At 44.4% G+C, this 50960-nt stretch carries 47 protein-coding genes and 1 pseudogene; 30 read left to right on the top strand and 18 right to left on the bottom strand.

From position 1 onward, the window contains the following. On the top strand, positions 1-1362 hold a 1362-nt coding region (gene glnS / locus R7H07_RS20655), incomplete at its 5' end, for a glutamine--tRNA ligase (protein ID WP_318128600.1). Between the two features lie 222 nt (positions 1363-1584). Here glnS and fcrX read toward each other — a convergent pair. Continuing rightward, complete coding sequence (gene fcrX, locus R7H07_RS20650) at positions 1585-2034, bottom strand: ferric iron uptake transcriptional regulator FcrX (RefSeq protein ID WP_005382141.1); 450 nt, start codon at positions 2032-2034, stop codon at positions 1585-1587. 200 nt (positions 2035-2234) lie between these two features. On the opposite strand from fcrX, the gene R7H07_RS20645 reads away from it, so the two are divergent. Further along, the gene (locus R7H07_RS20645; RefSeq protein WP_005382144.1) at positions 2235-2738 is read left to right on the top strand and encodes a DUF4442 domain-containing protein; all 504 of its coding nucleotides are present in this window, start codon (positions 2235-2237) and stop codon (positions 2736-2738) included. A gap of 52 nt (positions 2739-2790) precedes the next feature. Here R7H07_RS20645 and fldA read toward each other — a convergent pair whose 3' ends face one another. The 3 genes from fldA to R7H07_RS20630 all read right to left on the bottom strand — a co-directional run bounded on the left by fldA (position 2791) and on the right by R7H07_RS20630 (position 4474). After that, on the bottom strand, positions 2791-3324 hold the full coding sequence (fldA, locus tag R7H07_RS20640) for a flavodoxin FldA (protein WP_005382146.1): 534 nt from the start codon (positions 3322-3324) through the stop codon (positions 2791-2793). A gap of 48 nt (positions 3325-3372) precedes the next feature. Continuing rightward, positions 3373-3594, bottom strand: coding sequence for a DUF2788 domain-containing protein (locus R7H07_RS20635; RefSeq protein ID WP_005393038.1), 222 nt, complete (start codon positions 3592-3594; stop codon positions 3373-3375). Positions 3595-3706: 112 nt separating this feature from the next. Beyond that, complete coding sequence (locus tag R7H07_RS20630) at positions 3707-4474, bottom strand: alpha/beta fold hydrolase (RefSeq protein WP_017819953.1); 768 nt, start codon at positions 4472-4474, stop codon at positions 3707-3709. 92 nt (positions 4475-4566) lie between these two features. On the opposite strand from R7H07_RS20630, the gene seqA reads away from it, so the two are divergent. Both seqA and pgm read left to right on the top strand, forming a co-directional pair. Continuing rightward, positions 4567-5109, top strand: a complete 543-nt coding sequence (gene seqA, locus R7H07_RS20625) for a replication initiation negative regulator SeqA (RefSeq protein ID WP_005382149.1) — start codon at positions 4567-4569, stop codon at positions 5107-5109. 93 nt (positions 5110-5202) lie between these two features. After that, the gene (gene pgm, locus R7H07_RS20620; protein ID WP_065274259.1) at positions 5203-6849 is read left to right on the top strand and encodes a phosphoglucomutase (alpha-D-glucose-1,6-bisphosphate-dependent); all 1647 of its coding nucleotides are present in this window, start codon (positions 5203-5205) and stop codon (positions 6847-6849) included. Positions 6850-6910: 61 nt separating this feature from the next. Here pgm and R7H07_RS20615 read toward each other — a convergent pair whose 3' ends face one another. Further along, on the bottom strand, positions 6911-7684 hold the full coding sequence (locus tag R7H07_RS20615; RefSeq protein WP_065274260.1) for a DUF1853 family protein: 774 nt from the start codon (positions 7682-7684) through the stop codon (positions 6911-6913). A 232-nt stretch (positions 7685-7916) separates the two neighbouring features. Between R7H07_RS20615 and R7H07_RS20610 the strand changes: the two genes are divergently transcribed. Further along, complete coding sequence (locus R7H07_RS20610) at positions 7917-8675, top strand: Nif3-like dinuclear metal center hexameric protein (protein WP_005382162.1); 759 nt, start codon at positions 7917-7919, stop codon at positions 8673-8675. Between the two features lie 92 nt (positions 8676-8767). Here the strand turns inward: R7H07_RS20610 and R7H07_RS20605 are convergent, their stop codons facing one another. Then, a complete protein-coding gene (locus R7H07_RS20605; protein ID WP_017819951.1) occupies positions 8768-10057 on the bottom strand; it encodes a citrate synthase in 1290 nt (429 codons plus the stop codon). A 396-nt stretch (positions 10058-10453) separates the two neighbouring features. Here R7H07_RS20605 and sdhC point away from each other — a divergent pair, with 396 nt between their 5' ends. From sdhC to sucD, 8 genes are all read left to right on the top strand, one after another. Then, the gene (gene sdhC / locus R7H07_RS20600; protein ID WP_017634811.1) at positions 10454-10846 is read left to right on the top strand and encodes a succinate dehydrogenase cytochrome b556 subunit; all 393 of its coding nucleotides are present in this window, start codon (positions 10454-10456) and stop codon (positions 10844-10846) included. Further along, entirely contained in the window at positions 10840-11184 is a 345-nt protein-coding gene (sdhD, locus tag R7H07_RS20595; protein ID WP_005382169.1) for a succinate dehydrogenase, hydrophobic membrane anchor protein, read from the top strand. The genes sdhC and sdhD overlap by 7 nt, the downstream gene beginning before the upstream one ends. Then, positions 11185-12951, top strand: coding sequence for a succinate dehydrogenase flavoprotein subunit (gene sdhA / locus R7H07_RS20590; RefSeq protein ID WP_005382172.1), 1767 nt, complete (start codon positions 11185-11187; stop codon positions 12949-12951). Positions 12952-12966: 15 nt separating this feature from the next. Beyond that, positions 12967-13677 carry a succinate dehydrogenase iron-sulfur subunit gene (locus R7H07_RS20585; RefSeq protein WP_005382174.1) on the top strand — a complete coding sequence of 237 codons (711 nt, stop codon included), beginning with the start codon at positions 12967-12969 and terminating at the stop codon, positions 13675-13677. A 171-nt stretch (positions 13678-13848) separates the two neighbouring features. Then, positions 13849-16674: a 2-oxoglutarate dehydrogenase E1 component gene (gene sucA / locus R7H07_RS20580; RefSeq protein WP_005382176.1), complete on the top strand. Its 2826-nt coding sequence runs from the start codon at positions 13849-13851 to the stop codon at positions 16672-16674. Positions 16675-16702: 28 nt separating this feature from the next. Beyond that, positions 16703-17911, top strand: a complete 1209-nt coding sequence (gene odhB, locus R7H07_RS20575; protein WP_005382177.1) for a 2-oxoglutarate dehydrogenase complex dihydrolipoyllysine-residue succinyltransferase — start codon at positions 16703-16705, stop codon at positions 17909-17911. A 213-nt stretch (positions 17912-18124) separates the two neighbouring features. Further along, a complete protein-coding gene (gene sucC / locus R7H07_RS20570; protein ID WP_005382179.1) occupies positions 18125-19291 on the top strand; it encodes an ADP-forming succinate--CoA ligase subunit beta in 1167 nt (388 codons plus the stop codon). Then, a complete protein-coding gene (gene sucD, locus R7H07_RS20565) occupies positions 19291-20163 on the top strand; it encodes a succinate--CoA ligase subunit alpha (RefSeq protein ID WP_005382181.1) in 873 nt (290 codons plus the stop codon). The genes sucC and sucD overlap by 1 nt, the downstream gene beginning before the upstream one ends. Positions 20164-20282: 119 nt before the next feature. On the opposite strand, the gene znuB is transcribed toward sucD, so the two are convergent. Continuing rightward, positions 20283-21068 carry a zinc ABC transporter permease subunit ZnuB gene (gene znuB / locus R7H07_RS20560; RefSeq protein WP_005382183.1) on the bottom strand — a complete coding sequence of 262 codons (786 nt, stop codon included), beginning with the start codon at positions 21066-21068 and terminating at the stop codon, positions 20283-20285. Next, positions 21061-21849 carry a zinc ABC transporter ATP-binding protein ZnuC gene (gene znuC, locus R7H07_RS20555; RefSeq protein WP_017634809.1) on the bottom strand — a complete coding sequence of 263 codons (789 nt, stop codon included), beginning with the start codon at positions 21847-21849 and terminating at the stop codon, positions 21061-21063. The genes znuB and znuC overlap by 8 nt, the downstream gene beginning before the upstream one ends. A gap of 78 nt (positions 21850-21927) precedes the next feature. Here znuC and znuA point away from each other — a divergent pair, with 78 nt between their 5' ends. From znuA to R7H07_RS20530, 5 genes are all read left to right on the top strand, one after another. Next, positions 21928-22815, top strand: a complete 888-nt coding sequence (znuA, locus tag R7H07_RS20550; RefSeq protein WP_065274261.1) for a zinc ABC transporter substrate-binding protein ZnuA — start codon at positions 21928-21930, stop codon at positions 22813-22815. Positions 22816-23017: 202 nt separating this feature from the next. Beyond that, positions 23018-26395 (top strand): AraC family transcriptional regulator, encoded by a 3378-nt coding sequence (locus R7H07_RS20545; RefSeq protein WP_065274262.1) that lies wholly within the window; start codon positions 23018-23020, stop codon positions 26393-26395. 833 nt (positions 26396-27228) lie between these two features. After that, entirely contained in the window at positions 27229-27474 is a 246-nt protein-coding gene (locus R7H07_RS20540) for a FeoA family protein (protein ID WP_065274263.1), read from the top strand. Then, the gene (gene feoB / locus R7H07_RS20535; RefSeq protein WP_206959856.1) at positions 27456-29732 is read left to right on the top strand and encodes a Fe(2+) transporter permease subunit FeoB; all 2277 of its coding nucleotides are present in this window, start codon (positions 27456-27458) and stop codon (positions 29730-29732) included. Before R7H07_RS20540 ends, feoB begins: the two co-directional genes overlap by 19 nt. Continuing rightward, on the top strand, positions 29729-29959 hold the full coding sequence (locus R7H07_RS20530; RefSeq protein WP_005382192.1) for a FeoC-like transcriptional regulator: 231 nt from the start codon (positions 29729-29731) through the stop codon (positions 29957-29959). The genes feoB and R7H07_RS20530 overlap by 4 nt, the downstream gene beginning before the upstream one ends. Before the next feature lie 108 nt (positions 29960-30067). On the opposite strand, the gene R7H07_RS20525 is transcribed toward R7H07_RS20530, so the two are convergent. The 3 genes from R7H07_RS20525 to argS form a co-directional block, all read right to left on the bottom strand. Further along, positions 30068-30589, bottom strand: a complete 522-nt coding sequence (locus R7H07_RS20525) for a YqhA family protein (protein WP_042523163.1) — start codon at positions 30587-30589, stop codon at positions 30068-30070. Between the two features lie 150 nt (positions 30590-30739). Continuing rightward, entirely contained in the window at positions 30740-31168 is a 429-nt protein-coding gene (locus R7H07_RS20520; RefSeq protein WP_005446436.1) for an HIT family protein, read from the bottom strand. A gap of 139 nt (positions 31169-31307) precedes the next feature. Next, positions 31308-33041, bottom strand: coding sequence for an arginine--tRNA ligase (argS, locus tag R7H07_RS20515; RefSeq protein ID WP_054576704.1), 1734 nt, complete (start codon positions 33039-33041; stop codon positions 31308-31310). A 220-nt stretch (positions 33042-33261) separates the two neighbouring features. Between argS and R7H07_RS20510 the strand changes: the two genes are divergently transcribed. Then, positions 33262-33858, top strand: coding sequence for a VOC family protein (locus R7H07_RS20510; protein ID WP_065274265.1), 597 nt, complete (start codon positions 33262-33264; stop codon positions 33856-33858). Positions 33859-33930: 72 nt separating this feature from the next. Here the strand turns inward: R7H07_RS20510 and R7H07_RS20505 are convergent, their stop codons facing one another. The 3 genes from R7H07_RS20505 to purU form a co-directional block, all read right to left on the bottom strand. Continuing rightward, the gene (locus tag R7H07_RS20505) at positions 33931-34299 is read right to left on the bottom strand and encodes a hypothetical protein (RefSeq protein WP_017819944.1); all 369 of its coding nucleotides are present in this window, start codon (positions 34297-34299) and stop codon (positions 33931-33933) included. Positions 34300-34303: 4 nt separating this feature from the next. After that, positions 34304-35923, bottom strand: a complete 1620-nt coding sequence (locus tag R7H07_RS20500; RefSeq protein ID WP_065274266.1) for a serine protease — start codon at positions 35921-35923, stop codon at positions 34304-34306. A 206-nt stretch (positions 35924-36129) separates the two neighbouring features. Continuing rightward, complete coding sequence (gene purU, locus R7H07_RS20495; protein ID WP_065274267.1) at positions 36130-36963, bottom strand: formyltetrahydrofolate deformylase; 834 nt, start codon at positions 36961-36963, stop codon at positions 36130-36132. A gap of 218 nt (positions 36964-37181) precedes the next feature. Between purU and R7H07_RS20490 the strand changes: the two genes are divergently transcribed. The 7 genes from R7H07_RS20490 to rnd all read left to right on the top strand — a co-directional run bounded on the left by R7H07_RS20490 (position 37182) and on the right by rnd (position 44675). After that, entirely contained in the window at positions 37182-39122 is a 1941-nt protein-coding gene (locus R7H07_RS20490; protein ID WP_005382210.1) for an ATP-dependent DNA helicase, read from the top strand. Positions 39123-39151: 29 nt separating this feature from the next. Continuing rightward, complete coding sequence (gene tsaB / locus R7H07_RS20485) at positions 39152-39853, top strand: tRNA (adenosine(37)-N6)-threonylcarbamoyltransferase complex dimerization subunit type 1 TsaB (RefSeq protein WP_017819943.1); 702 nt, start codon at positions 39152-39154, stop codon at positions 39851-39853. Positions 39854-39913: 60 nt separating this feature from the next. Then, positions 39914-40219 carry a hypothetical protein gene (locus R7H07_RS20480; RefSeq protein ID WP_017819942.1) on the top strand — a complete coding sequence of 102 codons (306 nt, stop codon included), beginning with the start codon at positions 39914-39916 and terminating at the stop codon, positions 40217-40219. A 41-nt stretch (positions 40220-40260) separates the two neighbouring features. Further along, positions 40261-40818 carry a Slp family lipoprotein gene (locus R7H07_RS20475; RefSeq protein WP_005382214.1) on the top strand — a complete coding sequence of 186 codons (558 nt, stop codon included), beginning with the start codon at positions 40261-40263 and terminating at the stop codon, positions 40816-40818. A 6-nt stretch (positions 40819-40824) separates the two neighbouring features. Then, positions 40825-41679, top strand: coding sequence for an alpha/beta fold hydrolase (locus R7H07_RS20470; RefSeq protein WP_005382215.1), 855 nt, complete (start codon positions 40825-40827; stop codon positions 41677-41679). A gap of 106 nt (positions 41680-41785) precedes the next feature. Then, entirely contained in the window at positions 41786-43477 is a 1692-nt protein-coding gene (gene fadD / locus R7H07_RS20465; protein WP_005382216.1) for a long-chain-fatty-acid--CoA ligase FadD, read from the top strand. A 79-nt stretch (positions 43478-43556) separates the two neighbouring features. Continuing rightward, entirely contained in the window at positions 43557-44675 is a 1119-nt protein-coding gene (rnd, locus tag R7H07_RS20460) for a ribonuclease D (RefSeq protein WP_206959876.1), read from the top strand. A gap of 77 nt (positions 44676-44752) precedes the next feature. On the opposite strand, the gene minE is transcribed toward rnd, so the two are convergent. From minE to minC, 3 genes are read right to left on the bottom strand one after another with little or no spacing between them, the layout of a single operon-like run. Then, positions 44753-45016: a cell division topological specificity factor MinE gene (minE, locus tag R7H07_RS20455; RefSeq protein WP_005388332.1), complete on the bottom strand. Its 264-nt coding sequence runs from the start codon at positions 45014-45016 to the stop codon at positions 44753-44755. A gap of 2 nt (positions 45017-45018) precedes the next feature. Continuing rightward, entirely contained in the window at positions 45019-45831 is an 813-nt protein-coding gene (minD, locus tag R7H07_RS20450; RefSeq protein ID WP_005388331.1) for a septum site-determining protein MinD, read from the bottom strand. Between the two features lie 17 nt (positions 45832-45848). After that, complete coding sequence (minC, locus tag R7H07_RS20445) at positions 45849-46511, bottom strand: septum site-determining protein MinC (protein ID WP_005382304.1); 663 nt, start codon at positions 46509-46511, stop codon at positions 45849-45851. A 197-nt stretch (positions 46512-46708) separates the two neighbouring features. Here minC and R7H07_RS20440 point away from each other — a divergent pair, with 197 nt between their 5' ends. The 4 genes from R7H07_RS20440 to R7H07_RS20425 all read left to right on the top strand — a co-directional run bounded on the left by R7H07_RS20440 (position 46709) and on the right by R7H07_RS20425 (position 50500). Next, the gene (locus R7H07_RS20440) at positions 46709-46990 is read left to right on the top strand and encodes a YcgL domain-containing protein (RefSeq protein WP_005382303.1); all 282 of its coding nucleotides are present in this window, start codon (positions 46709-46711) and stop codon (positions 46988-46990) included. A 48-nt stretch (positions 46991-47038) separates the two neighbouring features. Continuing rightward, complete coding sequence (locus tag R7H07_RS20435) at positions 47039-48010, top strand: lytic transglycosylase domain-containing protein (protein ID WP_206959858.1); 972 nt, start codon at positions 47039-47041, stop codon at positions 48008-48010. Positions 48011-48098: 88 nt separating this feature from the next. Then, positions 48099-49043 carry a LysR family transcriptional regulator gene (locus tag R7H07_RS20430; protein ID WP_005382299.1) on the top strand — a complete coding sequence of 315 codons (945 nt, stop codon included), beginning with the start codon at positions 48099-48101 and terminating at the stop codon, positions 49041-49043. Between the two features lie 257 nt (positions 49044-49300). After that, on the top strand, positions 49301-50500 hold the full coding sequence (locus R7H07_RS20425) for a NupC/NupG family nucleoside CNT transporter (RefSeq protein WP_005382298.1): 1200 nt from the start codon (positions 49301-49303) through the stop codon (positions 50498-50500). A gap of 67 nt (positions 50501-50567) precedes the next feature. Here the strand turns inward: R7H07_RS20425 and R7H07_RS20420 are convergent. Continuing rightward, positions 50568-50960 (bottom strand): annotated as a pseudogene (locus R7H07_RS20420) (bifunctional methylenetetrahydrofolate dehydrogenase/methenyltetrahydrofolate cyclohydrolase); the annotation flags it as partial.

Genomic DNA, 50960 nt, shown 5'->3' with positions numbered 1-50960 from the left:
TTCGATAAGCTTTACGAATATGCAATTGAATTGATTAACAAAGGCTTAGCGTACGTAGATGAGCTAAGTCCAGAGCAAATTCGTGAATACCGCGGCACACTAAAGGCGCCAGGTAAACCAAGTCCATACCGTGACCGTTCTGTTGAAGAGAACTTGGCGTTGTTTGAAAAAATGCGCGCTGGTGAATTTGAAGAAGGTAAAGCGTGTCTTCGTGCTAAAATCGACATGGGTTCTTCATTCATGGTCATGCGCGATCCAGTTTTATACCGTGTGCGTTTTGCTACGCACCACCAAACTGGTGATAAGTGGTGCATTTACCCAATGTACGACTTTACGCACTGTATTTCTGATGCATTAGAAGGCATTACGCACTCTATTTGTACGCTTGAATTCATGGATAACCGTCGTCTGTACGATTGGGTTCTAGACAACATCACGATCGAAAGCCGTCCACATCAATACGAGTTCAGTCGTTTAAACCTTGAATACACAGTGATGTCTAAGCGTAAGCTTAACCAGCTAGTTACTGAAAAACTGGTTAATGGTTGGGATGATCCACGTATGCCGACTGTCTCAGGTCTGCGTCGTCGTGGCTTCACACCTGCATCTATTCGTGAGTTTTGTAAGCGTATTGGTGTAACGAAGCAAGAAAATATGATCGAGTTTAGTTCATTAGAATCTTGTATTCGTGATGACCTAAACGAGAACGCTCCGCGTGCAATGGCTGTACTGGATCCTGTTAAAGTTGTTATCGAAAACTTTGAAGCAGGCGCAGTAGAAAACTTGACAGTTGCCAACCACCCAAATAAACCTGAAATGGGCGTGCGTGAAGTGCCATTCACGCGTGAATTGTGGATTGAGCGTGAAGACTTCCGTGAAGAAGCGAACAAAAAGTACAAGCGTTTAGTGCTAGGTAAAGAAGTTCGTTTACGTGGTGCTTACGTGATCAAAGCTGAGCGCGTTGAAAAAGATGCCGAAGGCAACATCACAACGATCTTCTGTTCTTACGATGCAGATACGCTAGGTAAAAACCCAGCAGATGGTCGTAAAGTGAAAGGCGTTATTCATTGGGTGTCAGCTGATAAAGCTCTTCCAGCGGAAATTCGTCTGTACGATCGTTTATTTACGGTGCCAAACCCAGGCGCAGCGGAAGATTTTGCTTCTACTATCAATCCTGAATCATTAGTTGTGATCAATGGCTTCGTCGAGCCTAGCCTAGCTTCTGCAGAAGCAGAAAAAGGTTACCAGTTTGAACGTATGGGTTACTTCTGTGCAGACTCGAAAGACTCTTCAGCAGATAATCTAGTATTCAACCGCACGGTTGGTCTACGTGATACCTGGGCAAAAATTGAGAATCAATAATCTCAATTAATGCTGAGAAAGATGAAAAAATGCCAGCAAACGCTGGCATTTTTTATACCTAATCCCACAGAGTGCTATATAGATGTGCAAAACTGTGGAGAAAAAAGATGGGTGTTTAGTAGCTTTTGTTCTGTAACCAAAGTACTGACGTCTAAGGTATTGACTTCTAGAAACAAAAAACGCCAGCATGTGCTGACGTTTACTTTTTAAATTAACAAACCCTTATTTTTTCGGTTTGTGTGCATCTGGATTGTCTTTACAACCACCATCGCTACACTTGCCGTACAAGTATAAGCTGTGGTTTGTTAGTGTGACATTGTACTTAGCTGCAATCTCTTTTTGACGTTCTTCAATAAGATCGTCAGAAAATTCAATTACCTCACCACAGTCTAGGCACACTAGGTGGTCGTGGTGATGTTGAGTCGATAATTCGAAGACTGACTTTCCACCTTCAAAGTGGTGACGAGTTACAATACCAGCATCGTCGAACTGGTTTAGAACTCGGTAAACAGTTGCTAGGCCGATTTCTTCACCTAGATCAATCAACTTTTTGTACAAATCTTCAGCACTGATGTGCTGGCAGTCTGGCTGCTGAAGTACTTCTAGAATTTTTAGCCTCGGAAGGGTTACTTTTAAACCCGCATCCTTCAGCGCCTGATTATTATCTGACATATACTTTCCCGTTGGATCATCTGCAGCGATTTAACAGAATTCAATCTTCCTACCATTATAGGATAAGCGTTCGGAACATTAAACCACGAACTTCAAAGGGTTAATAGAATCTTTTTGTAAATTAGAAACAGGTCCATTATATTACAGCTCTGACCAGTTACAATTGTGTAACATTAAGCTTGGAGAGGGCAGGGATAGCGATGAATAGGCGACTAGCGAAGATATACAAACCAGGAATTGTAAAGTTCGCACTCAATATTTGGCCTCCTTTTTGGGGGGCGGGTATTAAAATCTTACATATTTCTCAAGACTTCCGTACTGTAAAGGTACGTTTAAAGCTTCGCTGGTGGAATAAAAATGCCAATCGCACCCAATATGGCGGCAGTATTTTCTCTTTAACTGATCCTATTTACTCGTTGATGCTGATGGGGATTCTACGAGAGGAATATTATGTGTGGGATAAAGAGGCAAGCATTAACTTTATTAAGCCGGGGCAAAGTGATTTGTTTGCAGAATTTGAGGTCACTGAAGGGATGCTGGAAAACATTTATCAAATGACACGGAATGGAGAAAAGTGTTTTCCTGAGTTTATTACTCATGTAAAAGATAAACAGGGGAATGTGGTTTCAGAGGTTCAACGCAAGCTTTATGTAAGAAAGAAACCTCAGTATCGCGAAGAGGAAGTACTTACCGATGCTGTGTGACAATACATACAAAAAGACCTCCAAGTGGAGGTCTTTGTATCATTCAATTTGATTAGCCTTCTAGCTCAGCTAAACACATCTCTTCATAGATCTGTTTAACCCAGCTTTCAACACGCTCGTCAGTCAATTCTGGTTGGCGGTCTTCATCAATACATAGACCTACGAATTGGCTTTCGTCACCTTCAACAAGTGCTTTAGACGCTTCAAATTCGTAGCCTTCTGTCGAGGTATGGCCAAGAATTGTGCCGCCTTTAGATTCAACGATATCACGGACTGTGCCCATCGCGTCACAGAAGTATTCTGCGTAGTCTTCTTGGTCGCCACAGCCAAAGATAGCCACTAGCTTAGTAGAGAAGTCGATTTGCTCAAGCTCAGGGAAGAAGTCATCCCAATCACATTGTGCTTCGCCGTAGTACCAAGTTGGGATACCTAGAAGAAGAAGATCGAAGTTATCAATGTCTTCTTTGCTGCTTTTCGCGATGTCTTGAACGTGAACTAGATGTTTACCTAGTTGCTTTTGAATCATCTTTGCAACGGCTTCAGTATTACCTGTGTCGCTACCGAAGAAGATACCTACACTTGCCATAGAGTCTATACCTTTACATTGTTTGTTATTGGCGATGCTACTAAGGGTTTAACCTAACCCTGAGCCTTCCCAAGTTAGCTGAATTACACCTTTTGCAATAAAGCCAGCACAGCCTAGGAAAAGGACTAACCACACAATACGACGACCAAAAACAGGTACATTGCCTTGCTTTAGCACATCTTTTATCGCCATCCCGATGAAAAAAAAGATAGCAGCAAAAAGAAGATCGAGCCCAATAGACTCGAGCATATCCATATAGTCGTAAAGCATTTTAGCCCTTCATGCCGAAAAATCTTGGGCGCACTATACCACTGTTAAACGGTAAAGTTAATGCACTACAAGAAAGGTTATTTCAATAATCTAGTGTTGCTTTTCGAATTTGTTAACTCGAAATGTATTTTCGAATGACTCTCATTACTTCTGTCGGTTTCTCGGCGTGTAACCAGTGACCAGTGCCAGCGATAATGTGTGCTTTAGCATGGTTAAATTGTCGCTTCACTGCCGGCTGATGTTCTGGCATTAAGTAGTCAGAGTCGCCGCCTTTGATAAATAAAGTTGGGATATCTGTTGGTGTGATTTCTTGCCAGCCAATAATTTGGTCATAATTCTCAAAAAGGCTCGGTACGTTAAACCGCCAATCCATCTTATCGCCATTTTTGTACAGTGATTTAGAGAGAAATTGTCTTACACCATCGAGTTCAATATGTTGAGCTAGGATATCCATGGCTTGCTGTCGATTTGCTGGTTTTTCATTAATAACAGCATGTAAGCCGTTAAAAACATTATCGTGACGGTTCGTAGTGTAGGCTACAGGCGCCATGTCGAGAACGACTAACTGCTTGACTACATTTGGAGCAATGTCCACAAGAGCCATCGCGACTTTTCCGCCCATGGAGTGACCAATAACAATAGATGGCTCAACGTTTAAGTGCTGAAGGAGCTGAGCCACATCTTTTGCCATATCGGTATAGTTATGGACTTCGGAGTGGAAAGAGAGGCCGTGATTTCTCAGATCAATACTGATCACCGTGTGATCTTTAATAAGATCGCGGGCGAGTAGACCCAGATTACTTAAACTACCAAACAATCCGTGAATCAAAACAACTGTTTGGCCTTGGCCTTCCTGCTTATAGTTGAGTAATGCTGACATTTTATCTTATTCGTGATGGGTTTAACGTGGAGTATCCGCGTGGATCTCGTTATAATCCCCCAGAGTTTAAACATTGAGAATGTGAAAAGCGAATGAAAACAATTGAGGTTGATGAGGATCTATACCGTTATATAGCTAGTCAAACTAAGCATATCGGTGAAAGCGCCTCGGATATTTTGCGACGCCTTTTAAACCTTGATGGTCAGTTGCAGGAAGCTAAAGCCGCGCCTGTAGTAGAGAAGCCACAAGGGATTGTAGTAAGTAAAGATGCGGGTAAAACGGAATCTGTTGATGTAGTGAAAGAAATGCGTTCGCTGCTTATTTCTGATGAGTTTGCCGGTCTAAAAAAAGCGATTGATCGCTTTATGTTAGTATTATCGACCTTACATAAATTGAATCCAGAAGGTTTCGCCCAGGCTACGAATGTAAAAGGACGCAAACGCGTGTACTTTGCAGATAATGAAGAAACCTTGCTAGCAAACGGTAATACGACCAAGCCAAAAGCCATTCCTGGCACACCGTTTTGGGTTATCACGAATAACAATACAAGTCGTAAAAGACAGATGGTTGAACAAGTGATGGCACACATGGGGTTCCAACCTGACTTAATAGAAAAAGTAACAGGTTCAATCTAAGAAACCTGATAGAAGCCTCATAATGCGTCGCAGTGAGCGGATATTATGAGGCTTTTTTAATTTTTATTTGTATTGAAAGAAAGGATGTCAAACATGGCTATGCACCCTCGTGCTGGGCAAAAAGCGCAGCAGGAAGATCTTCACAATATCCCAGCACTCGTTGCTAACTACTTCTTACTTCAACCAGACGCGGCAAACGCAGAACACAAAGTTCAATTTGGTACTTCTGGCCACCGCGGTACTGCAGACAAGCACACTTTTAACGAAAACCACATTTTAGCGATCGCTCAAGCGGTAGCAGAAGTTCGTGCTGAGCAAGGCACAACTGGCCCGTTGTTTGTGGGTAAAGACACGCATGCGCTATCTGAGCCTGCTTTCTCAAGTGTGATTGAAGTACTGATTGCAAACGGTGTGAAAGTGATTGTCCAACAAGACAACGGTTACACGCCAACACCGGGTATTTCACACGCGATTCTGACTTACAACATCAAACACGATGAAAAAGCAGACGGTATCGTTATTACCCCATCACATAACCCACCACAAGACGGCGGTATCAAATACAATCCGACACATGGTGGTCCTGCAGAAGCTGAGTTGACTCAAGCTATCGAAGATCGTGCGAACGAATTGATTGCTGGAGGTTTACAAGGTGTTAAACGCCTACCACTAGCAGAAGCAAAAGCATCGGATCTGTTTGTAGAGATGGACTTGGTGAAGCCATACATCGATGACCTGGTGAACGTTATTGATATGGAAGCAATCCAAAAAGCGAACCTGAAGATTGGTGTAGATCCATTGGGTGGCAGCGGTATCGATTACTGGCGTCAAATTGGTCAGGCATACAACCTAGACCTAACGCTAGTAAGTGAATCGATCGATCCTTCTTTCCAATTCATGTCGCTAGATAAAGACGGCGTTGTGCGTATGGACTGTTCTTCTCCTTACGCAATGGCGGGTCTATTGGCACTGAAAGACGAATACGATTTAGCATTTGGTAACGATCCTGACTACGACCGTCACGGTATCGTTACGCCAAAAGGTTTGATGAACCCGAACCACTTCTTAGCCGTTTGTATTGACTACTTGTACCGTCATCGTGACGCGTGGGGTAAAGATGTCGCTGTTGGTAAAACACTAGTTTCAAGTGCGCTGATTGACCGTGTTGTTGCGGATCTAGGTCGTGAGCTATGTGAAGTGCCTGTTGGTTTCAAATGGTTTGTAGACGGTCTGTACACTGGTAAGTTTGGTTTCGGCGGCGAAGAAAGTGCTGGTGCGTCTTTCCTTCGTAAAGATGGCACGCCTTGGTCAACAGACAAAGATGGCATCTTGCTATGCCTTCTAGCAGCAGAGATCACTGCGGTAACGGGTAAGAACCCACAAGATTACTATGAAGAGCTAGCGGCGAAGCACGGTGAGTCGAAGTACAACCGTATTCAAGCTGTAGCAAATGGCCCACAAAAAGACGTATTGAAGAAGTTGTCACCAGAAATGGTTGCGGCTGAAACTCTAGCAGGTGATGAGATCACTGCTCGTCTAACGCATGCACCAGGCAATGGTGCTGCGATTGGTGGCCTTAAAGTAACGACAGCTAACGGTTGGTTCGCTGCTCGTCCATCAGGCACAGAGGACATCTACAAGATTTACTGTGAAAGCTTCAAAGGTGAAGAGCACCTAAAACAAATCGAAGCAGAAGCACAAGAGATCGTTAATCAAGTGTTTGCAGCCGCTGGTTTGTAAAACATCCAATGGTCAATGTATCTAGCAAAGGGTTGATGTGAAAACATCAACCCTTTCATGTTTAAGTGCCCCGAACAGCTTTATCTCCGGGCCATGAATCTGGTACCACAAACCAGAATTGACCGTCTTCCGTTTGTGCGTGTATGAATCGATCTAAAGGCTTTTCAATAGGTTGAGAGAAATCGTCTGTACCGGTCGCCCAGCATGGTTTATGTAAATGATAAAGGGGTTTACTAATTAAATCCCATTGACTTTGATAGCACCAGTAACCACTAATCTGACTTGGATTTAATTCATAACCCAAGCACTCCTTAGGAGTTGGCTCTGGAGTAAACGGATTAATATAGAGTCGTCCTTGCATCATTAGGCGCTCTTCTGGAGATTCGTTTAAAGGAATTATTTTTTGAAATTCCGGGCGATCGCTCATTTTCAGTTGATGCGTGAGCATTCTATCCAATTTCGCATGTAACTGGTCGTGAGCATTCGGGCCATACCAAATGCCGTTGTAAAGAAGATAAAACTTAATCGCCACTTCCCAATGTTCTATCTGATTTGATTCTGTATTCCTCAACACCAAATCGACAGCACCAATGGTCTTACCTTCAGCGTCGTTTAACTGAATTTCTTCGGCAATAATCTGATATCGTTCTGAATTAGAAAGAGCCGCAGTGCATAGGTGCTGATATAAAAAACCCAGTCTCGGATTACCATTGTATTGTTCTGAGCTATTCAAAGGTTTGACCGAGACATCTTCTAAGGTTGCAAACGGAGGGCGTAACTTGAAAAGCGGAGGTGAAGTGGCGATCCATTGGTAAAAGCGTTGCAGTTGGTTCATCCGTATCCCTAAATGTATGGTGAGGCGACAAGCTTTGTTATTGTAACTAAATTTGCTTTTGAGGGTAGGGTGGCTAGCATCGATATTAGGGTTCGAGATACACTTTAAATACCTAAATGATATCAAGGTGCCAGATGTCAAAACGTTGTTGTATCAACTAGGTTGCACACTCTCGGTCTGATTTCATCGAGAGGTTATTTAGGTTTACATGCGCTAGAAATTGGAAGTAATAATGAATAACTTAAAGCTAGAACAGATTCTTAATGACAAACTGTCACCGCAGTTAATTAAAGATTACGCACCAAACGGGTTACAGGTAGAAGGGAAATCAGCGGTAAAGCGTGTTATCACTGGCGTAACCGCCTCTCAAGCCTTAATCGATAAAGCGATTGAGCTTAATGCAGACGCATTGCTTGTTCATCATGGCTATTTTTGGAAAGGTGAGCCTGAGCCAATTCGTGGCATGAAAGGTAAACGAATTCGTAGCCTGATCAAAAATGATATCAACTTATATGGTTATCACCTTCCTCTAGATATTCATCCAGAGCTAGGCAACAACGCTGAATTAGCTCGCTTACTTGAAATCGAAGTAGAAGGTGGGCTTGAAGGGCACCCTCAGTCAGTTGCTATGTTTGGGCGCTTGAAAAAGCCGATGTCTGGTGTTGAATTTGCGAGTAAGATCAATCAAGTTCTTGAAAGAGAGCCTCTGCATATCGCTCCAGAGAATACTGATAAGATGATTGAGACAGTCGGCTGGTGTACTGGTGGAGGGCAGGATTTCATTGAACTTGCTGTACAGCACGGGCTGGATGCATTTATCTCTGGAGAAATTTCAGAGCGCACCACTTATACTGCTCGTGAAATGGACATTCATTACTTTGCTGCAGGTCATCATGCTACTGAGCGTTATGGTGTTCAGGCCTTAGGCAAATGGCTAGCGGATGAATATGGCCTACATGTGGAGTTTATCGATATTGATAATCCGGTTTAGCGTTCTCCATTAATAACGTTAAACGCAAAAAAGAAAAAAGGGTTGAGACGAAAATCTCAACCCTTTTGTTTGTCTATCTTCGTACTAAAAGATCATTCACGTTCGTGAAGTGGAGAAAACTCACGTTGTGTTTCGCCAGTGTATAGCTGACGAGGACGACCGATGCGGTTCAGTGGATCGCTGTGCATTTCGTTCCAGTGAGCAATCCAGCCGATGGTACGAGAAATCGCGAAGATAACCGTAAACATAGAAACTGGAATACCAATCGCTTTAAGAATGATACCTGAGTAGAAGTCTACGTTCGGGTACAGCTTCTTAGACACGAAGTACTCATCAGAAAGTGCAATGCGCTCAAGTTCCATTGCAACGTCTAGCAGAGGGTCTTGAATGTTTAGCTCTTTGAGAACTTCATGACACGTTTCGCGCATTACTGTCGCACGTGGGTCGTAGTTCTTGTAAACGCGGTGACCAAAGCCCATTAAGCGGAATGGGTCATCTTTGTCTTTCGCGCGGTCTACATATTCAGGGATCTTATCGACGCTGCCAATCTCTTCTAGCATTCTCAAGCAGGCTTCGTTCGCACCACCGTGAGCAGGTCCCCAAAGGGATGCAATACCAGCGGCAATACATGCAAATGGGTTCGCACCAGAAGAGCCAGCTAGACGTACAGTTGATGTCGACGCATTCTGTTCGTGATCCGCGTGTAGAGTGAAAATCTTATCCATCGCACGGGCAACCACAGGATTTACTTCATACTCTTCGCAAGGGTTTGCGAACATCATATGCAAGAAGTTCTCTGCGTAGCTAAGGTCGTTACGAGGGTAAATAAATGGCTGACCGATAGAATATTTGTAACACATCGCCGCCAGTGTTGGCATTTTTGACAGCAGACGGTACGCTGCAATTTCGCGGTGTTCGTCGTTGTTAATGTCAAGAGAGTCGTGATAGAAGGCTGCAAGTGCTCCAACTACACCACACATTACCGCCATTGGGTGTGCATCGCGTCGGAAGCCATGGAAAAAGCTTGCGATTTGCTCGTGTACCATTGTGTGACGAGTAACGGTCGTTTTGAATTGCTCGTATTGTTCTCGGGTAGGGGCTTCACCATAAAGAAGGATGTAACATACTTCTAAGTAATCTGCGTTATTGGCTAATTGATCAATCGGGAAACCGCGGTGCAAAAGAATGCCTTTGCCGCCATCGATGTACGTGATTGATGATTCACAAGATGCAGTGGCAAGAAAACCTGGGTCAAAAGTAAAGTAACCATTGGCTCCCAGCTTACGAACGTCAATTACAGGTGTACCTAGCGTACCGTCCATAATTGGCAGTTCGATTGGCGCTTGACCTTCAACATGAAGGGTCGCTTTCTTATCCGCCATAACAATCTCCTTTGTTTATTATTTAATCCGTCCAGGATGTTTATGTGCCATTTTTGTACTGTTGTTAAAGCTTAAAGTCAATTTTTCTCCATCTTTGTGTGCACTTGTTATGATTTTTCTCATGAAAATCGTTAAAAATCTGTTCTATGTAGCATAATTTGTTACACCAATTGTATTAGAATGTTGCTCGCCGTATATTGGCAAAGAAAATTTTAGTTAAATCCTTATAAATTCGGGGCTAGAAACAAAGAGTGAGGTTTGTTGCTGGATTCCGTTTGTTAACAAACCGTTTACAATTATCTGGGTTGTTACTCGCGATATTTGTTAAATAGATGTTAACTTTTGTACGTTTGGAAGCTGAAATTGGTTATAACAATAAATGCTCAATGGAGCTGAGTGAGCAAGCCCGTGAAAGAAAGAAAGTCAAGACCTGTTAATTTAGATTTACAGACCATCCACTTTCCTATCACAGCAATCGCATCCATCCTACACCGTGTGTCTGGGGTAATTACGTTTGTTGCGGTGGGTATATTACTGTGGTTACTATCCATTTCTCTGTCATCCCCAATGGGTTTTATGGAAGCCGCTGACATCGTCGATAGTTTCTTCGTAAAATTCATCCTGTGGGGAATTCTTACTGCACTTGCCTACCACATCGCAGGTGGTATCCGTCACTTATTGATGGATCTAGGTCACTTTGAAGAACTAGATTCAGGCACGATGAGCGCTAAAGTCGCGTTTGGTGCAACAGCAGTATTATCATTATTGGCGGGGATCTTGGTATGGTAAAACACGTATCTTCATTTGGTCGTAATGGTGTACACGATTTCCTACTAATTCGTGCAACTGCAATCATTATGACGCTATACACGATTTATCTGATTAGCTTCTGTGCATTTTCAGATATCTCTTACGCATCTTGGACCCAATTCTTTGGTGGTACCTTCACTAAAGTATTCACCATGTTGGCACTTGTCTCGATCCTGATTCACGCATGGGTTGGTTTGTGGCAGGTATTAACTGATTACATTAAGTGCGCGAAACTACGTGGCGCACTACAACTTGGTGTTATTGCCGTGCTATTCGGCTATGTCTTCTCTGGTCTATTTATTCTGTGGGGTGCGTAAGTGTCTATTCCAGTTCGTGAGTTTGATGCCGTAGTAATCGGCGCTGGTGGTGCAGGTATGCGCGCTGCACTACAAATTTCAGAACAAGGCCTATCATGTGCTTTGTTGTCAAAAGTATTTCCAACACGTTCTCATACTGTGTCTGCACAGGGTGGCATTACTGTTGCTCTGGGTAACTCGCACAAAGACGATTGGCAATGGCACATGTACGATACCGTTAAAGGTTCCGACTACATCGGTGACCAGAACGCGATTGAATACATGTGTAAAAATGGTCCTGAGTCAGTTATCGAGCTTGAAAAAATGGGTCTGCCATTCTCTCGTTTTGATAATGGTACCATCTACCAACGTCCATTCGGTGGTCAATCTAAAGAGTTTGGTGGTGAGCAGGCTGCTCGTACAGCCGCTGCTGCAGACCGTACTGGTCACGCACTTCTTCACACGCTTTACCAGCAAAACGTAAAACACAAAACAACCATCTTCTCGGAGTGGTACGCTTTGGATCTTGTGAAAAACCAAGACGGCGCAATCATGGGTTGTACTGCGATTTGTATGGAAACGGGTGAAATCTGTTACTTCAAATCGAAAGCAACCATTCTAGCTACAGGTGGTGCAGGTCGTATTTACGCATCGACCACTAACGCGCACATCAACACGGGTGATGGCGTTGGTATGGCACTTCGCGCAGGCGTTCCAATGCAAGACATGGAAATGTGGCAGTTCCACCCAACAGGTATTGCTGGCGCGGGTGTTCTAGTGACGGAAGGTTGTCGTGGTGAAGGTGGTTACCTTCTAAATAAAGATGGTGAACGCTTCATGGAGCGCTACGCACCAAACGCGAAAGACCTTGCTGGTCGTGACGTGGTTGCTCGTTCAATGATGATTGAAATTCGTGAAGGCCGCGGCTGTGATGGTCCTTGGGGTCCACATATCAAGTTGAAACTTGATCACCTTGGTAAAGAAGTACTTGAATCACGTCTACCAGGTATCTGTGAACTGTCTCGTACATTTGCACACGTTGACCCAGTGAAAGAGCCAATTCCAGTAATTCCAACTTGTCACTACATGATGGGTGGTGTACCTACTCAAGTCTCTGGCCAAGCAATTAAGCAGAAGGCCGACGGTAGCGAGATGGAAGTACAAGGCCTTTACGCATGTGGTGAGATTGCTTCTGTATCGGTACACGGTGCTAACCGTCTGGGCGGCAACTCATTACTAGACTTGGTCGTATTTGGTCGTGCTACTGGCTTGCACCTTGGCGAAACGCTAGCAGCGCAAGCAGAAGCTCGTCCTGCAACAGAATCTGATATTGAAGCGTCTCTAGCGCGTACTATGCGTTGGGAAAACAGCACTGGTGGTGAAGATCCAGTTCAGATTCGTAAAGACCTACAAGCATGCATGCAAAACAGCTTCTCGGTATTCCGTGAAGGCGATGCGATGGCAACCGGTCTAGAAGAGTTGAAAGTGATTCGCGAACGTTTGAAAGATGCGCATCTAGCGGACAAGTCTTCAGAGTTCAACACGCAGCGTATTGAGTGTCTAGAACTTGATAACCTGATGGAAACCGCGTTTTCAACTGCCGTTGCAGCAAACTACCGTACAGAGAGTCGTGGCGCACATGCTCGTTTCGATTTCCCTGAGCGTGATGATGAGAACTGGCTATGCCACTCTATCTACAATCCGGAAACAGAAGCGATGACTAAGCGTGATGTGAACATGACGCCAACGCATCGTGAAGCTTTCCCGCCGAAAGTACGTACATACTAAAGGGAGGATACGACTATGAAATTAAACTTCTCTTTATACCGTTACAATCCGGATGTGGATACCAAGCCTTACATGAAAGAGTATACCCTTGAGGTAGACGAAGGCTCAGACATGATGGTGCTTGATGCATTGATTCTGCTAAAAGAGCAAGATCCAAGCATCGCGTTCCGTCGCTCATGCCGTGAAGGGGTATGTGGTTCTGATGGTTTGAATATGAATGGTAAAAACGGCCTAGCGTGTATCACACCGTTATCTGCTCTACAAGGCGATAAGATAGTTATTCGTCCACTACCAGGGTTACCTGTCGTGCGCGATCTTATCGTTGACATGACGCAGTTCTATGATAACTATGCGAAAGTTAAACCATTCTTGATTGATGATGGTGCATTACCACCATCACGTGAGAACCTACAATCGCCTGATGATCGTGCGCATTTAGATGGATTGTACGAATGTATCATGTGTGCATGTTGTACAACGTCTTGCCCATCATTCTGGTGGAACCCTGATAAATTCATCGGCCCAGCTGGTCTTCTCGCAGCGTACCGTTGGCTAATTGATAGCCGCGATACGGCAACAGATGAACGTTTGTCTGATCTTGATGATGCATTTAGCGTTTTTCGTTGCCATGGCATCATGAATTGTGTAAGTGTTTGTCCTAAGGGATTAAATCCGACGAAAGCCATCGGTCACATTAAGTCGATGTTGGTTAATCGTTCGGTTTAATTTACTCGCTCTTAGGAATGTCGCAGTGTTGCGGATCACCCGATATGACCGCTTCACTGCTTCAGTAATATTCGAGTAAAGAATACAAAAATTGCCGACCGTATTTTTAGTCGGCTCTTATAGCTCGGCAAAGACCGAAGCAAACGTGAAAACTACTGGTTAAGGGAAAATATGCACAACGGCGTGATGAAGGCATGGCTCGAGTCTTCACACTTGGCTGGCGCCAATGCAACGTATGTAGAGGACCTCTACGAACTGTATCTAAGTGATCCCGATCTGGTAAGTGAGGAGTGGAAACGTGTTTTTGAAGGCTTGCCTAAGCCATCAGAAGAAGTGGCAGAACAACCACATTCACGTGTCCGTGACTACTTCCGACGACTCGCTAGAGAAACAAAGCATTACAATGTCCAAGTTAGTGACCCAGATGTCGATGCAAAACAAGTAAAAGTTCTACAGCTAATCAACGCATACCGTTTCCGCGGGCATGAAGCTGCAGAATTAGACCCACTAGGTCTATGGCAACGCCCAACAGTGGCGGAGTTAGACCCTGCTTTTCATAATCTTACCGAAGATGACTTCGAAGAAACTTTCAACGTAGGTTCTTTTGCTGTTGGGCAAGAAACCATGAAGTTGAAAGATATCTATGAAGCCCTCAACAAAACTTATTGCGGTTCCATCGGTGCTGAATACATGCACATGACTGACACAGAGCAAAAGCGTTGGATTCAGCAACGCCTTGAGTCTGTCGTAGGCCAGCCATCATTCAACAAAGATGAGAAGCGCACATTCCTAGAAGAGCTAACAGCCGCTGAAGGTTTGGAGCGTTACCTCGGGGCGAAATTCCCAGGTGCAAAACGTTTCTCTTTAGAAGGTGGTGATGCGCTGATTCCGATGACGAAAGAGTTGATCCGTCATGCGGGTACAAGTGGAATGCGTGAAGTGGTTATCGGTATGGCTCACCGCGGTCGTTTGAACATGCTGGTGAACGTACTTGGTAAGAAACCTCAAGACCTGTTTGATGAGTTCGCCGGTAAACACGACGAAACTTGGGGTACGGGTGATGTGAAATATCACCAAGGTTTCTCTGCTGATTTTGCGACTCCTGGCGGTGATGTTCACTTAGCACTTGCATTTAACCCGTCGCACCTAGAAATCGTAAACCCAGTAGTCATGGGCTCAGTTCGAGCACGTCAAGATCGCTTGGGTGATAATCAAGGTAGCAAAGTGCTTCCTATCACCATCCACGGTGATTCTGCAATCGCTGGTCAGGGTGTGGTTGCCGAAACGTTCAACATGTCTCTTGCTCGTGGGTTCCAAGTTGGTGGTACGGTACGTATCGTCATCAACAACCAAGTAGGCTTTACGACGTCTAATCCTCGTGACACGCGTTCTACGATGTACTGTACCGATATCGCGAAGATGGTGCAGGCGCCAATTTTCCATGTAAATGCAGATGACCCAGAAGCAGTTGCTTTTGTTACTCGCATTGCATTGGATTACCGTAACGAGTTCAAGCGCGATGTCGTGATCGATCTTGTATGTTACCGTCGCCACGGCCACAATGAGGCGGATGAGCCAAATGCGACTCAGCCTTTGATGTACCAGAAAATCAAAAAGCATCCTACACCACGCAAATTGTATGCAGATGTTCTGATCGATAAAAATGAATCAGATATCGAGACAGCGACTCAGTTAGTCAATGAGTATCGCGATGCATTAGATCGCGGTGAAGTGGTTGTTAAAGAATGGCGTCCAATGGCGTTGCACTCTGTAGACTGGTCCCCTTACTTAGGGCACGAATGGGATATGGAGTGGGATTCAAAATACGACAAGACACGCCTTATTGAGCTAGGCAATCGTCTGTGTCAGTACCCAGAAAGCCATAAACTGCAAAGCCGTGTTAATAAGCTATACAACGATCGTCTAGCAATGATGACCGGTGAAAAAGCCATTGACTGGGGTATGGCTGAAACATTGGCGTATGCTACATTGGTTGACGATGGCAAGCGTATTCGTCTTTCTGGTCAGGACTCGGGTCGTGGTACTTTCTTCCACCGTCACTCGGTTCTTCATAACCAAACCGATGCAAGCACTTACATTCCATTAGCGAATATTCATGACAACCAAGGGCCATTCCAAGTCTTTGACTCAGTATTGTCAGAAGAAGCTGTGTTGGCGTTTGAATACGGTTACGCAACAGCCGAACCAGGTGGTTTAACTATCTGGGAAGCACAGTTTGGTGATTTTGCCAACGGTGCACAAGTTGTTATCGACCAGTTTATCTCGTCAGGCGAGCAAAAGTGGGCGCGTTTGTGCGGTCTTACTATGCTTCTACCTCATGGTTATGAAGGTCAAGGCCCTGAGCACTCATCTGCACGTTTAGAGCGTTACCTTCAGCTTTGTGCTGAGCAAAATATGCAGGTTGTGGTTCCTTCAACACCGGCTCAGGTGTACCACATGATTCGTCGTCAGGTTGTACGCCCAATGCGTCGACCTCTCATTGTTATGTCGCCGAAATCTTTGCTGCGCCACCCTCTATGTACTTCAACGATTGAAGACTTGGCGGATGGTACATTCCAATCTGCAATTCCAGAAGTAGATGATTTAGAACCAAGCAAAGTGAAACGTGTCGTGTTCTGTGCTGGTAAGGTTTACTTTGACCTACTAGAGCAGCGCCGTAACAACGAGCAAGACGATGTTGCTATCGTGCGTATTGAACAGCTTTACCCATTCCCAATGGAAGAAGTACAAGCAGCAATTGCTCAATACACTAACGTTGAGGACTTCGTGTGGTGTCAGGAAGAACCTCAGAACCAAGGTGCTTGGTACTGTAGCCAACATAACTTCCGTGCCGCTATTCCTGCAGGTGCAAATCTTAAATACGCAGGTCGCCCAGCTTCTGCTTCGCCAGCAGTTGGCTACATGTCGGTGCACTTGAAACAACAAAAAGCGTTGGTTGAAGACGCTCTGAACGTGAACTCAAAAACTTCGAATTAAGAATTAGAAGTTAAAGGAAGAAACAGATATGACAATTGAAATTCTGGTTCCAGATTTACCTGAATCAGTTGCTGATGCAACCGTAGCGACATGGCACAAACAACCAGGCGACGCAGTAGAGCGTGACGAGGTTTTGGTTGACATCGAAACAGACAAAGTTGTGCTAGAAGTTCCAGCTCCGGAAGCTGGCGTTTTAGAAGCTATTGTTGAAGCAGAAGGTGCGACAGTACTTTCTAAACAAATCATTGCTAAATTGAAGCCAGGCGCAGTTGCAGGTGAACCAACTGCAGACAAAACAGAAGGTACTGAAGCATCTCCTGATAAGCGTCACAAAGCTGCGCTTAGCGAAGAAAGTAATGACGCATTAAGCCCAGCAGTGCGCCGTTTGTTGGCTGAACATGGCTTAGAAGCAAGCCAAGTGAAAGGCACTGGTGTTGGTGGTCGTATTACGCGTGAAGATATTGAAGCGCATCTTGCGAACGCTAAATCTGCGTCAAAAGAAGACTCGCCAGCAGTGGTTGACGTGCCGGCAGCGGCTCGCAGTCAGAAGCGTGTTCCAATGACTCGCCTTCGTAAGACAGTCGCTAACCGTCTGCTAGAAGCGAAGAACAACACGGCAATGCTAACGACGTTTAACGAAGTGAACATGAAACCAATCATGGACCTTCGTAAGCAGTACAAAGATCAGTTCGAAGAGCGTCACGGTATTCGTTTGGGCTTCATGTCTTTCTACGTGAAAGCAGTAACAGAAGCGCTTAAGCGTTACCCAGAAGTAAATGCTTCGATTGATGGCGATGACATTGTTTACCACAACTACTTCGACATTAGCATGGCGGTATCAACTCCACGTGGTCTAGTTACACCTGTCCTAAAAGACTGTGACAAGCTTGGTTTCGCTGATGTTGAAAAAGGCATCAAAGAGCTGGCTATTAAAGGTCGTGATGGCAAGCTAACGGTAGACGAGCTAATGGGCGGTAACTTCACTATCACAAACGGTGGTGTGTTCGGTTCACTAATGTCTACACCAATCATCAACCCACCTCAATCAGCGATTCTTGGTATGCATAAGATCCAAGAGCGTCCGATGGCAGTGGATGGCAAAGTTGAAATCTTGCCGATGATGTACCTAGCGTTATCTTACGATCACCGCCTAATTGATGGTCGTGAATCAGTTGGCTTCCTAGTAACGATTAAAGAGTTACTAGAGGACCCAGCACGTCTCCTATTAGACGTTTAATATCGCTAAAACGTCTAGTTATCGTAGGTAGCTAGACGTTAAAAATTTCAATGGCTAGACTAGCTCAACGTTTGGCCTTCATTTGAATCCTTCAGTATGAGAACTCATGATGAAGGATTGATTTGAGAAGACCCTACAGACGTACAAGCAGCCAAGACTGCAGCGTTATGGAAATAATAAATCCCTTAAGGGAAAAACAAACGGAATATCGAAATGAATTTGCATGAATACCAAGCCAAACAGCTGTTTGCAGAATTCGGTTTGCCTGTGCCAGAAGGCTACGCGTGTGATACACCACAAGAAGCTTTTGAAGCCGCAGGCCGTATTAGTACAGCCAAGAAAGTAGTTAAATGTCAGGTTCACGCTGGTGGCCGTGGTAAAGCGGGTGGCGTAGAGCTACACGATACAAAAGAAGGCGTTAAAGAGTTTGCACAGAAGTGGTTAGGTAAAAACCTAGTGACTTACCAAACTGACGCTAACGGTCAGCCAGTAACAAAAATCCTTGTTGAAGAAGCTTCAAATATTGCGAACGAACTATACCTAGGTGCGGTAGTTGACCGTGCTAGCCGTAAGATCGTTTTCATGGCTTCTACCGAAGGTGGTGTGGAAATTGAAAAAGTTGCGGAAGAAACGCCGGAACTCATCCACAAAGCAGCAATTGACCCACTAGTAGGTCCACAAGCTTACCAAGGTCGTGAGCTAGCGTTCAAACTTGGTCTTGAAGGCGACCAAATCAAACAATTCGTTAAGATCTTTATGGGTCTTGGCACTATGTTTTCTCAGTACGATCTTGCTCTGCTAGAGATCAACCCACTTGTGATTACTGGTGAAGGCAACTTGCTATGTCTTGACGGTAAGATCAACATCGACTCAAACGCACTGTATCGTCAGCCTAAGCTTCGTGAAATGCACGATCCTTCACAAGAAGATGAGCGTGAAGCACACGCAGCTCAGTGGGAGCTGAACTACGTAGCACTAGACGGTAACGTTGGCTGTATGGTTAACGGTGCAGGCCTAGCAATGGGTACGATGGATATCGTAAACCTACACGGCGGCAAACCAGCTAACTTCTTAGATGTAGGTGGCGGCGCGACGAAAGAGCGTGTTGCTGAAGCATTCAAGATCATCCTATCTGATGACAATGTGAAAGCGGTACTTGTTAACATCTTCGGTGGTATTGTACGTTGTGACATGATCGCAGAAGGTATTATCGGCGCGGTTAAAGAGGTAGGCGTAAGCGTACCTGTTGTTGTTCGTCTTGAAGGCACTAACGCTGACCTAGGTCGCGAAGTTCTTGCTAATTCTGATGTTGATATCATTGCTGCTGAGTCGCTAACTGATGCTGCTCAGAAAGTTGTTGCTGCTGCGGAGGCTAAATAATGTCTGTATTAATTAACAAAGACACTAAAGTAATCTGTCAGGGGTTCACTGGTGGTCAAGGTACTTTCCACTCAGAGCAAGCTATCGCATACGGTACGCAAATGGTTGGCGGTGTGTCTCCAGGTAAAGGTGGCCAAACTCACCTAGGTCTTCCTGTATTCAACACAGTTCGTGAAGCAGTAGAAGCGACTGGCGCAACAGCGACAGTCATCTACGTACCAGCACCTTTCTGTAAAGATGCAATCCTAGAAGCGATTGACGCGGGTATCGAGCTAATCGTAACGATTACTGAAGGTATCCCTACTACAGATATGATCGACGTAAAAGTGAAGCTAGAAGAAACTGGCGTTCGCATGATTGGTCCTAACTGTCCGGGCGTTATCACTCCTGATGAGTGTAAGATCGGTATCATGCCTGGTCACATCCACAAGAAAGGCAAAGTAGGTATTGTATCTCGTAGCGGTACTCTAACTTACGAAGCAGTTAAACAAACCACTGACGAAGGTTTCGGCCAGTCTACTTGTGTTGGTATCGGTGGTGACCCAATCCCGGGTTCAAACTTCATTGATATCCTAAAACTGTTCCAAGAAGACCCTGAGACAGAAGCGATCGTTATGATCGGTGAGATCGGTGGTACTGCAGAAGAAGAAGCAGCAGCATACATTAAAGAAAATGTAACGAAGCCAGTGGTTTCTTACATTGCTGGTGTAACTGCGCCTCCTGGTAAGCGTATGGGCCATGCTGGTGCGATTATCTCTGGTGGTAAAGGTACTGCTGAAGACAAATTTGCTGCACTAGAAGCGGCTGGCGTTAAAACTGTGAAATCTCTAGCAGAGATTGGCCAAGGTCTACGTGAAGTGACGGGTTGGTAATCGACCACACTACTTAATAAGTATTAAAAAGCCTGCGATTTCGCAGGCTTTTCTTTTTCCGTTTCCGTGGATTTATGTTTGTTGTTAGCAAGGTCTTTCGCGTTTAATACTCAATGCGATTATGCTTTGCTTTTAATCAGCTGGCTCAGCATAAATAAGGATGTTGCGCTGATCACTACGGAAGGGCCGGCCGGTGTATCGAAGTGCCATGATAGGCTAAGCCCCATCAGTACTGCCACAGAGCCAATAATGGATGCGAACAATGCCATTTGCTCTGGTGATGAAGAGACTTTACGTGCTGTTGCGGCTGGGATAATTAGGAGCGAAGTCATGATCAACGCGCCAACGAACTTCATACCTACTGCGATTACTACACCCACCATTAGCATTAACACCAATCTAACTAAGTCTGTATTCACGCCCTCAACAGCGGCAAGTTCTTCACTGACAGTGCTAGAAAGCAGTGGGCGCCAGAAGACGTACAAACACGCGCTTACCGCAACAACACCTGCGTAAATAAACATCAGATCTTGTGGAGAGACGGCAAGTAAGTCCCCAAATAGGTAGCTCATTAAATCGACGCGCACGTTTTCCAAAAAGCTAACCGATACTAAACCGATAGAGAGTGCACTGTGTGCCAAGATACCTAACAACGTGTCTGTAGCCACAAGTTGTTGCTTTTGCAGAGTGACAAGCAAAACGGCCAGAGCTAAACAGCAGACGAGTAGCGCAAGGTAGAGATTTACGTTGAGCAAGAAGCCCAGCGCTAGGCCCATTAACGATGCATGAGCTAGGGTATCTCCGAAGTAAGCCATTTTACGCCAAACGACAAATGACCCAAGTGGACCGGCAATGATCGCGATACCAATACCAGCAAGAATAGAAGGTAGGAGAAACTCAATCATGATGGTGATGTCCGTGTTTATGGTGGGAGCATGATATCGCATCACCGCTTACTGGCGTTCCGGATAAATCGTGATGATGGTGCTCATGGTCGTGATGATAAAACGCGAGAGACTCTCTCGCTGCATTGCCAAATAGTGCGATGTAAGAAGGGTGCTGAGTAATAGTGGCAGGTGAACCTGAGCAGCAAACATGGTGATGCAGACAAATAACATCGTCCGTTTTCGCCATCACTAAATGTAAGTCATGCGATACCATAAATACGCCACAATCAAAGCGGTGACGAATGCTCTCAATTAAGTCATAGAGATCGATTTGACCTTGGATATCCACCCCCTGAGCTGGTTCGTCTAATACCAATAGCTGAGGACGTTGAAGCAGAGCGCGAGCCAGTAACACTCGTTGGTTTTCACCACCGGATAAGCGATGCATATTACTATTAAGTAAATGTTCAGCGCCAACAAGCCGTAATGCATCAATGCACTCCTGCTTACTGTATTTTCCTGCTAAATTTAGAAAGCGGGTTACATTCAATGGAAGGGAGTCATTGAGCTTCAACTTTTGAGGAACGTAACCAATTTTCAGTTTTCTTTGTCGGTTCAACTTGCCGCTAGTTGGCTTTTGAAGACCTAAGATAACTTTGACTAACGTTGATTTTCCCGCTCCATTGGGACCAATTAGGGTAGTTATTTTGCCCTTTTCTAATTCCATACTAATGTTATCGAGAACTCTGCGGCCATCGAACTCGACGCATAACTGCTCAAGATGGACTAAGGAAGACATGAATGAAACTCATTTGCAAATCAATAATGTTATAATGTAACATTATCTCACTTTCCACGCCATATCCCAAGTAAAACTATGAAAAGAGCATTAATTCTTGCTGCCTCAGCAATGTTAACACTGCCAGCACAGGCGGTAACGGTACTGACGAGTATCAAACCTATTCAGTTGTTAGTAACAGAGCTTACTCAAGGAGTAACTTCACCAGACGTGTTATTGCAGTCTAACACATCACCCCATGACTACGCTTTGCGTCCATCGGATGTTAAAAAGGTCGCTTCGGCTGATTTGGTTATCTGGTACGGACATGATCTTGAACCGTTTCTAGAGAAAGTTGTTTCGGATAGATCGAATACTTTGACTATTAGTCAAATTCCAAATCTAGAATTGCGTGAATTTGATAGTGAGCACAACCATGACCATGATGGGCACGATCATGGCTCACATGATCCGCACTTTTGGCTAGGTGTAAGCCAAGCACAACAAGTGGCCAAGGCTGTTGTGAATCAACTTGTATCACTTGATCCGGAAAATGCAGCTCAATATCAAGCGAACCTCAAAAAGTTTGAACTCGAGCTAAAAGACACTGACCAACAGATAAAGCAGAAGCTGGCACCAGTAAAAAACAAAGGTTACTTTGTATTCCATGATGCTTACGGTTATTTCGAAGATCGTTATGAACTAAATCAAATGGGGCATTTTACTGTGAGCCCGGAACGCAAGCCAGGAGCGAAGACCTTAATTCAAATTCGTCAAAAGCTAAGTGGTGGAGATGTGGCTTGTGTATTTTCTGAACCTCAGTTTACCCCGGCTGTCGTTCAGAGCGTAATGAGAGGCAGTGATGTCACTAAAGGCGAGCTTGACCCGTTAGGGAGTACAATTGAAGCAAAACCTGGCAGTTACTTTACTTTTCTCAACAATATGGCGAATAGTTTTGAGCAATGCTTGAACAAAAAGTCAGATTAAGTGCTGTCGTAATGTAGGAGTAGTCTTTTTAACGTGATCCAGTAGTAAGAATTACAACCTTTGGTAAGGCGAGCCTTTTCTCAGAAAGTAATTGAGATATCATTACCAATAATTATCAGCTCAAAATAACCGTATCAATCCATGTTTTACAAACGATGAACGGTCACTTTCAGAGCACAAATTGATACAAAAGGTTTTCGTCTTGCTACGCCAATTAGCCCTTGCTCTGTTGGGCTTTGTCTTATCCTACCAAGCATTTGCGCTTCATAATGCAAATGCAATCTTTTACCCTTTGCCAACTCAGGCAAAGGGTACTTTTATCGCGGCTAAAAAGTTGTTCTTGGGTGAAAAGGGCGGTTTGTGGATTCATGACGTACACGGACGAGTCCTGTTTTACGATGGTCAAACTATATTGCCTAAATCAGGTAGCTTCCTACAAACGTCGGCTAAGCAGTTGGCTTATCATAAAGGTGCTTTTTGGACCTTTATTGAAAATGAGGTCTATCGAACTTATCCAAATCAGGAACGACGTTTAGTCTTTAGTTTAAATCCAGGCTCACAAATAAGAAAAATAGGGTCTTCAAAGAACTATATTTGGGTGAGTGATGGCTCGCATTTCTATACCTACAATATCGACACTAGCGAGTTAAACTCTTTCTCTCTATTGCAGCTCTATCAACATAGTAATAATAGCTACGTTTACATTAATGATGCGGTGCTAGTTGAAACGAAGTGGGCACTAGCAACGACTTCCGGCTTCTATCTTTCTGAAGGTGATAAGTTTGACCATGTCGCTGCCTCAGGTCAAAGCTACATTGAGAAAGTCTATTATTCACACACGCGAAGAGAAATTTTGATAGGTACATTGCGTGGCGCTTTAATTTTCAACATTTACCAGCCTGATAAAGAAGTGATTAGAATTGGCGGCTCACATGTTTTGACATTCGCAGAGACAAATAAAGAGTATTGGGTGGGGACAGAGCATGGCCTTTATTTGTACTCATTTTTTTCAGGTGAGGTCACCGAAGTCGCGCCTGCAAGTTTTCTTGAGTTAGAGTTAGATAACACGAAGATTTATTCGTTGTTGAGCGACAATATGGGAGGGATGTGGATTGCGACTAACCAAGGTATTCGTTATTACTCGCTATTTAGTAAAAAATTTGAACGAGTGACCTTTAGTAGTTATGACTCACACACCCTATCAGGACGAATTCGGCAAACTATTGAAGGTCCTGATGGTGCGCTTTGGTTTGCTGATGACCGAAAGATTTATCGTTCAGGAAAGAGTGGGATTAACCAAGTCTTAGAGTTGGAGTCGCAGATCAATGAATTTGCGTTTCAAAACGGCATGCTTTGGCTTGCAACCTCAAAAGGGCTGGAAATATTTGATCTAAATGGTCTCAACAAGATTACATTTCCTTATTTACAGGTTATGGCCGGACATGCCGTAGAGCATGTGACCGTTGATGGTGATGACCGTCTTTGGGTATCAAGCGGATATCATCTTTACAATGTTGATACTGCTGCACAAAGCGTACGAAACTTTGGAAGTGAGTGGCTAGTAAGTCAGTATTTGCCTGCTAAGGTTACGCGCCTATATGATACTGAAGATGCCCTATTAATAGGCACCGATCATGGCGTATACCAATACAGTAATGACAACATCCAGTTTATCCGTTTTTCAGAAAAGTTTGGTGAATCATTAGACATGACCACGGCGGTTGATGGCAGCCAGTGGTTTGCTTCATCTTATGGTGTGTTTAAAACAGATACACGAAGCGATGAAAAACGTGTTGTTGAAATGAGTGAGCCCAACGCCAGACCTGCTTGCTTGATCAGAGACAGGCAAGGTGTATGGTTAGCTTCCTCTGTCGGTTTAAGCTATTACCACCTTTCGGGTGAGTTAGTGAAACATTACTCATCGTCATCAGGCTTAATGAACAATGAGTTCCTCCCTGGTATTTGTAGCGTTATACAGCAGACAGAAGTTGGTGAGCGAGAGCTTGTTCTGGGGTCGAAGTACGGACTCGTAAAAGCAGAAGCATCCAAGCTGCTTGTATCTAATCCCCCAGAGTCTAAGTTTATTGTTAGCCAAGTTGTGCTTGAAAATGAAGTTCTGCAAGTTGGTAGTGCCGATCTGAATGGGCTCACACTGCCATATGGATCTTCGCTGAGTTTTTTATTCGGTGTGATGCCAAAACCAGACAGTCAAAACTTGTACTATCGATTGAACAACGATGACCCATGGCAAACGTTAGAGGGGGGCCAACTGACACTCGAGCACCTTAGTTCCGGTGAATATCACTTGCAGGTCAGTAATGAGTCTCAAGTTGCCGCTGGAGTCGTTGGTTTAGAATCTCACTTTATCGTCCTTCATCCTTGGTATCTATCGCGATTTGCTATTTTAGGCTTTGTCGTAGCTAGTATTACGGTCGTTGCAGTACTCGTATTCTGGCGCTCGCGCTACGTTGTACAGGCTAACCGTGATCTAGCAGCTCAAGTGACTCTCAAAACGAATCAGTTAAGACATCAAAGTAGAGTGTTGCTTACGAGCAACCAGCAATTACGTAAACAGATTCAAGTTAGAAACCTACTCGTAGACCATGTAGCTCTATCCATAAAATCAAGCGTCGACTTTATTGTGGCGAAACTACCTATGCCTCTCGATACTGCGACGGAGGATCATTTGGCTAAAACGAATTGGCAGTTAAATGAACTCAAAAGCGTTCCAAGTGATGTAAGTGGTGGGAGTCAGAACTACAACTTGAGTCAGATAACTCAGTCAGTGGTTGATGTATGGCAAGATGACTTTGCAAAAGCGGGTATTTTGGTAGAGCTAGAAGATGAGAGTAAGCAGAGCCGGGTTGCTCTGGAAAGCTTTAATCTTGATGTTATTTTCAATAGCATTTTTGCCAATATCATCAAGCGCTCTTTCCGAGGTCAAACGGTTAGAATTATGCTAGAAGAGGGGCATGATATTGTGTCATTGAGCTTTCTTGATTACGGGACGCAATTACCTAATAAAGTCGCGACTGGGCTTCCATCTAACTTAAATCACTCTGAGTTGAGTATTGACCACCTTGCCCAACTAGTGACAACGAGTGGTGGTTATTTGGCTGTCTTCTCTTCTGATGCTCAAAACAAAGTCGAGATTACATGGCCATCTGCGAAGGAAAGGAGTTATCTGGATGAACCGCAGCAAGAACTCAATCCTGTAACTATTGCAGAAGATCAAGTCACACCAGAGAAAGAGTGGTTGCAAAAAGTCTATCAATTAGTGGCAGAGCATTACCATGATCCTGAATTTGGCACTGCGTCAGCCGCTAAAATGCTGTATATGTCTGAACGCTCTTTGCAGAGACGTTTTAAATCTGCCTCGTCAAGAACGTTAAAAGACTATGTCACAGAGGTTCGTTTGGAAACGGCGTGTGAAAAGTTATTGGCGGGTGAGAAAATCAGTGAAGTCGCCTTTAACTGTGGCTTTAATGATCCATCTTACTTTAGCCAAAAGTTTAAGCTACATTTTGGTTTGCCCCCTTCCAAGTTTGCTTTGACTCAAGAAAGCCAAGAAATTAACTAGAAAACCTTCATTATAAGCTCCCTAGTTAATAGTTAAGATGCTGGGGAGCTGCATACAGTGCTCTATTATTGCTGCAGTTGCTAACGCAGTGAGTTTCATTGTTTTTTCATCACATCTAGCCTACAAATCCATTCTCAACACGTAAGCACGATCACGTTCTATCTGTTAGTCGCGATGTTCATAGCAATAAGCATAAATGGCTTCAAGAGAATGATTTATTGATAGTTGCAACAAATAAATGACAGTTGTATTGCTGTATCAAAAGAGCGTTGTTCATTTGGGTGAATGATGGTGTGCGACATTCGTGAAAACGAAAACTGTGTTGAAAAGATGAATAAGGTAAAGAAGTTTTGAAAGAGGTGAAAAAAAATATCGTGGTATAGCCGGGGGGACTATACCACGGGTGTCAAGGACACCTTCGCTTGCTGCCGGAGTGACATGTTGCCATGCCACCTCTGGAATTTATTAGAGAGGTTGCCCTCTCGATGGAGTAACTATACGAGAGGTTACTTATTTTTCTTATAAAAATAACGCCATGTTTATATGAGAAAAGCGACAACGTTTGGTTTTTTACTTAACCAATTGTTTTAATTTGTATTTTTTGTTTTCTATCTTGGTTTGTGACATTTTTGTTTCGTTAGGTGTCATTTTTAATTGTTAATTTTGACGTAAATAACGAGAGGAAATTTACGAAGTTAACGTTTGAAAGCGTGAAAACATTTACGGAATCTTTGATTTCACACAAGGATTGAAGGGGTATAGGGGAGTAATATTGGCAACCTAAACTTATTAAATAATAATATTTCTCATTAGCAATACTCTTAAGGGCCACTATGAAGTTATCAGAGATTAATCCTGGCGATACGGTGACGATTCGGTTGTTAGATGGTCTTTCATCAGATATCAGAAAGAAACTCATGGTAATGGGGCTGCTTCCCAATACAGAAGTCAAAGTGATTCGACGTGCGCCAATGGGCGATCCTTTACAAGTCGAAGTCCGTGGTGTGTCTGTCGCATTGCGAGAAACAATTGCTCAGAAAATTGAAGTGGAGCGAGTGTCATGCAATATCAAGTGCTAACCGTAGGTAACCCTAATAGTGGTAAAACGACGCTATTTAATGGTTTAACTGGCGCAAAACAGCAAGTTGGTAACTGGGCAGGCGTCACGGTTGAAAAGAAAACGGGACAATTCAAGCATGCTGGGGATGAGTTTTTGCTCACTGACCTTCCGGGTATTTACTCATTAGACAGTGGTAATGATAGTAATAGTATTGATGAATCCATCGCATCGCGTGCGGTTCTAACTCATCCTGTTGATCTCATTATTAACGTGGTGGATGCTACAAGTTTAGAGCGCAGCTTATACATGACGCTGCAACTTCGCGAACTTGGTCGCCCTATGATTGTTGTCCTCAACAAGATGGATGCGCTAAAGCGTGAACGTCAGATGATTAACGTTGCAGAGCTTGAGAAAACGTTAGGTTGTCCGGTTGTCAGTTTATCTGCAACCAATAAAACTCAAGTGGCAGAGTTTAAAGAAAAGCTCCATAAATCCATCGTTCAAGGAGTGCCACTTAAAGAATTGTCTTTGCATTACGGTGAGAAGATGGAGTCGGCAATTCAAACGGTTTCCGCACTTTTTAACGACCAAAACGTCGCTCATCGTGCACTAGCGATTCGTGCGCTTGAAAAAGACACAATGGTGCTCAATAGTCTTTCTGATATTGATAGAAGCAAAGTCTTGGAAGTCATTACGACGTTAGATTTGGATATCGATTTGCATGTCGCGGATACTAAGTACACGCATCTGCATGAACAGTGTAAAAAAGTTCGCCGAAGCGAAGGCAAGTTAAGTCGTAGTGTGACTGAAAGACTCGACCAGTTTATTTTGAACAAGTGGATTGGAATTCCTTTCTTCTTTGTTGTTATGTACCTGATGTTTATGTTCTCGATTAACATCGGTAGTGCATTTATCGACTTTTTTGACATTGGTGTGGGCGCATTGTTGGTTGATGGTGGGCATCACTTGTTAGACGGTCATTTGCCTGTGTGGTTAGTGACGGTTCTTGCTGATGGTATCGGTGGTGGTATCCAGACGGTTGCAACCTTCATTCCGGTTATCGCGTGTTTGTACCTCTTCCTAGCGGTACTTGAGAGCTCAGGTTACATGGCTCGTGCAGCATTCGTACTAGATAAAGTGATGCAGAAGATCGGCCTACCGGGCAAAGCATTTGTACCGTTGGTTCTTGGTTTTGGCTGTAACGTACCGTCAATCATGGCAACTCGTACTCTAGACCAAGAACGTGAGCGTAAACTGGCTGCATCTATGGCGCCATTTATGTCATGTGGTGCTCGTCTGCCTGTATACGCGCTATTCGCTGCGGCATTCTTCCCAGGTTCTGGCCAGAACATTGTATTCGCACTTTACCTACTTGGTATTGTGGCAGCGATCTTCACAGGTCTTTTCCTTAAGCATACGCTTTACCCAGGTAGCAGTGATAGCCTAGTAATGGAAATGCCAGACTATGAGCTTCCGACGCTACAAAACGTGGTGATCAAAACTTGGCAAAAGCTAAAGCGCTTCGTACTTGGTGCAGGTAAAACCATCGTTATCGTTGTTGCTATTCTGAGTTTCTTCAACTCATTGGGTACTGATGGCAGTTTTGGTAATGAAGACAGCGAAAACTCGGTGCTTTCTAAAGCTGCGCAAGTTGTAACTCCAGTATTCGCGCCAATCGGTGTTCAAGAAGATAACTGGCCAGCGACGGTTGGTATCATTACCGGTATCTTCGCAAAAGAGGCGGTAGTTGGTACGCTTAACAGCCTGTACACCACGCCAAGCGACGGTGAAGACGCAGAATTTGATCTAATGGGCAGCCTAGAAGAGGCAGTAATGAGTATCCCTGAAAACTTAGCCGGTTTGAGCTACTCAGATCCACTAGGCATTGAAGTGGGTGACTTAACTGACTCAAATGCCGTTGCCGAAGAACAAGAAGTCGATGCTTCTATCTTCGGTAACATTAAATCTCAGTTTGCTTCTGGCAATGCCGCATTTGCTTACCTAATCTTTATCCTACTGTACACACCTTGTGTGGCGGCGATGGGGGCTTACGTACGTGAGTTTGGTCATAAGTTCGCACGCTTTATTGCGGTTTGGACAATGGGCTTGGCTTACCTATGTGCGACGTTCTACAACCAATTGACGCATTTCGCAGATAGCCCAGTGACAAGTGGCATTTGGATGGCTGTGATCGTTGCTATCTTCTTTGGTACCTACCGTGTGTTCAAACAAGTTGGTAAGAAACAAAACGGTGCATTAGAGGCGCAAGTAGCATGATTTTAAAAGAGCTTTATCAATACATTGCAGACAAAGGAACCGTCTCCCAGTCAGATCTGGCTAAACAGTTTGGGATGAGTGAAGATGGCGCCGACGCGATGTTAAACGTGTGGATTAAGAAGGGCAAAATTAGCCGCCTAGTCGACACTAATAAAGCTCATGACGTGACTCGTGTTCGCTACTCAGTGACTAAACAAGATGGTTTGTCTCTGACAGTCACCATGTAGCGACTATCAAAATTAGTCACCTAAAAATTATCACGTAAAAACGACAAAGCCGCATCAGCAATGATGCGGCTTTTATTTTGCTGGTTATTGTTTGTGAATACAGCGAAATTAATGTTCTTCAGAGTGTTTAGTCGCGCCTAACCCTAGGAACTTCAAACCAAGACTTAAAACTAAAATCGAAATAGGTAATGTTAAGATCGTCCAATCTAAGCTGTCGAAGTTAATCAGCACGAGCTCTAAGAACTTCACAAACAAGATCACGATGATGACTTCAGCCAAAATGTTTTTTAGATGGCCGATGTTCGGGGTTCTGATCCAATGCAAAACCGACTGCTCTTGTGTTTTCGCTTTAGCTTTGTTGGAAATAAATAGTGTGTAGATGCCGTGAGCAAAGATGAACAAAACTAGTGCGACAAGAAACGTATCCAGTGACTTGATCAAATAAGCGATCGCGATGTCTGCTTTATCTAAATGTGCGAGTGCTTCTGGAGGTGTTTGATTGAGAATGAAGACCGCAAATGCCGAATAGGTTTTTGCTGCACCCATAAGAAAAAGCAAGAATGAAGCAGCCATGGAACAGATGATGGCGATCCAGCTGACGTATCGGAATGTGTTGAAGACTTGTTTCATGATGACCCTCTCTAACTGAGCTGGTAGTCTAAACAAGTTTTATTTTAGTGATAATCCCAGAAAAATGAGAAAGATTGTTACAAATACGTATTAATCTTTCTCTGTCTATTTCAGCCGTATTCAAAGGCGAATTATTTTCGCTTGCAGTTCTTATGCTTTTTGGAAAATAGAGCTTAGTGACAACACGTTTTTAATGCGACCAAGTAATTCGTTTTGCTCTTCTTCTGTACGGAATTCACCTTTGGTGTTACCCCAAACCGGTCCCGGCCATGCGACGTCATCTTTGAAGCGAGCAATATGGTGAATGTGCAGCTGTGGCACCATGTTACCTAGTGCGCCAAGGTTTAACTTGTCTGGACGGAATGTTGCTTCCAGTGCTTGGCTTACTGCCTGAGATTCTAGCAAAAACTGTTGCTGTTCTTTCATTGGCAAGTGGTGAAGCTCTTTTAGGTTTGCACGTTTAGGTACCAAAATAACCCATGGCACGGCATTGTCTTTATGCAGAAGTGCCACACACAGTGGGAAGTGACCGATAACGGTAGTGTCTTTTGCCAATTGAGGGTGCAGTTCAAAACTCATTATATTATCCGATTTGAATTGAATGACATCAGTATACGCCAGATAAAACAAAAGGTTGACGCTTTCACGCCAACCTTTTGAAATCATATCGATTCTCGATTCTCGATTCTCGATTCTCGATTCTCGATTCTCGAATCGCTTACATGCGCTCTAGAGTATCAATACCTAGTAGAGACAGACCTTGCTTGATGGTCTTCGCTGTTAGCGCTGCTAGTTTCAGACGGCTTTGTTTCACTGCTTCGTCTTCAGCTACTAGGATAGGGCACGCTTCGTAGAAGCTAGAGAACTGACCTGCTAGTTCGAATAGGTAGCTACACATGATGTGTGGTTGACCTTCGCGAGCGACAGATTGAACCGCTTCTTCGAACTGCATAAGCTTAGCAATAAGTGCTTTCTCTTTCTCATCAGTGATTTTGATGTCACCTTGGAGAGCGTCCATAGCAACACCAGCTTTAGCGAAAATAGAAGCTACGCGAGTGTATGCATATTGCATGTATGGTGCTGTGTTACCTTCAAACGCTAACATGTTGTCCCAATCGAACACGTAGTCAGTCGTACGGTGTTTAGATAAGTCAGAGTATTTAACCGCTGCCATTGCAACTGTTTTAGAGATCTTCTCTTTTTCTTCCGCATCTAGCTCAGGGTTTTTAGATTCGATCAGTTGTGCTGCACGAACTTCTGCTTCATCTAGAAGGTCGGCAAGGCGAACGGTACCACCCGCACGAGTCTTGAATGGCTTACCATCTTTACCAAGCATCATGCCGAACGCGTGGTGCTCAAGAGATACTGACTCTGGCACGTAGCCTGCTTTACGAACAATTGTCCAAGCTTGCATTAGGTGCTGGTGTTGACGTGAGTCGATGAAGTAAAGCACACGGTCTGCGCTTAGCTCTTCATAACGATATTTTGCACATGCGATGTCTGTTGTTGTGTATAGGAAACCGCCATCGCGTTTTTGAACGATAACGCCCATTGGTTCGCCATCTTTGTTCTTGTATTCATCTAGGAATACAACTTGCGCGCCATCATCTTCAACGGCAAGACCTTGTTCTTTTAGGTCTGCAACGATCTTAGGAAGCATGTCGTTGTACATGCTCTCGCCCATCACGTCGTCACGAGTCAGTGACACGTTTAGACGGTCGTAGTTGCGCTGGTTTTGGATCATGGTTACATCAACGAGTTTTTTCCACATTTCTGCACAGTACTCGTCACCGCTTTGCAGTTTCACAACGTAGTTTCGCGCCTTTACTGCGAAGTCTTCATCTTCGTCGTACAGCTTTTTCGATTCGCGGTAGAAGCCTTCAAGGTCCGCAAGTTCCATAGAAACTTCGCCAGACTCTTGTTGTACACGCTCAAGGTTTGCGATAAGCATACCGAACTGAGTACCCCAGTCGCCGATGTGGTTCGCACGGATCACTTTGTGACCTAGGAACTCAAGAGTACGTACTACCGCATCACCGATGATGGTTGAACGTAGGTGACCAACGTGCATTTCTTTAGCAACGTTTGGTGCAGAGTAGTCAGCAACGATAGTTTGAGCTTCGTCTTCTGCAACGCCAAGACGTGAGTCAGCCAGTGCTGCTTCCGCTTGTTTTGCTAGGAACTCTTCGCTTAGGAAAATGTTGATGAAACCAGGGCCAGCGATTTCTGTCTTGCTCGCAATACCATCTAGGTCTAGAACATCCAGTACTTTCTGTGCAAATTCTCGTGGGTTAGTACCCAGTTTTTTAGCAACGCCCATTACGCCGTTTGCTTGGTAGTCACCAAATTGTGGCTTTGCTGATTGGCGTACTGCCGCAGGACTGCCTGCAGGTGCGCCAGCGGCTTCTAGAGCCTGAGATACTTTGTCATTAATAAGTGCTTGGATATTCACACGCGTTTCCTTCAATTCAAGGACGAAGAACTCGGCGAAGTAAGTGCCGAGTTCTGTTGGAGTTCACAAAAATGGGGCTAATGATAACAACTTTATTGCTTTTCATACAGAGAGGAATTGGGGAAATTTATACTTTTTCGATTGAATGGAAATGTGGTTTGGTTTGCGTTTACTATTGCGCTCAGAGTAATGAGATAAATCGCCCCAAAAGAGAACCACAATGACGACTCAACTAGTTGAAAAACGCCTAGCGCCTAAATTGATGATCCAAGATCTGGATGCATTTATGGCGAAGATTGAAGAGCTTGCATCCCTGTTAAAACTGGATCTGAGCTTTGCTCAAGCTGACCATATTGCGCTGCGAATTAATGATACTGAAACAGCAAAAGCCGCGCATGAAGCATGGAATCAATACGGTAAGGTGATTTCACAAGCGAAAATCAACGGTCGCCCGATTATTGTTATTGAATTCGACAAAGCGTTAGAAAGCCGTGGCTGGAAGATAGAGTGTCTGGAACTGCCATACCCTGCGGAAGGCAAAATCTACCCAACTGAAAGCTGGGAACATGTGGAGTTTGTGATTCCGTCTCATGCCGAAACCGCAGATGAGTTTCTTGCTGATTTGAGACACACTTATCCAGCGTTTGGCGCACGCTTTAATGAGTTAGAAGAGCTGGGTGTGAAGATCAAACTGTCGAGCCCGAAAGGGGATGGCGAACGCTTGAATAACCCAACAGTGGCGTTTAAGTACCAAGGCATTTGTATCAAACTGCACCCGCATTCACTTAAGCGTATTGTGGAGTCTGAGCAGGCGTAAAACGCTAGGGTGAGAATTGCTGAGTTGCGATAGGCAAAAAGGGAGCCGAGGCTCCCTTTCGTAAGCGAATCACTATTTAGCCAGTGACTTGCTTTTTGGGTTGGTAATGGAAAGTTTTTTGCCTTTCAACTCTTCATCTAAAGGCAGTGTAAAAGTTTTGGCAAACGGCATTCGTTTACAATGATCCGCCTTGTCTCTAACGATAGTAATAAGAGCTTCTGTCTGTGAGCTTTGCTCTATTTTTAGGCTAAAGTCCTCGTTTTCACTGCAGCCGTTAGACTCTGTGATAAATGAAATTTGACTCTCACTTGTCCTATAAGTCTCTACCATCATTGCTTGGTGCTCAGACGTCTGGTTTGTTTGCAGTCCTGCGTTTGCTGAACATGCAGTTAAACTGATAGTGCCCAAACCAAGTAGGAATATCTTGAGTCTATGTTTCATCTCGTTACCTTTTTTTGCGTCGTACGAATGAACCTGCAGCCATTAACACCAGTAGGCCAATAGATAAACTGCCGCCTGAACTAGACTTTTTATTAACGTCGTTACCAGCATCGCCCGTATTATCTGTGCTGACTGACATATTTATGTTGCGAACAAATGCTTGCGCGCTGTAAATGCCACTTGAAAACGGGTGTTGGACGTATTCAAACGTTATCGTATTAGATGCTTTGTAAAGATCGATCTGGATCTCTTTATAATCGAGGAGTTGGTTGGTGCTATCGTAAATTTCACCATTAACTAAGATGAACAAGTAATCAAAACCATCGGACATTACTTTGAGATCCATGGTAAGTTTGCCCTTCGGAAGATCGGTCAAAACCAGCTCAGATACACCAGGATAAGCTCCCATATCCGCTGATTGCAGTTCACCATTTTCAGCCGTCCAAGCGTTTTGACCGGTATAAACATTTGCGTCTGCTAGCGGAATGGCATTACGCACTGATCTGCTTGCTTTATCTACACCTGAATACTCGAAAGTTGTTGTGAGTCTGGACAGTTTCGGATGATCGGTAAAGAGCTCTATCGTTGTTTCTGATCCCGAATAGCTAGGTTGGTAGCCGACGGTAATTTGACAGCTTTGCGAAGGCTTTAAGGTACCAGTACAAGTGCTTTTCTCGATGGTACTTCCGTATGATATTGTGCTTTCGTAGATGTTTAATGGGATAGTATCGTCATTACGAATAGTAAAGGTCTCTTGCTGCGCTTTTCGCTCAACGAAACGAAGATCTCGGTACTTAGTGAAGCTGATAGTATTGCGATGGCTATCTATCCATCCATTGTGTTGAAAATGAGCGACGTTGGCGTAAACACCATAAGCGTTTGGTTGAGCACATCCATCCCCCCAGCTGACCACGCCTAGCAATTTGTTGATACCGTTATCATCAACGATGAGTGGACCGCCGCTATCTCCTTGGCAGCTATCTTTACCTCCCCAATAGTATCCGGCGCAAATACCGTCATCTGATACATTAGAGTAGTTTCCTGGTAGGTTTTGGCAGGTAGCTCGATCTACGTATTCCAAATCTACTTGTTGTAAAACGGTTGGGTATATTCGGTCTGTCGTGGACGTATTTCCCCATCCAGCCACGTGCAACTTGTCTCCTACGCGTACGCTATCTAAAAGTTCTGGCGTTGCCAGGTCAATAGTTGCGCTATCGATATTGCGTTCTAATTCAATAAGAGCGATGTCATTGTTCGTTGTTATGTTGTTATATTCATCATGTGAATAGATATTTTTAATGGCGATGCGCTGTGCTTGAGACTCTCTGTTTTTGTCATAAAGACCAAGAACGATATCCAGATCGTCCGCATTAAGACCTTCCACACAGTGCGCAGCAGTTAATACGTATTTTCCACCTAGGAAACTGCCACCACAAAAGTGACCAATAGATGTAGGTTGTCCTTTACGTACCAGTGAAGCAATAAATTTCCAGTCGGAAGTGTTGGCAGGTTCGCCGCCGATAATGCGAGTGGATACATCATTCTGAACAGGCTCAAGAGTATCTGCGATTGTGGTTGCTGGTAAAGTCAGCCCAATCAGAAAAGCCACTAACGTTTTTTTCATTTTAATTCCGTAATATTAACGTGGTTTATTATAAGGAGGGCAAATGATAAACGGAATCATTCTCTCAGTAAATAGTTGTGGAGAAATGAAAAATTATAACGTATCGGTTTAACTTTGATGGTTAGAATTGGAGGGGGGATCTTCTGAAAAGATGAAACCCGCCAAGTTGGACGGGTTTCACTATCGTTGTAACTAGTACGGAGGGATTACAGGATCACTGTCTTATTCCCATAAACAAAGACGTGGTCATTGATCACTTTATTCAAAGCCTTACTCAATACGTTCTTCTCTACATCGCGTCCCGCTTGCGCCATATCTTGGGCATTGAATGTATGGTCGACAGGAATTACGTCTTGCTTGATGATCGGCCCTTCATCTAAATCATTAGTCACGAAGTGTGCTGTTGCACCGATGATTTTCACACCGCGATCGTAAGCTTGTTGATATGGCTTCGCGCCAATAAAAGCAGGTAAGAAGCTGTGATGAATATTAATGATTTTGTGGTGATATTTCTCAACAAACGTCGGCGTTAATACGCGCATGTATTTAGCTAGCACCAAAAAGTCAGCATCGTATTGATCGATCACTTCTAGCATCTTCTGCTCGTGTTCTTCACGGCTAAGGTTTTCATGGGTCACATGGTGGTAAGGAATGTCGAAGCGTTCAGTGAGAGTTTGCAGTTTGTCGTAATTCCCCACCACAGCGGCGATCTCAACATCTAGGCTTCCATCGTAGGTTTTTATCAGAATATCGCCTAAACAATGCGCTTCTTTTGTGACGAGAATGACGATGCGCTTACGGCGAGAGCCAACCAATTTACGCTTAGCACCTTGCGGGAGAGCTTGGTCCAAGTCGGCAAGAAACGTTTGATCGTTGAAGTACCCCTCCAACTCCGTTCTCATGAAAAAGTGGCCACTGGTATTATCAACAAATTCGTTATTGTGAACGATGTTGAGTTGGTGCTTGTAACAGATATTAGTAATTTTCGAGATGAGACCCGGGGCGTCAGAACAGTGGGTCAACAGTGTTTTCTTTTCCATAAATCAGGTACTTCCATGCATTAATATTTTAGCGTACGAATTTGTTATTATTCCCTGGCGGGTGTAACTGTACTGCCATGTTTCACCATAAATAATCTATTCTTACGTTGGTTTCAACAAAATATCCGCGTGTCGCCGCAAGCTGGTCAGATTGTGGGCTGATGTCACTCCTATTCCTCTGATATACTCTCGATAATTTTTCAAACTCAATACCAAGCATGATCGCAAAAACTTTTTCCTCTGATGGCGCGTTAGGTAAGGCCATTCCTGGCTTTCAAGCTCGTCAGCCACAAATCGATATGGCGGAAGCCGTCAGCAGTGCGATCAAAGATCAAACCCAGTTGGTGGTGGAGGCAGGAACCGGAACCGGTAAGACCTTCGCCTACTTAGTCCCTGCGCTGTTAAGCGGTAAAAAAGTGATCATCAGTACAGGCTCGAAAAACTTGCAAGAGCAGTTGTACCATCGTGACTTACCGCTCATGGTCAATGCGCTTGGTTTTTATGGCCAAGTGGCGTTATTAAAAGGGCGTTCTAATTATCTGTGTTTGGATCGTTTGAGCCGCCAAATGGTCGAAAGCCACACTAATGAATCTGACCCGACGTTATTAACTCAACTGGTTAAAGTGCGTGCTTGGTCATCAGAAACCAAAACAGGTGACCTTGGTGATTGTGATGATCTGCCAGAAGACAGCATGATCATTCCGACTATCACCTCAACCAATGATAACTGTTTAGGTAAAGAATGTCCGAGCTACACTGATTGCTTTGTATTGAAAGCGCGTAAGCGAGCCATGGATTCCGACATTGTTGTAGTGAACCATCACTTGTTTCTTGCTGATTTAGCGATCAAAGAAACAGGATTCGGTGAACTGATTCCAGAAGCCGATGTGTTTATTTTTGATGAAGCTCATCAGTTGCCAGATATTGCGAGCGAATATTTCGGCCAGTCAGTTTCAAGCCGCCAAATTCACGATCTTGCCAAAGACATTGAAATAGCCTATCGCACCGAAGCCAAAGATATGCGTCAATTGCAAAAAGTGGGCGACAAACTCATGCAAAGCGCAATGGACATGCGGATTGTATTGGGTGAGCCAGGCTTTCGTGGCAACTGGCGTGAGGCGTTGCAATCAGGTTCTATTAAGCGAGAATTATTGCGCTTAACTGACAGCCTCGAATTGGCGATTGATGTACTCAAAATAGCCTTAGGGCGCAGTCAATTACTGGATACCGCCTTTGAACGAGCCAATTTGATCAAAGGCCGTATCGACCGGGTATGTGATGTCGATATTACCGGTTACTCATACTGGTACGATACCTCGCCTCGTCATTTCGCTCTGCACATTACGCCTCTTTCTGTCGCGGACAAGTTCCATGAGCAAATAGAGATTAAACAAGGCGCTTGGATTTTCACGTCAGCAACCCTAGCCGTATCGGGCGATTTCAAGCACTTTACTGAGCGCCTTGGCCTCAAGCCTACAAAGCAATTTTCTCTGCCGTCCCCCTTTGATTATCAAAAGCAAGCGCGCCTTTGTGTGCCAAGGTATTTGCCAGAGCCAAACAGTAACGGCTTAGCGGATAAGTTAGTCCGAATGCTTGCTCCGGTGATTGAAGAAAATGATGGTCGCTGCTTCTTTTTATGTACCTCGCACAGCATGATGCGTGAACTAGGTGAGAAGTTCCGAGAAGTACTTGAGCTGCCTGTGTTAATGCAAGGGGAGATGAGTAAGCAGAAAACCTTGGCGGAGTTTATGGAACTGGGTAACGCTTTACTCGTGGCGACGGGCGCTTTCTGGGAAGGGATTGATGTTAGAGGTGATGCGCTGAGCTGTGTTATTATCGACAAATTACCGTTTACCGCCCCTGACGATCCGTTACTCAAAGCCCGTATCGAGGATTGTCGATTACGTGGCGGTGAACCATTTGCTGAAGTACAAATCCCGGATGCAGTGATTACGTTAAAGCAGGGAGTCGGGCGATTAATTCGAGATCAGAAGGATCACGGTGCGTTGATCATTTGTGATAATCGCCTCGTCACGCGAGACTATGGTGGTATTTTCCTCGGAAGTCTACCACCTATCCCAAGGACGCGAGACTTAGATGGAATCAAAGCATTCCTGAAAGCAGAACAATCTGTCACAGACGCAAGTGCTGAGGCATAACCCAATAAATGAGAGTTGTAGAGAGTTAAATGAGCGCAAAAATTCTTGCTATCGATACAGCGACTGAAAACTGTTCAGTTGCGTTGTTGGCTAATGATCAAGTGATTTCACGTAGCGCGGTTGCACCACGCGATCACACCAAAAAAGTACTGCCAATGGTTGATGAAGTACTCAAAGAAGCTGGCCTGACTCTACAAGAGCTGGATGCGTTAGCGTTTGGACGTGGTCCAGGTAGCTTTACTGGCGTTCGTATCGGTATTGGTATCGCACAAGGTTTGGCGTTCGGTGCTGACTTACCTATGATCGGCGTTTCAACGCTGGCTGCAATGGCTCAAGGTAGCTATCGCTTGCATGGTGTGACCGATGTCGCTGTGGCTATTGACGCACGTATGGGTGAAGTTTACTGGGCACGTTACACTCGCCAAGCAAACGGTGAGTGGGCAGAGATGGATGCAGAGTGCGTAATTCCACCAGCACGTCTCGTTGAAGAAGCACAAGCAGACGACAAAACGTGGACGACAGCAGGTACTGGTTGGGATGCTTACCAAGAAGTATTAGCAGACCTACCGTTTAATTTGACGCATAGTGACGTTCTGTACCCTGATTCACAAGACATCGTGATTCTTGCTGAACAAGAATTTAAAAAGGGTAATACCGTGCCGGTCGAAGATTCGAGCCCTGTTTATTTACGTGATAATGTGACATGGAAAAAACTTCCTGGTCGCGAATAGTCCGTTTTTCATTAACCTGACAAAAAGCAGGGCGTTTGCCCTGTATTTTTATGGAGTGCTATGGCGTCGATTAATGGCTTGCCTCCTTCTTTGATTCCCGGTGCAAATCGCACTCATAAAGCCAGTCAAAAGAAGCAGGTAAATAAATCACAAACAAAGCAGCCTGTAGGTCAGCCTTCAAAGGTTGCTAACGCCGTGGCGCACTCCATAAAACACGTGGATGAGTCCCAAATTCACCGAGCTCAAGTGCAATATGACCTTCCTGAAGGGGGCGCACGTAAAGCAATGGAGCAGTACATGGATGTCATGAATCGAGCTAAAAAAGAGGAACTGGCTCAATTACTTGGTGTCGATATTTACGTGTGAGATCTCCCCAGCTTGGGGTTACTAATATTGAAAGGTGGTTTATGAAGGTTTTTGGACGGTTTTTTCTCGCATTATTTGCTACGGTTGGTTTGTCTGCGTGTAGCTCTTTGCCAGAGGAGCTAAATGCAAGCACAGAATTGGTCGTTACAGACTATAAAGCGTTTGCTGAGTCTCAGGGGCAAGTGAGTGAAGATGTTCGCCTTGGTGGAATCATCGCTAAAGTGGATAACTTTAAAGATAAAACGCGTCTAGAGATTGTAAACCTTCCTATCAGTAAGTCTGGTAAACCTGATATTGATGAAGAGCCTACGGGGCGTTTTGTCGCCTATTTTGATGGCTATTTAGAGCCTGTCGCCTTTAGTGAAGGCCGTTTGGTGACGGTTGTAGGCAAAGGAGCAGGGGAAGAAGAAGGAAAGATCGGTGAGCACGGTTACATCTTCCCAGTAATTAAGGGGGAAGGGTACCGTTTATGGAAAATTGAAGAACGTGTACGCATGTATGACTCGCCAACCTACTTTTACCCATGTTACTCGATTAACTGCCGCATGTGGCGTAATGATTTCCCGCAAGACGGTAAAGTGATAAAACAGGTCAAATAATCTGCGATGCATGAGCGTCAATTCGAGCTTCCTGCCGGCAAAATGGCAGCCCTTGAGATAGGGAACGAGAAAACGGCTGACTTGTCAGTCGTTTTTCTTCATGGGTGGTTAGATAATGCGGGCAGCTTTAAAGCGCTCATGGAGCAGTTGAATCAACTTAATCCTCACTTACACCTCCTCGCCATCGATCATTTTGGTCACGGTTTATCGAGTCATAAATCTCACGATAATTATTACCCCTTTCACGACTATATTGCCGATTTGTATCAGTTTTTGGACGAATTATCACCAAACAGACTGATATTAGTAGGGCATTCACTTGGTGCTTTAATCGCAAGTTGCTATAGTGCAGCGTTTCCAGAGCAGGTCGAAGCTCTTGTGCAAATTGAGGGAGCAGGACCTCTTCATGAGGATCCTACTAACAGTTTGCCTCGTCTTCGCGATGGCGTTTTAAGTCGAATAAGACAGCAAAACAAGCCAGAGCGAGCCATTGCCTCCTTCGATCTGGCGTTAAAATTACGCATGCAAGCCAACCAATTAACCGCTGAGCAACTTCTACCGATAGTCGAGCGTGGAACAGAGCAGCGAGGAGATAAATGGTATTGGCGGCATGACGCCAAGTTAAAATGTGCGTCGCTTTACCGAATGGCGCAAGCGCATGCTAACTCGATTACCAGCCAAATACGTTGTCCTCATTTGATTGTATTAGGCGATCAAGGATTTCAGAATTTACCATCTAACCAAGCTGATTGGGGAGAGAACCCACCGCAAGTGGTTTCTGTCAAGGGTGGTCATCACTGTCATTTAGAGCAAATACTCGAGGTCGCAACGCGAATTCTTGGTGTAGTTAACAAAATTTAAACAAGTGTTTGAGAGTTGCGTGCTCAAGCACGTTCGCTGTGCTGTAATAGCTTTCAAAATAAAAAGGACGCTATTTTTTAGCCAGTTATAAACGAGGAGTAACATCGTGGATAAACCATGGCTTTCACGTTATCCAAGTGACGTACCTGAAACCATTAATCCAGAGCAATATGAGTCTTTGGTAGAAATGTTTGAACAGTCTGTACAAAAATATGCAGACCAACCAGCATTCATGAACATGGGCTCGGTTATGACCTTCCGTAAATTGGAAGAGCGTAGTCGCGCATTCGCAGCGTATCTGCAAAACGAGTTAAAACTGCAAAAGGGTGACCGTGTTGCTCTGATGATGCCAAACCTACTGCAATACCCAGTGGCGTTGTTTGGTATTTTGCGTGCAGGTTGTATCGCCGTAAACGTTAACCCACTTTACACTCCTCGTGAACTTGAACACCAATTGAATGACTCAGGTGCGACGACGATTGTGATTGTGTCTAACTTTGCGAATACGCTAGAACAAATCGTCGATAAAACACCAGTCAAACACGTAGTGTTAACCAGTCTTGGTCAAATGCTGCCACGAGCGAAAGGTACGATTGTCGATTTTGTCGTGAAGTACGTTAAGGGCATGGTGCCTAAGTACGATTTACCTGGTGCAATCTCAATGCGTCAGGCTCTACGTAAAGGTCGTCGTCTACAATACGTTAAACCGTTTATGTCTGGGGATGACATTGCATTCCTGCAATATACGGGGGGGACGACAGGTGTCGCGAAAGGCGCGATTCTGACTCACCGCAACATGATTGCGAACGTTCTACAGGCAAAAGGCGCGTACGGACCGGTTTTATCTCCGGGGCGTGAATTAGTCGTGACAGCATTACCGCTGTATCACGTATTTGCTCTTACCGTAAACTGTCTGCTGTTTGTTGAAATGGGTGGTCGTAACTTACTTATTACCAACCCTAGAGATATTCCAGGGTTCGTGAAAGAGCTACAAAAGCATCCGTTTACTGCGATTACGGGCGTGAATACCTTATTTAATGCATTGGTCAATAATGAAGATTTCCACGAGTTGGATTTCAGTAATCTACGTTTAGCCGTTGGCGGCGGCATGGCAGTGCAGCGCTCAGTGGCAGAAAGATGGCAAAAGACCACGGGTTGCTATTTGCTCGAAGGTTACGGTCTAACAGAGTGTTCTCCGTTGGTGGCGGCATATCCGCATGATCTTGTTGAATACAATGGCTCTATTGGTCTGCCGGTACCATCAACAGAAGTTCGTATCGTGGACGAAGAAGGTAACGCTCTTGCGAATACTGAAACTGGCGAACTTCAAGTTCGTGGTCCTCAGGTTATGCAAGGTTACTGGCAACGACCTGAAGCAACGAAAGATACGATTAACGAAGACGGCTGGCTATCAACCGGCGACATCGTTAAGTTCGATGACGAAGGCTTCCTGCATATCGTTGACCGTAAGAAAGACATGATCTTAGTATCAGGCTTTAATGTTTACCCGAACGAAATCGAAGACGTTGTAGCACTTCACGGCAAAGTACTTGAAGTTGCTGCTATTGGTCAGCCGCATGAAGTGTCTGGTGAATTAGTGAAGATTTATGTCGTGAAACGCGATCCGAGCTTGACCAAAGACGAAGTGATCGCGCATTGTCGAGAACACTTAACTGGCTACAAAGTTCCGAAGTTGGTTGAGTTCCGCGAAGACTTACCTAAAACCAATGTCGGTAAGATCTTGCGTCGTGTTTTACGCGAAGAGAATGACGCTGAACTTGCGAAGAAAAGCGCATAAGCCGATTTCGTCGAGTCGAGAGATTTAAAAAATGATAGAATGCCAGCGTTTTGCTGGCATTTTTTATAGCGAGAAGTATGTGAACTATCAAATTATTACTAAAAACAAAGACCTAGAAGAGGTTTGCACTCATGCTCGAGAGGCAGACGTAGTGATGTTGGATACCGAATTCGTTCGTATTCGCACTTTCTACCCGCAGTTAGGTCTGATTCAGCTTTTCGATGGTAATCGCCTCTCGCTGATTGATCCGACTGAATTAACGGATATGACGCCGTTTGTAGCGCTATTAAAAGATACTTCTGTGCTAAAAGTGCTGCACGCATGTGGTGAAGATTTAGAAGTTTTCCAAAACGGCTTTGGTTGTACACCATTCCCTATGGTGGATACGCAGCTGATGGCCGCTTTTCTCGGTCACGGCCTATCGACAGGCTTCGCATCGCTGGTGGAAGAATATTTAGGCGTAGAGCTCGACAAAAGTGAATCACGTACCGACTGGATGGCTCGTCCACTGACACAAAAGCAATTAGATTATGCTGCCGCAGATGTTCATTACTTGTTACCGTTATACGAAAAGCTGTTCGATAAGGTGACGCAAGCAGGTTGGTGGGAAGCTGTACAGCAAGAAAGTGATTTACTCGTTTCGAAACGTATTCGCGTAACCAATGAAGAGAATGCCTACCTTGATATTAAGGGCGCTTGGCAATTAAAACCTTCTGAGCTGGCGCTTTTAAAGCCATTGGCGACGTGGCGTTATCGTGAAGCAATCAAACGAGATTTAGCGCTGAACTTTATCTTCAAAGAAGGTGATCTATTAACGGTCGCTCGTCTTGGTTTAACGAACTTTAAGAAGATGGAAGCAGAAGATATTGATATCCGAGCTATTAACCGCCATGGCGCGAAGATTGCCGCGATTGTTAAACAAGCGAAGCAAACACCTTCTGAAGAGTATCCTGCGAAAATTGAGCGTTTAATGGACTATCCGGGTTACAAGCAGGTCTTCAAAAATATGAAAGACTTGGTGAAATCGGCTTCGCAGAAGTCAGGTTTAGCCACGGAGTTCCTTGCCTCTAAAAAGCAGATCAATCAGTTGATCAGTTGGGTTTGGAAAAAAGATCGTGACCCAGAAGTATTGCCTGATTTGATGCAAGGGTGGCGTTTGGATTTACTCGGCGACAAGATGAACAAAGCATTAAAGTAATGAAAGATGAAAAAGGTTGGCCTCTATGCCAACCTTTTTCGTTCTAATTAGAGCATTCGTCTGGTGAGAGAAACTGATTACTTTTCTTCGTCTGGTAGCTTCACATTCAGCTCAAGAACTGAGATATCGTCGTCTTTGTGCTCAAATGTTAAGTCAACCATATTTGGATCAATTGCCACGTACTTGCTGATCACCTTCAAGATGTCTTCTTTTAATTGAGGCAAGTAAGACGGCGCAGGATCATTTTGGCTGCGGCGCTCTGCGACAATGATTTGCAAACGCTCTTTAGCTAGATTCGCAGAAGTTTTCTTCTGTGGACGGAAAAATTCTAATAATGACATGTCTAGCCTCCAAAGAGTCGTTTAAAGAGTCCTTTCTTCTCCTCAGTAAGGAAACGAAATTCAACCTGATTGCCTAATAAGCGATCAACGGTGTCAGAATAAGCCATACCCGCATCGGTGTTATCGTCAAAAGTGACTGGCACACCTTTGTTTGACGCGTTAAGCACGGCTTGGCTTTCTGGAATCACGCCCAGTAGTGGAATATGTAAGATCTCCTCTACGTCTTCAACGCTTAGCATTTCGCCTTGAGTGACGCGAGATGGGTTGTAGCGAGTCAGTAACAGATGCTGTTTTACTGGCTCTAGCCCTTGTTCTGCACGCAGTGACTTAGAATCTAAAATACCGAGAATGCGGTCAGAGTCACGTACAGAAGAGACTTCTGGGTTCGTTGTGACAATGGCTTCATCGGCATAGTACAAGGCCATTAACGCGCCTTGCTCGATACCTGCTGGTGAATCACAAATAATGAAATCAAAGCCCATTTCATCAAGTTCGCCGAATACGCGCTGAACACCATCTTTTGTCAGTGCGTCTTTATCACGAGTTTGAGAAGCAGGAAGAATAAATAGGTTGTCCGTGCGCTTATCTTTGATCAGCGCTTGGTTTAATGTCGCTTCGCCGTTAATGACGTTTACAAAGTCATACACGACGCGGCGCTCACAGCCCATGATTAGATCGAGGTTACGCAAACCGATGTCAAAATCGATCACCGCGGTCTTTTTTCCCTTAAGAGCTAGACCAGAGGCGATGGCTGCGCTTGAAGTGGTTTTACCAACGCCACCTTTACCAGACGTTACTACAATAATGCGTGCCATTTTTTTTCCTTTTTAGATTAAATCGCGAGAACTTCTAAATGTAATGATTCATCGGCTTTACTGATCATTACTTTCTTTTGCCAGTACTCGCTTTCAATTTGATCGCTTAACCAGTAGTCACCCGCAATGGATACCAGTTCTGCTTGTAAATCGTGGCAAATAATACGCGCTTCCTGCTGACCACTTGCTCCTGCAATCGCACGACCTCGAAGTGTGCCATGGATATGAATAGAGCCGTCAGCAATGACTTCAGCACCTGCACTTACGTGCGCTAGCACCACCAAATCACCATCTTTTGCGTAGATCTGTTGTCCTGAGCGGACAGGCGTACGAACTACTTTCGTTGGTGCCATTTTGGCAGGTGCTTGGCTTGGTGATTTGCTCGCCGACATAATGGCGAAGCCAGCTTCGGAAGCAAGGTTTTGTACACGCTTGTCTTTACAGCCCGTTACACCGACCGGAATAAAACCAGCATCTGAGATGCCTTGTTTAAGCTTAGGGAAATCAATGTCGCCTTGTACTTTTGCTATATTGATTACCAGAGGCGCGGATGCAAAAAAAGAAGGTGCTTGAGAAACTTTTTCTTGCAAAAATTCGACAGTCTTTGCGATCTCATTGTCAGAAAGGTGTAAAACTGACAATGTAAAACTGCTACCTTTAAGGTCTGGTGAATGGGTCATCGTGGACTTCTTGCCTTTATTGAAAGAGCGTTGCCTTAAACTAGGTATGTCATGTTATATTTCATCCTTTGACGCAGCAAGTTCTCTCGTGGGCAAATAGGTGAATTAATCTCAAATTTGCTATTAAGTTTGCGAGAATTTGACGTTTACAACCTAATCCGCACTCAACGCGGCTAAATCAGCATAAAAGGCGTGTCATGCTTTGTTCTATTTATAAAAGCTCGAAAAAAGAAGGTACTTATCTCTATATTCCGAAAAAGGATGATTTTTCACAGGTTCCTGACACCTTAATGCAGATGTTCGGTAAGCCTATCGCTGTCATGACGATTAAACTTGATGGCCGTAAATTGGCACAAGTTGATATCGAAAAAGTGAAGGCTTCATTACAAAATGATGGCTTCTTTCTTCAGGTTCCACCGCCGCCGGAGAACCTATTAGAAAAGTACAAAGAACAAAAAGCCCAGCAGAAAGGCGAATAACGTCATCGTTTTTCATCTGGGATTTCTGCCTTGCTCAAGGAGGGCAATATGAAAAAGATACTGGCTACCATGCTTAGCGTTGGTATGTGTACCTCGGCTTTTGCAAGTAGCGAGGGTTTTGATGAATACTTGAATAAGCTGCGTGCTGAAGCTCGTGATAAAGGTATCTCAGAGCAGGTCATTAGTGCTGCTTTTGCTAATGTTGAGTACAAGCCCCGAGCAGTAAAAGCGGACCGAAACCAACCAGAAAAGAAACTGACATTGGATGAGTACATTCCTCGCGCGGTGCCTGAGTGGAAGGTGAAGCAAGCCAGACAACTCTACAAAGAGCATTATACTGAGCTAAAGCGTATAGGCGATGAGTACGGTGTCCATCCGCGCTTTATTGTGGCACTTTGGGGAGTTGAAAGTAACTTTGGTAAGTTTACCGGCAACTTTAAAGTGATTGATGCACTATCCACAATGGCATTTGAAGGCCGTCGTGAAGAGTTTTTCCGTAAAGAGACCATGTCGGCACTGCAGATCCTCGATCAAGGCCATATTGAGCTAGAGAACTTTAAAGGCTCATGGGCTGGTGCGATGGGTCAATGCCAGTTTATGCCAAGCTCTTTCCTTCGTTTTGCTGCTGACGGCAACGGGGATGGTAAAAAAGACATATGGCAATCTGAAGCGGACGTGTTTGCATCAACCGCTAACTATTTGAGCAAGTCTGGTTGGGATGATAAATATACTTGGGGTCGCCAAGTTAAGGTTCCTAAAAATATTGATCGCAGTCTAGAAGGGCGCACGGTTGAAAAAGGCAAATACCTTCAAGAGTGGAGCCAATTAGGTATCACAAAATATGACGGTAGCCCGTTGCCAAAACTGGATGAAGACATCAAAGCATGGTTGATCATGCCGGACGACGAGAATGGTCGTACGTATCTGGTTTACAATAACTACAACGTATTGATGAAGTGGAACCGCTCTTACTACTTCGCACTTGCTGTGAGTCACTTGGCTGACCGCATTAAATACTGATCTGCCATCAAACAATTTGGCATCCAGTCTTCAATACAAGGGCTCTTCGGAGCCCTTTGTTTTTTCTATAACCAAATCGAGGTAAAGCGTGTTATCTGAACGTGCCGCACAAATGGTGATTTTCTCCGCTCTTCTTAAACACAAAAGCTTCACAGCTGCTGCAAAGAGCTTAGGCGTGTCGGTGTCTCATGTGAGTAAACAGTTAAGTCAGTTAGAAGCGTCTCTTGGTATCAAGCTTGTTCAACGCACTACGCGAAGCTTTACGCCGACTGAGGCAGGGAAAACCTTTTTTCATCACTGTGAGCAAGTGGTACAAGCGGTGAGCAGCGCCACATTAGAGATGGAAACCCAGCGGGATGAAGTAGCAGGTTTGGTACGTCTTGGGTTGTCGCAATCATTTGGTACCTTACACATTATTCCAGCGATTCAAGAGTTACGCGAACTGTATCCTCAACTTCAAGTGGAAGTACATCTGTTTGACTATAAGGTCGATATGTTAGCCGAAGGGCTCGATTTATGGGTAACCAACAACGAGCATTTGCCTGAAGGTTACATTGCGCAGCGTTTGACGGATTGCCAGTTTGTTGTTGCGGCATCGCCAGATTACTTATTGAAACATGACACGCCAGCAGAACCGGATGACCTATCTGCTCACAACTGCCTCATATACAGAAGCTGGGAGCGTGACTATACGGGGTGGGCGTTTACCAAAGATCAGCAAGAATTGAACGTAAAAGTCTCGGGTAACTATTCAGTGGATCTGGCAGAAGCCGTTCGGGATGCGGCTATTGCAGGTTGGGGTATTGCCTACCTTGCCACTTACTTGCTGGGGGATGAGTTTAGAACGGGTAAGTTAATACAGCTGTTACCTGACTGGAAAGCCAGCCAGTCGATGCCGTTTTATGCGGTATACCCAAGCCGGCAGCATATGCCAAAAAAAATATCCGCAGTGATTAACTTTATCAAACAGAAGATCGGCAACCCTTGTCATTGGGACCAACGTTTGGCGCCTTACATCTCTATTCCTAAATAACAGGATCAATGACGTTGTAGAACGACACATAAGGTGATTCACTTCACAAAAATTTTTCCTGAACCAGAAACATATTTTCCATATGGAAATAATTAAAATAAGCAAACGTTTATCTTTAATAAATTCAATTTGTTATTTTGTTGGTCAGTTATTGGTCGCTTAAACTTTTCACACTGTTAACATCCTCAACTTGCAGCATTTTGAGTCCGCTATACAATCCGGTGCCTTCCATATCCCCCTTCTGTCGGATTCATTTTATGAACTCAATTATTGGTATCGTAGCCATACTATTCCTAGCATGGCTACTTTCTACAAATAGAAAAAATATAAAGCTGAGAACAGTGTCGTTTGCGTTTGCTTTGCAGGTACTGTTTGCGTTGTTGGTTTTATATGTACCAGCAGGACGAGATGCGCTGAATTCAGTGAGCAGTGTTGTGTCGAATTTGATCAACTATGGTCAAGAGGGCATTGCGTTTTTATTCGGTAATTTGGCGACAGGGGGCTTCACCTTTGCGATCAATGTTCTGGGTATCATCGTTTTCTTCTCCTCTCTTATCTCAGGTCTTTATCACATTGGTGTGATGCCAAAAATCATTAACTTTATCGGTGGTGGTATTCAAAAGCTGCTAGGTATCGGTCGTGCTGAGTCTTTGTCTGCTACGGCGAATATCTTTGTTGGCACCATTGAAGCACCATTAATGGTAAAGCCTTACCTAAAACACATGACTGACTCGCAGTTCTTTGCAGTTATGACAGGTGGTTTAGCGTCAGTTGCTGGCGGAACGTTGGTTGGTTACGCATCACTGGGTGTCGATCTCAACTATCTTATTGCTGCTGCATTTATGTCAGCACCTGCCGGCTTGTTGATGGCAAAAATTTTAATGCCAGAAGATACGGATAAAGCAGCAGATATCGACATTAGCCAAGTTGAAATTCCACGTGCAACCAACGTAGTAGAAGCATTAGCCGATGGTGCCATGGCGGGTGTACGCATTGCTGTATCGGTCGGTGGTACGTTACTGGCGTTTATTAGTGTCATTGCAATGCTAAACGGCATGTTAGGCTGGATAGGTGATCTGATTGGGACACCATTAAGTTTTGAGCTCATCCTAGGTTTTGTGTTTGCGCCAGTCGCTTGGTTGTTGGGTATACCATGGCAAGAAGCAACCACAGCAGGCTCGCTGATTGGTAACAAGATTGTGGTGAATGAGTTCGTCGCTTTCATCCAGCTTGCAGAAGTGAAGTCTCAACTTAGTGAACACTCACAAGCAATCGTGACGTTTGCTTTGTGTGGCTTTGCAAATATCTCAAGCATGGCGATGCTGATTGGTGGGTTGGGCTCTTTGGTACCAGAAAAGCGTGCATTTGTTTCTAAGCATGGTTTCCGTGCGATTATCGCTGGTGTCATGGCGAACTTAATGAGCGCTTCTATTGCGGGCGTGATTTTAAGTCTGTAATTGAAATAGATATCAACAATTAGCAAAAAGGCTCCTTGCGGAGCCTTTTTCGTATCTGAAATTTACGTTATTTGTCTGTGTGGAACTGTTCGCAAGCGAGCATCGTGTTCTCAATTAAACTTGCGACGGTCATTGGGCCAACGCCACCAGGAACAGGAGTAATAAAGCTCGCACTTTCACGTGCTTTGTCGTATTCCACGTCGCCAACTAGTTTGCCTGAATCAAGACGGTTAATACCGACATCGACCACCACTGCGCCTTTTTTAATCCACTCACCAGGGATGAAGTTAGGCTTACCAACCGCAACCACGACAACGTCAGCTTGACGCACATGACTCTCTAGGTCTTTGGTAAAACGGTGACATGTTGTTGTTGTGCAGCCCGCAAGCAGCAGCTCAAGTGTCATTGGACGACCAACAATGTTTGATGCGCCAACCACAACCGCATGTTTACCACGTAG

Source organism: Vibrio sp. Vb1127 (assembly GCF_033338735.1).
Classification (GTDB): domain Bacteria; phylum Pseudomonadota; class Gammaproteobacteria; order Enterobacterales; family Vibrionaceae; genus Vibrio; species Vibrio alginolyticus.
Note: the sequence above shows the minus strand (reverse complement) of the source record. Positions and strands in the feature narration are given on the sequence as shown.

Coding starts and splice junctions, on each gene's coding strand:
- fcrX (WP_005382141.1), bottom strand. CDS start 2,034: ATGTCAGATAATAATCAGGCGCTGAAGGATGCGGGTTTAAAAGTAACC.
- R7H07_RS20645 (WP_005382144.1), top strand. CDS start 2,235: ATGAATAGGCGACTAGCGAAGATATACAAACCAGGAATTGTAAAGTTC.
- fldA (WP_005382146.1), bottom strand. CDS start 3,324: ATGGCAAGTGTAGGTATCTTCTTCGGTAGCGACACAGGTAATACTGAA.
- R7H07_RS20635 (WP_005393038.1), bottom strand. CDS start 3,594: ATGCTTTACGACTATATGGATATGCTCGAGTCTATTGGGCTCGATCTT.
- R7H07_RS20630 (WP_017819953.1), bottom strand. CDS start 4,474: ATGTCAGCATTACTCAACTATAAGCAGGAAGGCCAAGGCCAAACAGTT.
- seqA (WP_005382149.1), top strand. CDS start 4,567: ATGAAAACAATTGAGGTTGATGAGGATCTATACCGTTATATAGCTAGT.
- pgm (WP_065274259.1), top strand. CDS start 5,203: ATGGCTATGCACCCTCGTGCTGGGCAAAAAGCGCAGCAGGAAGATCTT.
- R7H07_RS20615 (WP_065274260.1), bottom strand. CDS start 7,684: ATGAACCAACTGCAACGCTTTTACCAATGGATCGCCACTTCACCTCCG.
- R7H07_RS20610 (WP_005382162.1), top strand. CDS start 7,917: ATGAATAACTTAAAGCTAGAACAGATTCTTAATGACAAACTGTCACCG.
- R7H07_RS20605 (WP_017819951.1), bottom strand. CDS start 10,057: ATGGCGGATAAGAAAGCGACCCTTCATGTTGAAGGTCAAGCGCCAATC.
- sdhD (WP_005382169.1), top strand. CDS start 10,840: ATGGTAAAACACGTATCTTCATTTGGTCGTAATGGTGTACACGATTTC.
- R7H07_RS20585 (WP_005382174.1), top strand. CDS start 12,967: ATGAAATTAAACTTCTCTTTATACCGTTACAATCCGGATGTGGATACC.
- sucA (WP_005382176.1), top strand. CDS start 13,849: ATGCACAACGGCGTGATGAAGGCATGGCTCGAGTCTTCACACTTGGCT.
- odhB (WP_005382177.1), top strand. CDS start 16,703: ATGACAATTGAAATTCTGGTTCCAGATTTACCTGAATCAGTTGCTGAT.
- sucC (WP_005382179.1), top strand. CDS start 18,125: ATGAATTTGCATGAATACCAAGCCAAACAGCTGTTTGCAGAATTCGGT.
- sucD (WP_005382181.1), top strand. CDS start 19,291: ATGTCTGTATTAATTAACAAAGACACTAAAGTAATCTGTCAGGGGTTC.
- znuB (WP_005382183.1), bottom strand. CDS start 21,068: ATGATTGAGTTTCTCCTACCTTCTATTCTTGCTGGTATTGGTATCGCG.
- znuC (WP_017634809.1), bottom strand. CDS start 21,849: ATGTCTTCCTTAGTCCATCTTGAGCAGTTATGCGTCGAGTTCGATGGC.
- znuA (WP_065274261.1), top strand. CDS start 21,928: ATGAAAAGAGCATTAATTCTTGCTGCCTCAGCAATGTTAACACTGCCA.
- R7H07_RS20540 (WP_065274263.1), top strand. CDS start 27,229: ATGAAGTTATCAGAGATTAATCCTGGCGATACGGTGACGATTCGGTTG.
- feoB (WP_206959856.1), top strand. CDS start 27,456: ATGCAATATCAAGTGCTAACCGTAGGTAACCCTAATAGTGGTAAAACG.
- R7H07_RS20530 (WP_005382192.1), top strand. CDS start 29,729: ATGATTTTAAAAGAGCTTTATCAATACATTGCAGACAAAGGAACCGTC.
- R7H07_RS20525 (WP_042523163.1), bottom strand. CDS start 30,589: ATGAAACAAGTCTTCAACACATTCCGATACGTCAGCTGGATCGCCATC.
- R7H07_RS20520 (WP_005446436.1), bottom strand. CDS start 31,168: ATGAGTTTTGAACTGCACCCTCAATTGGCAAAAGACACTACCGTTATC.
- R7H07_RS20510 (WP_065274265.1), top strand. CDS start 33,262: ATGACGACTCAACTAGTTGAAAAACGCCTAGCGCCTAAATTGATGATC.
- R7H07_RS20505 (WP_017819944.1), bottom strand. CDS start 34,299: ATGAAACATAGACTCAAGATATTCCTACTTGGTTTGGGCACTATCAGT.
- R7H07_RS20500 (WP_065274266.1), bottom strand. CDS start 35,923: ATGAAAAAAACGTTAGTGGCTTTTCTGATTGGGCTGACTTTACCAGCA.
- purU (WP_065274267.1), bottom strand. CDS start 36,963: ATGGAAAAGAAAACACTGTTGACCCACTGTTCTGACGCCCCGGGTCTC.
- R7H07_RS20490 (WP_005382210.1), top strand. CDS start 37,182: ATGATCGCAAAAACTTTTTCCTCTGATGGCGCGTTAGGTAAGGCCATT.
- tsaB (WP_017819943.1), top strand. CDS start 39,152: ATGAGCGCAAAAATTCTTGCTATCGATACAGCGACTGAAAACTGTTCA.
- R7H07_RS20480 (WP_017819942.1), top strand. CDS start 39,914: ATGGCGTCGATTAATGGCTTGCCTCCTTCTTTGATTCCCGGTGCAAAT.
- R7H07_RS20475 (WP_005382214.1), top strand. CDS start 40,261: ATGAAGGTTTTTGGACGGTTTTTTCTCGCATTATTTGCTACGGTTGGT.
- R7H07_RS20470 (WP_005382215.1), top strand. CDS start 40,825: ATGCATGAGCGTCAATTCGAGCTTCCTGCCGGCAAAATGGCAGCCCTT.
- minE (WP_005388332.1), bottom strand. CDS start 45,016: ATGTCATTATTAGAATTTTTCCGTCCACAGAAGAAAACTTCTGCGAAT.
- minD (WP_005388331.1), bottom strand. CDS start 45,831: ATGGCACGCATTATTGTAGTAACGTCTGGTAAAGGTGGCGTTGGTAAA.
- minC (WP_005382304.1), bottom strand. CDS start 46,511: ATGACCCATTCACCAGACCTTAAAGGTAGCAGTTTTACATTGTCAGTT.
- R7H07_RS20440 (WP_005382303.1), top strand. CDS start 46,709: ATGCTTTGTTCTATTTATAAAAGCTCGAAAAAAGAAGGTACTTATCTC.
- R7H07_RS20435 (WP_206959858.1), top strand. CDS start 47,039: ATGAAAAAGATACTGGCTACCATGCTTAGCGTTGGTATGTGTACCTCG.
- R7H07_RS20425 (WP_005382298.1), top strand. CDS start 49,301: ATGAACTCAATTATTGGTATCGTAGCCATACTATTCCTAGCATGGCTA.